The organism is Flavobacterium sp. W22_SRS_FK3, from assembly GCF_052113665.1.
GTDB lineage: Bacteria > Bacteroidota > Bacteroidia > Flavobacteriales > Flavobacteriaceae > Flavobacterium.
Window position 1 is genome coordinate 173014 of record NZ_JBGQOF010000007.1, and the last position, 57671, is coordinate 230684.

20 protein-coding genes (1 of these 20 running past the window's edge) are annotated in these 57671 nt (G+C 35.9%); 12 read left to right on the plus strand and 8 right to left on the minus strand.

Translation table 11 applies throughout. The features are described from left to right. Positions 1 to 101: 101 nt before the first annotated feature. From ACEN2I_RS09105 to ACEN2I_RS09125, 5 genes are all read right to left on the minus strand, one after another. Positions 102 to 542: an adenylyltransferase/cytidyltransferase family protein gene (locus ACEN2I_RS09105; protein ID WP_441765785.1), complete on the minus strand. Its 441-nt coding sequence runs from the start codon at positions 540 to 542 to the stop codon at positions 102 to 104. Positions 543 to 850: 308 nt separating this feature from the next. Further along, entirely contained in the window at positions 851 to 1420 is a 570-nt protein-coding gene (locus tag ACEN2I_RS09110; RefSeq protein WP_441765786.1) for a ferritin-like domain-containing protein, read from the minus strand. Between the two features lie 18 nt (positions 1421 to 1438). Next, positions 1439 to 3580: a catalase gene (locus ACEN2I_RS09115; RefSeq protein ID WP_441765787.1), complete on the minus strand. Its 2142-nt coding sequence runs from the start codon at positions 3578 to 3580 to the stop codon at positions 1439 to 1441. A gap of 276 nt (positions 3581 to 3856) precedes the next feature. Further along, positions 3857 to 4060, minus strand: coding sequence for a hypothetical protein (locus ACEN2I_RS09120; RefSeq protein ID WP_441765788.1), 204 nt, complete (start codon positions 4058 to 4060; stop codon positions 3857 to 3859). A 38-nt stretch (positions 4061 to 4098) separates the two neighbouring features. Further along, positions 4099 to 4689: a DUF6934 family protein gene (locus tag ACEN2I_RS09125; protein ID WP_441765789.1), complete on the minus strand. Its 591-nt coding sequence runs from the start codon at positions 4687 to 4689 to the stop codon at positions 4099 to 4101. Between the two features lie 530 nt (positions 4690 to 5219). Here ACEN2I_RS09125 and ACEN2I_RS09130 point away from each other — a divergent pair. From ACEN2I_RS09130 to ACEN2I_RS09145, 4 genes are all read left to right on the plus strand, one after another. Then, positions 5220 to 5741, plus strand: coding sequence for an RNA polymerase sigma factor (locus ACEN2I_RS09130; protein WP_441765790.1), 522 nt, complete (start codon positions 5220 to 5222; stop codon positions 5739 to 5741). A 266-nt stretch (positions 5742 to 6007) separates the two neighbouring features. Continuing rightward, positions 6008 to 6850 carry a FecR family protein gene (locus ACEN2I_RS09135; RefSeq protein WP_441765791.1) on the plus strand — a complete coding sequence of 281 codons (843 nt, stop codon included), beginning with the start codon at positions 6008 to 6010 and terminating at the stop codon, positions 6848 to 6850. Between the two features lie 100 nt (positions 6851 to 6950). Then, entirely contained in the window at positions 6951 to 9575 is a 2625-nt protein-coding gene (locus ACEN2I_RS09140; RefSeq protein WP_441765792.1) for a TonB-dependent receptor, read from the plus strand. A 5-nt stretch (positions 9576 to 9580) separates the two neighbouring features. After that, complete coding sequence (locus ACEN2I_RS09145) at positions 9581 to 10423, plus strand: DUF4249 domain-containing protein (RefSeq protein WP_441765793.1); 843 nt, start codon at positions 9581 to 9583, stop codon at positions 10421 to 10423. 354 nt (positions 10424 to 10777) lie between these two features. On the opposite strand, the gene ACEN2I_RS09150 is transcribed toward ACEN2I_RS09145, so the two are convergent. The 3 genes from ACEN2I_RS09150 to ACEN2I_RS09160 all read right to left on the minus strand — a co-directional run bounded on the left by ACEN2I_RS09150 (position 10778) and on the right by ACEN2I_RS09160 (position 12105). Continuing rightward, positions 10778 to 10912, minus strand: coding sequence for a hypothetical protein (locus ACEN2I_RS09150; protein ID WP_441765794.1), 135 nt, complete (start codon positions 10910 to 10912; stop codon positions 10778 to 10780). Positions 10913 to 10927: 15 nt separating this feature from the next. Beyond that, positions 10928 to 11086 carry a hypothetical protein gene (locus tag ACEN2I_RS09155; RefSeq protein ID WP_441765795.1) on the minus strand — a complete coding sequence of 53 codons (159 nt, stop codon included), beginning with the start codon at positions 11084 to 11086 and terminating at the stop codon, positions 10928 to 10930. A gap of 215 nt (positions 11087 to 11301) precedes the next feature. After that, complete coding sequence (locus tag ACEN2I_RS09160; protein ID WP_441765796.1) at positions 11302 to 12105, minus strand: hypothetical protein; 804 nt, start codon at positions 12103 to 12105, stop codon at positions 11302 to 11304. Between the two features lie 732 nt (positions 12106 to 12837). Between ACEN2I_RS09160 and ACEN2I_RS09165 the strand changes: the two genes are divergently transcribed. From ACEN2I_RS09165 to ACEN2I_RS09200, 8 genes are all read left to right on the plus strand, one after another. Continuing rightward, complete coding sequence (locus tag ACEN2I_RS09165) at positions 12838 to 41085, plus strand: DUF7507 domain-containing protein (RefSeq protein WP_441765797.1); 28248 nt, start codon at positions 12838 to 12840, stop codon at positions 41083 to 41085. Between the two features lie 54 nt (positions 41086 to 41139). Next, positions 41140 to 42057 (plus strand): PorP/SprF family type IX secretion system membrane protein, encoded by a 918-nt coding sequence (locus tag ACEN2I_RS09170; protein ID WP_441765798.1) that lies wholly within the window; start codon positions 41140 to 41142, stop codon positions 42055 to 42057. 12 nt (positions 42058 to 42069) lie between these two features. After that, on the plus strand, positions 42070 to 43989 hold the full coding sequence (locus ACEN2I_RS09175; protein ID WP_441765799.1) for an OmpA family protein: 1920 nt from the start codon (positions 42070 to 42072) through the stop codon (positions 43987 to 43989). Positions 43990 to 44387: 398 nt separating this feature from the next. Next, positions 44388 to 45245, plus strand: coding sequence for a prolyl oligopeptidase family serine peptidase (locus ACEN2I_RS09180; protein ID WP_441765800.1), 858 nt, complete (start codon positions 44388 to 44390; stop codon positions 45243 to 45245). A gap of 146 nt (positions 45246 to 45391) precedes the next feature. Beyond that, positions 45392 to 48208, plus strand: coding sequence for a M16 family metallopeptidase (locus tag ACEN2I_RS09185; RefSeq protein ID WP_441765801.1), 2817 nt, complete (start codon positions 45392 to 45394; stop codon positions 48206 to 48208). A gap of 574 nt (positions 48209 to 48782) precedes the next feature. Further along, on the plus strand, positions 48783 to 51710 hold the full coding sequence (locus ACEN2I_RS09190; RefSeq protein ID WP_441765802.1) for a triple tyrosine motif-containing protein: 2928 nt from the start codon (positions 48783 to 48785) through the stop codon (positions 51708 to 51710). 635 nt (positions 51711 to 52345) lie between these two features. Beyond that, entirely contained in the window at positions 52346 to 56305 is a 3960-nt protein-coding gene (locus ACEN2I_RS09195; RefSeq protein ID WP_441765803.1) for a family 16 glycosylhydrolase, read from the plus strand. A 161-nt stretch (positions 56306 to 56466) separates the two neighbouring features. Further along, on the plus strand, positions 56467 to 57671 hold the 5' end (the start) of the coding sequence (locus ACEN2I_RS09200) for a beta-1,3-glucanase family protein (RefSeq protein WP_441765804.1). It continues 1465 nt past the right edge of the window; only the first 1205 of its 2670 coding nucleotides appear in the window; the start codon lies at positions 56467 to 56469; its stop codon lies off the right edge, out of view.

The window sequence follows — 57671 nt, forward strand, 5'->3', positions numbered from 1 at the left end:
ACAATTTTAGCTCTCAGGTTAGTTTCCTATTACGGCTGGATTTAGCCATCAACTTGCATATGGTATAATTTATTGGCTTTACTGATTGTCAATATATCATTTTATACTAATTTCAGACTTTCGCGTTCATACACTTCTTTTCGTAGTCCACTGCTGGAGAAACGGTGATTACGTTTATTGAAAACCAGTTTGATTTCCATTTTTTCACAATATTCACGACCTGTAAAAATTTTATCTTTATATTCTTCACCAAGAATTCGCACATCAATAGGAAACGCCTGAAGTATGTCCTGAAGATCCTGCTCTGTAGTATACGGTATGATTTCATCGACAAATTTGCAGCCTTTAAGTTGTATATATCTTTCAACAACAGATTGTGTAGGTTTGTTTTTTTCAGGTCTGTCAATTGTAGGGTCTGTTTGTAATCCTACAATTAAATAATCGCAGTGCTGTTTTGCTTCTTCAAGCATTCGCACATGACCTGCATGTAATAAATCAAATGCACTAAATGTAATTCCGGTTACTGTTTTCGTTAATTTCATCTTATTATAATTTTATTACGTTTATTTAATATTTAAACTTTTTTAATTGTGAAGTAGACTTTGTATAGAAATTTTCTACCAATCGTATTGTTACATATCAACTTGCACAAAAATAAAAGTAAATAATGATAATTTCTTACAAATAAAATTTCAGAAATTACATAATTTGCATGTTTGAACTTTCGAAAAAATAGAAATTATGTATTTAATTAGATGTAAAGACTCTTTTATATATTGAGAAATAGTACTAACAAAAAACATCTGCACAAACGGCAGATGTTTTTAAAATAAAGTAAGCAGAAAAAAAATTACTCAGCAGCTACCATATTAACAGCATTTAGCGCAATATTATTAAGAAGGCAATCTGCCTCTTTTTCTTCAGCCAGTGTTTGCATCAATAATTTAGCAGCGTCATTTTCTCCAAGTGTTTTCGCAAAGGCACATAAAGTACCATATGTTGCAATTTCATAATGCTCAATTTTTTGTGATGCAGCAATGATACCTGCATCTCTTACAGCACCGGGCTGTGTTTCTTCAAGTATGCTATCGCCCTCTTTAAGTAATCCCGCCATGGCTTCGCATTTTTTTCCTTCTGCTTTTTCTCCAAGCAGTTCGAATACGTTTTCAAGTCGTGTAACTTGATTTTTAGTGATAGCAAGATGTTCTGAAATAGTAGTCGAAAGAGCTGCTGATGTAGCGTTAGAAGCCATTTTTGGCAAAGCGCTTACAAGGGCATTTTCTGCCCAGTAAATATCTTTTAGACTGTCAATAAAAAAGTCCTTAAGCTCTGAAGCTGCATTTGCTCCAGGTGCTACTATAAGTTTATCTTCTTTTCCAGCAGTGTTTTTAGCTGGGGTTGGTTTTTCTGAATTTTTCATTGTTTGTGTTTTTTATGTTTAATTGTATAAGTTTTCTTCACGTTCCCAAATACGGTGATTAGCCATAGCGGTCATAAAATCTTGTGCAAATGTTTCGCTTCCGGGATCACTTGATAATACAATTCCTGCATCATCATTGCTTATCTTTGAAGCAAATGGCATTGCATTCAGTACGCTTGTTGCTTCACCATCGGCACCAATAACTTTGCAGTGTTTATAAGCATCAGTCAGGAATTCTATCACATCATCATTTTCTGCCAATACATTAAGATTTTCACCATGTGGAATATAAAGAGCATCAAATAATACTGATGAAGTGGTAATAAAGCTAAAATCTACCGGAATTGCACCATCTGTGTCTGTGGTTACTGTTCCCAGATGTGGTGCAATGATACAACCTTTAGCACCTTCTTTTAAAAGCATTTTTTTCATATTCATCACAGCAGTTTCAGAAACGCCGTCATTACAAATAATAGCTACTTTTCTGGATGCAATCGTAGGGGTGTTTGTTGGATTTTTGATCATTGAAAGTGAATCAGAAGATTCAACAGACGATTTCACGGTTTTAGGTTCCTGATCTCCCATTTCATTTTCAGGAGAAACCCCATGATTTATAGGACACTCAAGGACTGCTGGAACAGTAGCGCCAAGACCTATGGCAACTTTTTCTGCCAATTCTTTATCAACCTGAGATAAAAGACCAAGCATTCTCATTCTAATGGCAGTTGTTTCGACTTTACCCAATTCAAATCGCAGAGCTCTTACAATATGGCTCTTTTCTGTTGGAGTCTGGCTATTGAAAAACAATTTTGCCTGTCCGAAATGGTCAGCAAAACTTTCACTTCTTTCTCTGACTTTATGAGCATCAACCCGTTCGTTAAAACTTGAAAAACCGCCTTCAGTGATTTTAGCCTGAAAAGGACATCCGCCTCCAAGTGAATTTGGATGATAACTTACACGGCCTGTATTAATTTCCTGTCGCATATGTCCGTCGCGCTGGTTGTTATGAACCGGAGCAACGCTTCTGTTAATTGGAATCTCATGAAAATTTGGACTTCCTAATCTCGAAAGCTGCGTATCTGTGTATGAAAATAATCTTCCCTGTAAAAGTGGATCATTCGTAAAATCAATTCCTGGAACAACATGTCCGGGATGAAAAGCAATCTGTTCTGTTTCTGCAAAGAAATTATCAGGATTTTTGTTCAATACCATTCTACCAATTATGGTTACAGGAACAAGTTCTTCCGGAACGAGTTTTGTTGGATCCAGTAAATCGAATTCGTATTTGTGTTCATCTTCCTGTGGAATTATCTGTATACCTAATTCCCACTCTGGGAAATTACCAGCTTCAATGGCTTCCCATAAATCTTGTCTATGAAAATCAGAATTTTTACCCGAAATTTTTAGCGCTTCATCCCATACTACTGCATGAGTTCCTAATTTAGGTTTCCAATGGAATTTTACAAAAGAAGATTCACCGGCTTCATTGATTAATCGGAAAGTGTGTACACCAAAACCTTCCATCATTCGATAACTCCTCGGGATAGCACGATCAGACATTGCCCACATAATCATGTGCATGGATTCAGGCATCAGCGAAATAAAATCCCAAAAGGTATCGTGAGCAGATGCAGCCTGAGGTATTTCATTATGCGGTTCGGGTTTTACTGCATGAATCAAATCCGGAAATTTTGAAGCATCCTGAATGAAAAATATCGGAATGTTATTTCCAACTAAATCATAATTTCCCTCCTGAGTATAAAATTTAACGGCAAATCCTCTCACGTCTCTGGCAAGATCTGTAGAACCTCTAAAGCCTGCTACTGTCGAAAATCTGGCAAAAACCGGAGTTTTTAATCCGGCTTCCTGAAGAAAACCAGCTTTTGTTAGTTCGGGTATCGGATTAGTTACTTCAAAAAAACCATGTGCTCCTGAACCGCGTGCATGTACAATTCTTTCCGGAATGCGTTCGTGATCAAAATGGGTAATTTTTTCTCTCAATATAAAATCTTCGAGAAGAGAAGGACCTCTTTCGCCTGCTTTAAGCGAATTGTTGTCATCATTGATACGAAGTCCCTGATCTGTAGTAAGAAACTTATTAGTTCCATCTGATTTGTTTGGTAACAAATCGCGTTGTTTTTCGTCTTGATAATTTTTCATATACGGCAAATTTTAATTAAATTTTTAAGGTTGTTAGATTGTTTACTTTCACAATATGAGTGATTTATAAGACTGATTGTCTAAACAATTTCAAATTTAATTTATCTATTTGCTAAGATTTTATAACATTATGTTCTTACATTGTACAATTACCATAATAAGTTTAATAAATTGTTTTTTACGAAATGTAAATACTCTTGGTGTGAGAAAATTAAATCAACAAAAAAACCACCTAACTTCTTAGATGGTTCTTGTTTTTTCGAATTAAAATATCAATTATAATGCGCTATTCTGCATTTTGTTTATTTTGTTTATTTTTTCAGGGGTATCAAATACTTTTTCAAAAAGCTTACTTTTTTCTATGGCAAATTTTTCTACCGCTTCTAACTCCTGGATAGTCATTTTAGGACGACCTGCCCAAAAGTTAGTAGATTTTTCTATTTGCTTTTCTACTAAATCTCTTAATTGTTTTGCTCCCATAACGTTACAAATATAGTATTTTTTTATTATTTCAATAATCAGAAGTCTTTTTTTAACTTTAATAAAATAAATTGATAATCAGCAGTTTTGGTTTTATTATATTTTTCAATATTCCTTATTTCTATACTATTGCTAAGTGATGTCAGGTCTTTTTCACGAACTGTTCTTTCGTGTGCTTTTCCTTTTCTTTTAATCGTTTGTTTTTTTTCAATAACTTTAATTTCTTCTTCTGTTTTGCCTCCAGAGATATCCAGATATTGTTTTAAAATGATAAGATTCGAAGATATTTTTTGTTTGTATAAGCGGTGTTTATGAAGTGTGTTTCCAAAAAAAAGAATTGTATGATCAGGATTTGAGATAAAAAAATGAAGAATGCACATAAAGACTGTAGCCAAAACTTCATCATAATCATTGTTGTTAATTTCTGCCAGATCATTAACAGTTATTGTGTCTTCATGATTTTCCAAATTTCCAAAACCAACGCTGTACCAATTGAGATTTTTATTTATTGGTGAAATGGAAACAATTTTAGTTATTTCCTGTATTCCTACACTAATGAACCGAAATTGGTAAACTTCATTAGTAATACCCTCAAAATTATAACTGTACGCTTTGTCTAAAAAATCCAAATTTATTCCAATTTAGAAGTAAATATAAATATCATTTTTAATTATTTAGTATCAGTAGGAATTTTATTATTACAATTTTATTCTAAACCTTCTTTTGTTGCATAATTTTGAGAAAAATTAAAAAAAAACGATAACCAAAAATAAGATAAGATTCAATGTTTTTCCAAAAACGTTTCCAGTGAATTGAATCCATCTTATTTAAAGATTATCGTTATTTGTATATACGTTTGAATTGGTTTTTGGGTTTTGAATATCAGCTTCAAATTTTGAACTAAGTTATTAAAAATTATTTATATTGTAGGATTTTTACAATTAAAATTTGTTTTAAATTAAGTTTAATCGTAGGTATTTAATTATTTGCTATTAATTTCAATTAGTATGAAAATTTAATTTTAACATAATTTTTTAGAATAAATTTATGTTCTTTGTACTTTAACTTAAAGCTGCCTTTTGATTTTCTCTGAAAGTCCTTAATTAGATTACAATATTATTTTGGACATTGAGTTAAGTTTTATTATCATGTTTACGTTATGGACAACAGAAAATTTATTTTAAGTTTAAAAAAAGGCGATGAGGTTTCTTTTAAACAAGCTTATTTAAATTACTATGACAAGCTGATAAACATTGCTAAACGATTTAATTTTACAGTTCTTACCCCACAAGATTTTGTTCAGGAGACTTTTTTAAGGTTGTATAATAAAAGAGACTTACTGAATGAAGATGTTTTATTTGATAAGCAATTATTTGTGATTTGCAAAAACATCATTATTAATCATGTTAACAGAGAGAACAAAATAATCCAACTTGATACTATACAGCTTCAGCCTGAGCAAGAAGATACAGATTCAGGAATTTTTGAAGAAAGAAGCGAAAAATTACATAATTTTATAAACCAGCTTCCGGAGCAGCAACAAAAAATATTTACTCTACATAAACTGGAAAACCTTAGCTATAAGGAGATTGCAGCTATGACAGATCTTTCTGAAAAGACGATAGCCAATCATATTTATCTTGCCAGTAAATTTATTCGAAAAAAAGTCGAAGACCATTAGGAACTTTTCTGTTCTCGTTTGTTATATATATAAACAGAACATAAATGAATATTGAGGCGTATAAAACAAATGTCAGAACTAAAAAAGACGCAAGCTTAATTGTGGCTCTCTTACAGTTCATTATATCCGATTGTATTATATATTTTGATTTTAAAAATCGTCAAAGAATTTTAAGAATAGAAACTAACAGGGAGATTAAGGAAATGGTATATAGTGTTTTTAATAAGCAGGGATTTTATTGTCAGAAACTTTAACGCTCCAAAGACATGGATGAAAAAAAAATAGAAGAAGAATTAAAAAAGATATGGGACGAAATTCCTGTTTCACATTCAGATATTGAAAAAAAGGCTTGTTGGGAAGAATTTCAAGCTAAAACTTTCGCAGTAAAAAAGCCAAAGTTCAAAGTTTGGCGTTATGTAGCTGCAGCGTCAGTTTTACTTTTTATGCTAATAGGAACCGGTATTTATTTTAACAGAAGCCCGTTGCAGGATAATTTTTACCTTGCTTCAAATGTAATTGAAAATACTAGTTTGAAAACGCAGACTGTTTACCTGCCGGATAGTTCAAGAGTACGCCTAAGTTCACATTCTACGATTACCTATTCTAATAATTTTGAAAATAACAGAAAGATTATACTGGAAGGGGAAGCCTATTTTAAAGTTATAAAGGATAAAAAACATCCGTTTCAGGTTTTTTGCAATCAAACTACAACTACTGTGTTAGGTACTTCTTTTACAGTTAAAGAATATAATAAAAAAGAAGTTTCTGTTGAACTTTACGAAGGAAGCGTTCAGATGAATGTAAAAGACCAGAATAAAAAATGGATACTGAAGCCGGGTGAAAAATTTATTTACGAAAACAATATTGCTGAAGTATCCCTATTCAACAGGTTTACGGATTTTGATAATGAAAAACTAAGTGTAGTCAGCGATTATATTATAGCAAACTATGGTTACAAGATGGCTATTCCACAGGAATACAATAATCAGCGAATTACAGTGAGAATAAATAAAAAAGAAGATTTAAAAACGATCGTTCAATTAATATCAGAAATGTATAACCTAAAATTTGAAATAAATGAAGAATTAAAACAGATTACTTTTCGATAGAAAAGAAAAGGATGTACTAGCCGCGAAACTAAACATCCTCCTCATTGTCAGGATAGTATAAAACTATTCCATTTAATAATATTCAAAAATACAAAAAATCATGAAGCATATAATTTACGCATGCTTTTTTTTATTCAGTTGGTGTATATTTTCTCAAAACGTAAACGTAACTGTAGATAAAATGCTAACATTAAAAGAATTCTTCAGGCAGATAGAAAATCAGTCCGATTTTAAATTTGCCTTTACAGATCAAATTGATACGAGCCAAAAATATTTTACTCAAAGAAACATTTATAAAAATATCGAAATAAAAGAATTAATCAATGAACTTAATAAAAGTAATTTGATTCAATTTTCGATTGTAGGCAATAATATTTTTGTAAAGCAAAAAATGTCTAATTCGAATTCTAAAAAAGCTAAAAAAAAAAATAAGCTGACAGGTCAAATTCTTGATGATAACAAAGAGCCTGTTATTGGTGCGAATGTTTTTATTAACGAACTGGAAATGGGTGCTACAACTGATAGAAATGGGATGTTTTCATTTGAATTAGATCAAGGAACTTATACGGTTTTAATTAGCTATATAGGTTTTAAAAATCAAGAAAAGCAAATTACTATTTCTGATGATACAAGAATAGATTTTAGTATGGATGCCGATAGTCATCAATTAGAGCAGGTCATTGTAACCAATAGCAAAGCGGTCGATATAAAAAACACCCAGATGAGTGTAAACAAACTTACTATGGAAGAGATCAAAAAGATTCCATCTGCTATGGGAGAACCGGATCCTTTAAAATCTATATTGACATTGCCCGGAGTTACTAATGCAGGAGAACTTTCCTCGGGTTTTAATGTCCGAGGAGGTGCGGCCGATCAGAATTTGATTCTTTTAGATGGTGCTCCAGTTTATGGAGACTCTCATATGTTTGGTTTTTTCTCTGTTTTTAATGCAGATGTTGTAAACTCACTGGATTTATATAAAGGCGGTATTCCTTCTAAATTTGGAGGAAGGGTTTCTTCTGTTCTTGATGTAAGCCAGCAGACAGGAGACTTTGAAAATTACAAAGTTAATGGGGGTATAGGTTTAATATCAAGTCGTTTGTTAGTTCAGGGTCCTTTTCAGAAAGACAAGGGTTCGTTTCTTATTGCAGGCCGGACTTCCTATGCTCATTTATTTTTAAAACTGGCAGATAATAATAATTCGGCTATGTTTTATGACATTAATGCAAAGTTGAATTATCGTTTAAATGCCAATAATACCATTGCTTTTTCTGGATATTTAGGAAACGATGTTTTTGATATAAATGATCGCTTTGCCAGTACGTACGGAAATACAATGGGAATATTAAACTGGAAACATGCATTTTCTGACAAGTTAAATACAAATTTAGCTGTTTTCTACAGTGATTATAATTTTAATCTTGGCATTCAGGCAGAAAATTTTGAGTGGGATAACACTATAAAAAGCTTTGGTTTTAAGTATATTTGGAATCATTCTGTAACAGAAAAACTTAAACTTAATTATGGAATCGACGGTCAATATTATGACTTTAATCCCGGAACCGTTCAGCCAACCAGTTCAGATTCACAGTTCAATTACAAGCAGCTTGATAAAAAATATGCTTTAGAATCTTCTGCCTATCTTGATTTCGAACATCAGATTACAGAGAAATTAAATCTCCGTTACGGACTTCGTTATAGCATGTTTTACCGTCTGGGAGGAGAGAACATTAATACTTACGAAAATGGAAAGGCAGTTGTATATAATCCGTTATATAATATTTATGAAGAAGGAATTCCAACCGGGAGTATAGCTTATAAAAGCGGAGAAACGATCAGTAAGTTTAATAATCTTGAACCGCGTGCTGCATTATCATATGCTTTTAATGACAACAATTCCATAAAAGCAAGTTATAACAGGATGGCGCAATACATTCATATTTTATCGAATACACAGTCGCCATTGCCAATGAATATATGGACACCAAGCGGACCTTTTACAAAGCCACAGCTTCTGGATCAGTATGCAACAGGGTATTTTAAGAATTTTAAAGATGGAGATTATTCTTTTGAGGGAGAACTATTTTATAAAAATATTCAAAACCGCATTGATTATATAGACGGGGCTGATATTTTGGCAAATAACAATATAGAACAGGTTATTTTGAATGGTAAAGCCAGATCATACGGTATGGAACTATTATTTAGAAAAAATACCGGTGATTTTACAGGGTGGGTTTCTTATACCTTGTCAAGAGCAGAACAAAAAACGCCAGGCCGAACACCAGAAGAACCAGGTGTAGCAAATGGTGACTGGTATTTATCAGGATATGACAAGCTTCATAACCTAAATATTGTTGGAAGCTATGAATACAATCCAAAATGGTCATTTAATGCTAATTTTTCATTGCAGTCAGGTCAGCCGGTAACATATGCAAATGGCTATTATGAATTTGGAGGGATCAACATACCTAATTTTTCATTGAGAAATGAAAACAGACTCCCACTTTACCATCATCTTGATCTTGCGGCGACTTACACGCCTAAACCGGATAAAAACAAAGGATGGCAGAGCTATTGGGTATTTAGCATCTATAATATCTACAACAGAAAAAATGCCGCTTCTATGACGTTTGCAACAAATGAGGATACAGGAGCAAATGAAACCAGAAGACTGTCTATTTTTGGAATAGTACCTGGGATTTCTTATAATTTTAAATTTTAATGAATATGAAAAGGATAGAAAAACATACTTTTAAAAGTAAAACATGGGCTTTATGTAGCCTTCTTTTTGTGTTGTCTTTTTCATCTTGTGAAGATACGGTAACACTTGATTTAGAAACCGGAGAAAGCAGATTGGTAGTTGATGCAGAAATTATTTGGCAAAAAGGAACAACTGGGAGTGAACAGACTATAAAAATTAGTAAAACGGCTTCTTATTACAACAATACTACACCAAAAGTGTCCGGAGCTCAGGTAAGAATTGAAAATAGTACTGGCGATGTTTTTGCTTTTAATGAAACAGAATCAGGTACTTATGTATGTACTGATTTTATTCCTGTGATCAATATGGATTATACACTCTATGTAACCGCAGAAGGACAAAGTTTTACAGCGGTAGAAAAATTGATTTCAGTAACATCAATTGATAAGGTAGAGCAAAAGATTGTTCCTGATTTTGGGGGAGAAGATGTTATAGAACTTACCTTTTACTATAAAGACCCGGCTGATGAAGTCAATTATTACCTTACAGACTATCAAAGTGATTTTTTGCTTTTTCCTGAATATGAATTAACAGATGATGAATTATTTAATGGAAATCTAATAAATAACAGATTTTCAGACGAAGATAAAATGAAACCAGGAAAAACCGTGAATATTACACATCGTGGCATTTCTAAAAATTTCTATAATTATATGAATTTGCTCTTAGATGTATATGGAGGGAGTCCTTTTTCTATACCTCCAGGCAATATCAGAGGTAACATTGTAAATACAACTGATCCCAACAATTTTGCTTTTGGCTATTTCAGACTTTGCGAAGCAGATCAAGTTTCTTATCTGGTAAAATAAAAAGATTAGGCTTTTAGGTTGATTTGTAAGTGCATCTGTCATTAAAATAATTTTATAGGCAGATGTATTTTTTTATATTAATTTGTTCAAGACGTACATTATTTTTAATTCTTTGCATATTCTTTTTTTATTCCCTGCAAAAGATGATGAACGTTAATATTTTCATTTTCATCTTCCAATGTTCTCAGACAGGCATATTGAATAATATTTACAATATTGGAAACCGGTAATCTTTTCACTATAAGTAAATGGCGACTGTTATAATAATATATAGAAATCCTGTTTTTTCAGTATAATAAATCCCCAGCTCAAGTTTTAATCAGATTAGGGGATTTATTTTTAATACTTTTTCGATTATTTCAAATTGATAACTACTTTTTTGATTTGTCCTGTGAATTTGAATGGAGGTTTATTGAAGGTAACGGGTTGTACGGTATCTTCACCAATTCCCAAAGTATTGATTCCAAAACGGCCGGCAATTCTTGTCAATACGACTTTCAGCTTTCAGCAAGCTCTGCCTGCTTTGCAACTCGATTGCGCATAATGATCTGTAAAACGTAGTCCTTCAAGACCAATTCTGTCAATATTTGGTGTTGTATAGCCTATAACACCCATTTCGTATACACTTAGATTTTCCCAACCAATATCATCAACCCAAATCATTAGGATGATAGGTTTTGATGTGTTGAGTTTTGAACTGGAAATAACTTTTGTGCCTTCTTTAAGAGTTTGTGCTTTTACAATCAATATATAACTAATACTAAGAATGTTAGGAATAATTGTTTTTCATGAAGGTGTATTTATAAATTATAAAAAAAAGTCGTTATTCTAATTACTTTTTTAAATCTAACGGAATTAATTTTTTAATAATTTTGGAATTACTTTTTAGGATATAATAAAATCACATTCAATCGCAAGCCCCAATCCGGGTTAAAAGGATTATTACCATAATATACTTTTGGTCCGCCGCCTAACTGCATCATTTGATTGCCAGCTTTTACTACTTTGGCATAGTAAGCACCTACAAGACCTCCAAAAACATCATTGTTCCAGCTTTGTGTATTCTCAGATGCTATTGTATAAGAGGCCCCATCTGGTGTTGCATATGTAACAAAAGGCTGAATAAAGGATGCACTGATATCATTGCCGCTACCGGCATACGACCACATGTGATTTACTAATGCGCCATAAGTAAATTGACCTTTTAGTTTTAAGAAAACCGCATTTGGCCCTGCAGCCCATGTATGTCCTCCAAGAATATCATCGGTTGCAGTTGGTAGCAATAAAACGGGTCCAACTCCCCAAATTAAGCCTCCCTTAGAAGGTTCTTTTGGAGAAAAGAAGATACTTTGAACAATATCACCAAGTCCAGTTTGATTTTGGTTATCAATAATCACATCACTTTGTGTTATTATGGGTACGATCGTTCTACTAATCAAATTCCAGTTTTCACTAATACTTATTGGTATTACCGGTTGAATATTCAAATTGTAACGGAAGCCTTCATTTGGGCCAACATTAAAATCTAAATTATTTTGAAGAGGGATACTGATTAAACTGGCTACAGGATTAGCTAATTGTTTAGCTAAATCTTCAGCCGATTTTACGGAATCTTCCTGAGCCAATAAAATTAAAGGTAAAAGACAAAATAATGCTGTAGTAATTTTAGATTTAATTTTCATAGATTTTTTCAGTATTAAATGGTTTTATAGAGTTTGTTATTACTTATTCATTTTCCAGTATTTTGGGTTATAAAATATGAAGTGCTACCGAAGCATTTCCTGATCATTATTTATCAACAGTATCATAAAATGATCAAATTTTAATGAGCCTTGTAATCTGTAAACCATTATTTCATCTTCAATTTATTGATCTAATATCATTGAAAGTTTTTGAAGTGAAAGAATGATGTTTCAAATTATAAAATGAAACATCTGTTTGCTTTAATAATTCAGATAGACTTATGTTAATTTTTATGTAATATATTTTAATTTTTCTTTATTGTAATACTATTGTAAATTGTCTAAGTTGTCATAATAAAATGCTAAGGCTTGAAAATAAATCATCAAAAAGTACGATTTGTTAAAAAATGATCCTGTTTTAATAAAATGAATTAATAATCTTTCCTTAAATCAAAATTAAAACATAAAAGCGATTATATAGTTTTTAATCCCAGGCAGTTGGTTTCATTTTATAACTTGAAACACTTTTCCTTTTTTAAGATTCCTTTCACATTTTATTATAACTTAATTTTAAGTTTTTATTACAAATCCTACTTTTTGGGATTTATATGTATTGAATTTTCTTGTGATTCCATTTACAAGTTTTTTAAAGCCGCTCTCTTTAGTGTTTACGCCTTCTGCATTTAATTAAGTAGTTATAATTCATTTTTAAATTTTAAAATAAAAAAATTTATGAAATTAATTTACTCTTTTATTGATTTTACAGCGATTAAAAAAGTTTTATTATTTCTACTTTTTATATTCCCAATTTACACGTTTTCGCAAAACTGTACGGTAAATGCCAACGTTGACAGATTATTATGTCCTGGAGGAGAAGCAGCTTTGCCTCCAGATCAGTTTTATTTATTAGGGACAGCGAATGCAGATGTTGGATCTGATTTTTTACAGGATCCGGTTTGGACACAAATTTCAGGTAATGCAGTTCAGATTGTTAATCCAGGCTTAGTTCAAACATTAGTAAAAGGAGCAGCTACAGGAAATACTTATGGATTTCGATTATCGGCTAAATGTGCAGACGGAGCAACGGTTTCGGATGATTTTTACGTTACAATTTTACCAATTACAATTGCAAACGCAGGGACAGACCAAACCTATTGTCAGGGAACTTATTCGTTAAAAGGAAACTTAGTAGGCACATCTGAAACAGGTACTTGGAGCACAATAGGAAGCAATAATGCGGGAATTACTATCAGTAATAGTAGTTCACCAAATGCATCGATTACGGTTACAGGTACAAAGTCTGGAACGACTACTCTGAGATGGACAATTGTCAACTCTTCTTCAAATTGTGAATCTTTTGATGAAATTACTATTACCACTTTAGGTGGAGTCGAACCAGTTAGTGCAGGTACAGATATAATACTTTCTAATTGTTATTCATCAACTCAAAATGTAGACCTGAATGGTAGTTTTGGCGGTAATACTCCTGGAGAGCAGCAAGGAGTCTGGACAGTGATTTCAGGACCAAATGTTCCTAATTTTGCAAATACAAACAGCAATAATACCAATGTTAGTGGCTTAATTGAGGGAACTTATGTTTTAAGATGGACTGTTTCTGGCACATGTGCAAATGGTTTTGATGAAGTAACCATTACAGTTCCTGCTCCAACTGCAGATGTTACTGATGTAAATGATTCTTCTAATTATTATTGTGATGGGAGAACATCTACTGTTTTACAGGGAACAGTACCATTGTATGTGAATGAATCAGTGCAATGGGCACAAACTGGCGGGCCAACTGTTACAATTGAAAATCCTAATTCTCCCTCAACCGTTGTCTCTGGAATGACAACTATAGGTACTTATACTTTTTTATATACGTTGAGTAATAGCGCTACAAATTGTGTTTCAACAGGAACTCATACAGTAGTTTTAGAGGATATAATATCCATAGCAGCGGGTCCGGATCAGGCTTTAGATTGTGATGTTTTTTCGGCAACCATACCTGTAACTTCAACTGGAAGCGGACAAATGAGCTGGCAGATCGTAGATGGACCAACAGTAAATGTACTCTTAAATCCGAAATACCTTAACTTTCCAACAGCTTTAGTTAATTTTTCAGGTAATAGTGTAACTATAGATGACTTGAATTTTTCAGGAACTTACATTGTAAGGATCATAAAAGCGCCAAATCCGGGAAGCCAATGCGAAACAGTTTATGACGATGTTTCAATAGTTGTTTCGGCTCAACCCTCTGGTTCAAACGCCGGAACTACCCAAATTTTGGCATGTAATCTAACTTCGGCGGTTTTGGCAGGAAATATTCCTACCCGCGGAAGAGGTACCTGGTCGCAGGTCTCAGGACCTTCGTCAGCGATTTTCGCTAATGTAAATGATCCAACTACAACAGTTTCATCATTAGTAAATGGAAATTATAAATTTAGATGGACGATTTCCGGAGGAGCAGCCTGCGATGTAAGTCAGAGTATCTCTGAGGTAATTGTTTCTAGCGCAACTCCTACAACTGCTGCTGCGGGAGATGATCAAACTATCTGTTATGGAACACTACTTCAACTGCAAGGAAATACTGTCACAAGCAGTGAAGTAGGAACTTGGAGTGTTTCTCCAAGTTCAGGTATAATTTTTAGTGATGTTAATGATCCAAATGCAACTGTTTCGGGTTTGGCACAAGGAGCAGTTTATACTTTTACCTGGACGATTGAAAATGGTTGTGGCACATCGTCTGATACGGTTGACGTTACGGCCAATAATTCACAAGGTGCTACAGCTAATGCAGGACCTGATCAATGTGCTCCAACAGGAACTTCGTCTATAACTTTAACAGCAAATGATCCTTCTCCAGGAACAGGTTTATGGATTCAGACTGCTGGCGCTAATGCTACAATAACAACTCCAAGTCAATACAATACAACAGTTACAGGTTTGAGCGATGGAGATTATGAGTTTCAATGGACCATTTCTAATGTTGTATGTTCAGATGCAGTTGATAGTGTTGCCGTTACAATTGCTCCAACTATTACGGTTGCACAGGCAGGAAATGATCAAAGTGTTTGTGACGATAATGTAACCGTGATAGGAAATACTCCTGCAGCAGGTGAAACAGGTTTATGGGAATTTGTAAGTGGAGGCGATGGTCCTGTAATTACCAATCCTACAAGTCCAACAACGACAATTACTGGTTTAACCGCTGGGGCGTGGGTGTATAAATGGACCATTTCAAGAGGTGTTTGTGCAGCTTCTTCTGATTCGATACAATTAAATATTAATGAAGCTCCATCACCAGCTATTGCTGGACCAGACCAAACAGTATGTGATCAAAACAGTGTTACTCTTGCCGCAACGCCACCAACAGTTGGAAGTGGTATCTGGACGTTAATTTCTGGGCCAAATTCACCATCTTTTTCTAATGCTCTATCTGCAACTTCAACGTTATCGAATCTAATTACAGGAGTTTATGTTTTAGAATGGACGACTTATAACGGAATTAATTGCCCAGAAAATAAAGATCAGGTTACTATAAAAGTTACCGAAGTTGCAGCAGCAGGATCTGATTACGCTACTTGTTTAGAAGGCCCTCTTTATTTAAATGGGAATGATGGAAGTACAGGGACCTGGAGTTATGTTTCGGGAGGAAGTACACCGCCAACAGTTATACAAACAGGAAGCAATAGCGCAGCTGTTACTGGTTTAACTCCAGATGTATATGTGTTTAGATATACAATTGCAGCTGAAGGATCTTGCCCGGAAACGTCTGATGATATTAGTGTAACCATAAGCGGGCAAATAACTAATGCTCCAAGTGCTGGTCCAGATCAAATACTTTGTGACGCTGGTCTTGCGGGAATTCAATTGGCAGCTTCATCTCCTGACACTGGAACTACAGGAAAATGGACAGTATTATCAGGCCCTGCAGGTGGATCTTTTGTAAATGATACAAATCCGAATACAATATTTTTAAATCCAGGTTATGGAATTTATGTTTTTAATTGGACAGTAAGTGCAGGAACTTGTAATAGCTCAGATCAGGTAAGAATTGAAAATGCAGAACCGCCATCAGCGGCAGTTGCTGAAGGGGATAATGCAATTTGTGGTTCAACAACAGAACTTACAGCTACCCCGCCAACAGTTGGAACGGGAAAATGGACTCAAGAACCAGGTACGGGAACAACAACTGCAATCTTTAGCTCCGAAATTTTACCAACTACTACAGTTTCGAATTTAGAAAAAGGAACACCTTATGTTTTTAGATGGACAGTTAGTAATGGTTCAGTTTGTATTCCAACAACTACTACTGTTACGATTTCGGTTATTGAAGATTTGACGGTTCCGAATGCAGGTCCAGATCAGACTATTTGTCAGTCCAGCAACGCTACTTTAGCAGGTAATGTAATTAGTGCTGGAGGTGGAAAATGGACAATTGAAAGTGCGGGTCTAACAGGGAATTTTTCAGACGATACGAGTCCGACCTCGACATTTACAGCCAATAATTCGGGAACTTATATACTTCGATGGACAGCAACAAATGGAACTTGCAGTGCATTTGATGAGATGGAATTAACAGTCGATCCATTACCAACAACATCTGCTGCAGGAACACCAATTACAATCTGTGAATTTCAGGAATTAAATTTAGCTGCTAATAATCCAACTAGTGGTACAGGACTTTGGACACAAATTTCGGGACCGACAGCTGTTGTTTTCGAAACACCAACCTCTCCCACAACAGCTGTTTTTGGTACTAGTCCTACAGAAATCGTTTTTGGAACTCCAGTTGACCCTTATATATTTCAATGGACTATTACAAGTGGATCTTGCCCTCCAAGCTCGAGTACAGTATCAGTTGTAATAAATGCTTTACCTCCGTTGGCAGATGCGGGAACAGATCAAACTATTTGTAACACAGCAATAGCTACTTTAAACGGAAATGACCCAGGGACAGCAACAGGAACCTGGAGTTTTGTAACAAATGCAGGAAATACAGCCGTTATAACAAATCCAAATGATTTTAATTCTACAGTTACTAATCTTTCTGTTGGGACAACACGAATGAAATGGACTATCTCCAGTGGAGGCTGTACACCTTATTCTGATGAAGTTAATATTGAAAAACCATCCGATTTAATAACATCTGATTTAACAAGTGACACAACCATTTGTGTAGGCGGAACTTTAACTTTAAACACAACGCCTTCAGGAAGCGTAACGCCTTACGGCTATCAATGGCAAACTTCAGCAGACGGAACATCAGGTTGGTCAGATATTTCAGGTCAGACTAATGCTTCTTATACCACAGACAGTTCCTTAACTTTTGGGGACTATTATTACAGAGTAAATGTTTCGAATTCCTGTACTCAAATTACAAGTAGCACGGCCAAACTAATAATCATTCCAGATCCAGTAGTAACTAATCAGCCATTAGGAAATACAATTTGCTCAGGTGAAACTCATACAATGAGTGTTACTGCAACAACTACAAATAGTAATGCAGGTACACTCCTTTATCAATGGCAAAGTTCTGCAGACGAAACTTCAGGATGGATAAATATTTCTGGTGCAACTACCGATACTTATACGACAGCAACTTTAACTTCAAATTTATATTATAGAGTAAGGATCTCTCAGTCAGGAAGTGATTGCCGAACTTTTTCAGATCCTGCATTGGTCAATGTAACCACTATAACAACTCAGCCTGTAACACCCGCGCCAATTTGCGTAGGCGGTACAGTAAGTTTAAGTATTGTAGCGTCATTAAGCGGAGGGGCAGGTACACTTAGTTATCAATGGCAGCGTGATTCAGGTTCCGGTTTTGTCAATGAAACGAATCCGACAGCAACTACTTCGAATTTTACTTCAGATGCTTTAACAGCAGATACAGATTTTAGATGTATTATTACTTCATCTGCAACAAGCTGTAATTTAAATTCGGATACAGTCACAGCAGTTATTGCTATCGATCCTAATATTACAGTGCAACCTTTGGGAGGAATTATTTGTACTGGCGGAACTTTCGATTTATCTGTAACGGCAACAGGTGGAACACCAGGATTAGATTACCAATGGTATAGCAGTTCAGATAATTCAAATTTCGACTTAATAACTGGAGCAAACTCAAACACTTATACTACAACGGTATTAACTTCAGCCACCTATTACAAAGTAGAAATTTCGGCAACAGGAAATGGCTGTGGTTTAGTAACTTCAAACAGCGCTCAAGTTACTGTAATTCCAGATCCTTCGATTAGCCAACAACCCGTTGGAAACACAATATGTTTAGGTGAAACACATACCATGAATGTTATTGCTTCTGGTGATGCTTCTGGCGGTGGTTTAAGTTATCAATGGGAGAGTTCAACAGATGGAACATCAGGCTGGGCAAATGTTACAGATGGAACTGGGGCAAATACCGATACTTACACAACAGCTTCATTAACATCAAATTTATATTACAGAGTAAGAATTACGCAGAGCTTAAGTGATTGTGAAACGTATTCGGATGCAGTTCCCGTATTTGTAACAGCGATTACCGTTCAACCGGCAACTCCTGATGCGATTTGTGTTGGAGGTACAGTTAGTTTAAGTGTTACAGCTTCATTAAATGGAGGAACAGGAACATTTAATTATCAATGGCAGAGTGATTCGGGTTCAGGTTTTGCTGATGAAACCAATCCAACGGCAACTACAGCAGATTTTACTTCAGATGTTTTGACTGCAGACACTAATTTTAGGGTTATTGTTACTTCATCAACAACGAGCTGTCCTTTAACATCTGATGTGGTCACTGCAGCCGTAGTTCCTGACCCAGCAATAGATACACAGCCTCTGGGAGGAACTATATGTGAAGGAGGAGATTTTACTTTAAGTGTTCAGGCTTCTAATGGAACTCCATCATTAACGTATCAATGGCAATCCAGTACAAGTTCAGGTTCGGGTTTTACAGCTATTTCAGGTGCTACAGATAGTTCCTTGAATATAACATCATTAACAGAAACTACTTATTATAAGGTAATTGTTTCAGCTTCCGGAAATGGTTGTACAACAATTACTTCGTCTGAAGCTGAAATAACTGTTATTCCAGATCCGATTATAGTAACTCAGCCAACAGGTAATACTACAATTTGTAAAGATGGAACAGCAATGCTGTCTGTAGTGGCTTCTGGCGGTTCAGGTACTTTTTCATACCAATGGCAATCGGCACCAACTTTAGGCGGAACTTATGCAGATATAAACACAGCAACTTCTGATACGTATACCACTCCAAACCTTTCTGAAACAAGTTATTTCAGAGTTGTTGTAACCAATTCAGGTTCAGGTTGTGATGCTATTATTTCAAATGTAGCTATAGTTTATATAGGTGATATTAATGTACAGCCTGTTGCTCCGGATCCAATTTGTTCAGGTGGTTCGGCAACAGTTTCTTTAACAACTTCTGCCAATGGAGGAACGGCTACTTTTAGCTATCAATGGGAAAGTTCTGCCAATGGAACATCTGGCTGGACAGCTATTCCTTCAGCCAATTCAGACAGTTACACGACTCCAGCTTTAACATCTACAACTTATTATAGAGCAATAGTAACTACATCAACACCATCGTGTAGCTTAACTTCTGATGTTGTAGAAGTAACCGTTATTCCTGATCCTTTTATTGTGACACAACCAGCAGATGGTTCAGTTTGTCAGGGGGGTTCTTATGATTTGTCTGTAGTTGCTGCGAACGGAACTCCTTCGTTAACTTATCAATGGCAAACCAGCAATGCATTGGCAGGAACTTATAGTGATATTGCAGGGGCTGTGAGTGCCAACTATAGTACGCCTGCTCTAACAATAACAACGTATTACCGAGTTCAGGTTAGTGCTTCAGGTGATGGTTGTACAACCATAAGTTCAGATCCAGCGACAGTTACTGTGGTAGATGATCCAATAATTTCAACAGAACCACAAGATGGAGCGATTTGTGTTGGTAATAATTATTCGTTTAGTGTAGTGGCATCAGGGGCATCAGGTTTGGGAGCATTGCAATATCAATGGCAGACTGCCAATGCAACAACAGGTCCTTTCGCTAATGTTACTGACGGAAATGGAGGAACAACAGCTAATTATACCACTCCAGTATTTAACACTACAACAACCAGATATTATAGAGTTGCCATAACACAAGGAACTTCTGGTTGTGAAACTTTATCAAATACCGTTACTTTAAATATTTCAGCACTTCCTGCAAAACCTATCGGAAGCGTAACACAACAGCCTAATTGCAGTATCGCAACAGGAACCATTACAATTACTTCTCCAGCAGAAGGAACTGGTTTCGAGTATTCAATAAACGAAGGAACGACTTATCAGGCCAGTAGTATTTTTAGTGGTTTGACGGATGGAGTAAAAATAATAACGGTTAGAAAGATTGGTGCTAATACCTGTGTTTCTCAAGGAACTAATTTTACAGTTAGCAAAAGTATTTGTGCTGTGCCAGAAGTATATGCTTCAATAAATGGCGCAACAGGAGGAAATACAACTACTGTTTTGGGATCTGATACATTAAACGGAAATCCGGCCTTATTAACTACAGTAAATATAACAGTAAATTCAAGTTCTTCTCCTTTGGTAAGTTTAAATCCAACAACAGGCTTAATTACTTTTGCTTCGGGGACTCCTGCGGGAACTTATACCGTTAATTATACGATTTGTGAAAAAGCAAATCTGACCAACTGTTCATCTACCACAGAAACAGTTCAGGTAACACAATCTTTAATTGATGCAGTAGCAGATGTCGTTACTCCAAACGTGAATGGATCTAACGGAAGACCTTTAGCTATCAATGCTTTAACAAATGATAAACTAAATGGAAATGCTGTTCTTGCTTCGCAGGTTACTATTTCTGTTGTAACGCCTGCAACTTCGATAGGCGGAGGACCAGTGCCGGTGTTAAATACAACTACAGGAACTGTTTCTGTGCCTGCAGGAACTCCAGAAGCTACTTATACAATTGAATATCAAATTTGCGAAAAATTAAATCCTGCTAATTGTGATATTGCTACCATTGTAATTCCGGTCGTAGCTCCAAATATTGATGCAGTCGATGATTCTGCCAGTCCGGTTAATGGTGTAGATGGAAATCCAAATGTAATGACTGTTCTGTCAAATGACAGCTTAAATGAAGGTTCATTTACAATCGGTCAAATCAATTTAACTCAGATCGCTGGAGCTACACCAAACACGCCCGGCGCATTAGTTCCGGTTTTAAATTTAACGAATGGTGTTGTCAGTGTTCCTGCAGGAACTCCATCTGGGGTTTATACGATCAATTATCAAATTTGCGAAAAATTAAATCCTACCAATTGTGACGATGCTTTTGCAACAATAATAGTAATTGATGCCTCATTAATAGCCAATGATGATGATCTGGGACCAATTAACGGTTATGTTGGAAATCCAAATGTGATCAATGCTTATTATAGCAATGACACTTTTAATGGTCAAGTAGTCGATTTGGCATTAGTAACCCCAACGATTATTAATACTGCTATTCCGGTAACTCCAGGTGCTTTAGTCCCGGTTTTAGATGTCAATACAGGAATTGTAAGTGTGCCTGCCGGAACTCCTGCAGATGATTATACGATTGAATATGTCTTAACAGAGAATTTAAATCCATCCAATCAGGATGTAGCCTTAATTACCATCCGTGTTACTCCGGCTCCAATTGTTGCAGATGATGATACTTCATTGCCTGTCAATGGAAAAACTGGAGCATTGTCTGCATTGAATGCCTATACAAATGACAGCTTAAATGGATCTCCATTAATATTGAGTGAAATAACAACAACAGTTTTAACTCCGGCTACACCTATTCTTGGAGGACCAGTTCCAGCTTTAAATACAAATACAGGAATTGTAAGCGTTCCTGCCAATACGCCTGCAGGAATTTATACGATAACGTATAAAATTTGTGAAAACTTAAATCCAGATAATTGCGATCAGGCAACAATAACGGTAAATGTTGTTTCATCTTCAATAGTTGCCAATGACGATTCGGTTAGTGGAATAAATAGTTACACAGGTTTAGCAGATGCTTTGGATATACTTCCGAATGACACCTTAGATGGTATTTTAGTTTCACTTTCAGAAATAAATATTGGAGTAGTTACTCCAGCAGTATCGATAAACGGAGGAGCTATTCCAACGTTGAATACAACTACAGGATTAATAAGTATTCCAGCTGGTACTACGGCAGGAAATTACACGATTGTTTATAGCATTTGCGAAAAATTAAATACTACAAATTGTGATACAGCCACAGCTACAATAACTGTAAATACTCCAGTTATAGATGCCGTAAATGATTCCGTAACCAATGTGAATGGAGTAACAGGTCAGGCCAATGCTGTTAATGCTTTAACAAATGACACCTTAAACGGAGCATTGATCAATACCTCGCAAATTACGATGAGCGTATTGGTTCCAGCAGTTTCATTAGGAGGAAATGTTCCTGTACTAAATATTGCTTCAGGACAAGTTAATGTGCCTCCATTAACACCAGAAGGGACCTATACGATAGTATATCGAATTTGCGAAAATTTAAATTCGGGTAATTGTGATATTGCAACGATAAAAGTAGTAGTAGGAGCTTCAACAATTGTAGCAAACAATGATGAGGTAACCAATATAAATGGTTACGTAGGAGCAAATGCAGTGGTTAATGCCTTATCAAATGATGAGATAACAGGAATCCCAGCAACACTGAATACAGTTATTGTAAGTGTGGTAACTCCGGCGACAGCAATCGGCACAGGAAATATACCAGAATTAGACATAACAACTGGTTTGGTAAATGTACCTGCGGGTACTTCGGCAGGAACATATTCTATTGTATATCAAATTTGCGAAAAACTAAATCCATCAGTTTGCGATCAGGCTACCATTAGTATTACAGTTTTAGCCCCAGTAATTGTTGCCAATGACGACACCATAATCGGTATAGATGGTTATTTAGGTCAATCAAATATTCTGAATGCGCTTACTAATGATACTTTAAACAATAGTGCTGTTAATAGTAGTGAAATCCAGACTCAGGTTGTTGCCCCTGCTAATTCAATAAATGGTGGAGCTGTTCCGTTTTTAGATGTCGCAACCGGACAGGTGAGTGTTCCGGCAGGTACTTCGGCAGGGAATTATTTTATAGACTATCGTATTTGCGAAATTTTAAATCCAACTAATTGTAACGATGCCAGAATTACCATTTCGGTTTCTGCAGCTTCTATCGTTGCGAATGACGATGCGGTAAATAACATCAATGGATTTGTAGGTGCTGATGATATTTTGGATGTAATGACAAATGATTTGCTAAACGGACAACCCGCTAACTTATCTGAAACAGTAATTAAAATTGTACAGTCAGCTATTTCAATCAATGGAGGATTAGTGCCAACGCTAAATGTTGCTACGGGTAAAGTTACGGTCTCAGCAGGAACTCCGGCAGGAATTTATACGATCGATTATCAATTATGCGAACAATTAAATACAACTAATTGTGATACTGCAACAATAACCATAACTGTTGCTGCTCCCGCAATTGTTGCCAATGACGATTTGGTAGCAAATATAAACGGAATGACAGGCGCGGGCAATGTATTAGATGTTCTGCCAAATGATATGCTAAACGGCCAATCTACGCAATTAGCCAAAGTTAATATGACTGTCGTGCAACCGGCAACTTCAATTAACGGAGGACTAGTACCTGTTTTAAATACAAATACTGGAAAAATAAATGTTCCAGCAGGAACTCCTGCAGGTAGTTATATCATTAGATACAGTATTTGCGATAAATTAAATCCGACCAATTGTGATGAGGCAAATGTTGGTGTTAGTGTTATAGCTTCGACAATTGTAGCAAACGATGATTCGGCATCAAATATTAACGGATATGCAGGTGCATCGAATGTACTTAATGCGATCAATAATGATTTATTAAACGGACTTCCTGCAAAAGGGCTGAATGTTCAAATTACAATGCTTACTGCACCAGTTTCTATTAATGGAGGTCCGGTTCCAGTCTTAAATACCCTTACCGGTAATGTAGATGTACCAGCTCAAACACCGTCAGGAACTTACACAATTGTATACCAAATCTGTGAAAACTTAAATTCTGATAATTGTGATCAGGCGACAATTACAATTACAGTTAGTGCGCCTGCGATTGATGCTGTTGATGATACAATTACAGGAATAAATGGATATGCAGGTGCTTCTAACATTTTGAATGCAGGTATAAATGATCTGCTAAACGGTACGAATGTTATTGCGGGAGAAGTCAGTGCAAGTATTGTAACACCTGCTGTTTCATTAGGAGGAGCTATTCCGGTTTTTGATACCGTAACCGGATTTGTATCAGTTCCAGTGGGAACTACAGCAGGAACTTATACAATTGTATATCAAATTTGCGAAACATTAAATGCAACGAATTGCGATAGCGCAACGATAACCATTACTGTAAATCCTCCATTGATTGAAGCTCAGGATGATTTTGTTGCTAATGTAAATGGTTATACAGGAGCCACCAGTGTTGTCAATGCTATTACCAATGATAATCTGAATGGATCAGCAGTCCAAATTTCAGCAGTCCAAATTTCAGAATTAATTCCGGCAACTTCATTAGGAGGACCAGTTCCGGTATTAGATACAGCAACAGGATTGGTTAGTGTACCAGCCAATACACCAGCAGGAGCTTATACAATTTCATATAGAATTTGCGAAATTTTAAATCCAACGAATTGTGATGATGCGATTATAACTGTAAATGTTGTCGCAGCATCAATAATTGCAAATGATGATACTGTCTCAGGAATTGATGGATTTGCAGGTGCTAATGATGTTTTAGATGCAATTGCAAATGATAAGCTAAATGAAACAGCAGTATCATTATCTGAAATTACAATAACCATTATAAATCCAGCAATTTCTCTTGGTGGAGCTATTCCATTTTTAGACACAACAACTGGATTAGTTTCAGTTCCAGCAAACACGACGGAAGGCGGATATACGATAGTGTATCAAATTTGTGAAAACCTAAATGTTACTAATTGTGATACCGCTACCATAAAAGTAAATGTGGGAGCATCAACTATAGTTGCTAATAATGATGTTGTTTTAGGAATTAATGGATATGATGGAGCTAATGATGTTTTAGATATCGTAACTAACGATACAGTAGGCGGACTTCCTGCAGAATTAAAAGATATTAACATATCAGTAGTGATACCTGCAACATCTGTAGGAGGAGCACCAGTTCCAATATTAAATACAAGTACAGGATTGATAAGTGTTCCAGCAGGAACCCCCGCTAAAAAATATTTTATAACCTATAGAATTTGTGAAAAATTAAATCCAACTGTTTGTGATAACGCTATTGTAGGAATAGAAGTGTTGCCAGCATCAATTGTAGCCAATGACGACAATAGAATCTTACCAGTAAATGGAAAAATTGGCTTAGCTAATGCCTTAAATGTTTTTGTGAATGATACTTTTAATGGTGCACAATTAATCTTGGGTGAATTGAACGTAAGCACAATCAGTTCACCAGCACCAATTCCAGGAGCAAGTATTCCAGCGTTTGATGAGGCTACAGGAATTGTAAGTGTGCCTGCGGGAACTCCTGCGGGATTATACACTTTTAGATATCAAATTTGTGAAAAATTAAATCCAACTAATTGTGATGATGCACTAATAACAATACGAGTTATAGGAGCGCCAATTGAAGCAAATGATGATCTTGCTACAGGAATTAATGGTTTTGTTGGTGCAATAAATGTGGTAAATGTTACCTTAAACGACAATCTTAACTCAAGTCAAGTGATGTTAAGTGACATTATGATGAGTGTGTTACAACCAGCTATTGCTATAAATGGAGGACAAATTCCAGTTTTAGATATCACTACAGGACAAGTTTCGGTTCCTGCGGGCACGGCAAAAGGTGTTTACACTATTGAATATCAAATTTGTGAAAAACTAAACCCAACGAATTGCGATACGGGAATTGCTTATATATCAGTTATAAATCCAGCTATAGTTGCTAATAATGATGCAGTTACAGGAGTAAATGGTTATGTTGGATTGAATAATGCGATAAATGCAATCACAAACGATAGATTGAACGGATCGGTAATAAATTTATCTAAAATAGTAATCAGTGTTACACAAACTGCAACAGCAATAAACGGCGGTCAGATTCCAATATTAAACACAGCGACAGGAGTAGTATCTATTCCTGCAGGTACATCAGCGGGTAATTATCTAATTAATTATCAAATCTGTGAGAAGTTAAACCCAGCTAACTGTGACAATGCTTCGATAGCAGTAATTGTTGTGCAACCAGTTATCGATGCAGTAAATGATACTCCTGCCATAGTAAATGGTGCAAATAATAATCCAAATATTATTAATGTACTTACTAATGATAAGTTAAATGGGAGTGCTATAACATTTAATCAAATCAATTTATCGCTCATAACAGCTGCTACACCATTGACAGTAGGAGCATTGGTTCCAACTTTAGATACAAGTAACGGTTCAGTATCAGTGCCACAAGGAACACCAGCGGGAGCTTATTCGATAGAATATCAAATTTGCGAGAAACTAAACCCTGCAAATTGTGATATAGCAACAGTACTTGTTAGAGTTTCGGCAGCTCAAATTATTGCAAATGATGATTTCTTAGAGCCAATAAATGGTTACGTAGGTAATCTGAATGTAGCGAATGCGTTTTTAAGTAATGATATCTTTAACGGAGCAGTTGTTACGAATGCATTAGTAAAAGCTACAGTTGTTAATCCTGCTTCTCCAAGATTTCCAGGAGCAAATATTCCATTACTGGATGTTGCAACCGGAATTGTTAGTGTGCCTGCTGGAACGCCAGTGGGAATTTACACAATCGTATATCAACTGTGTGAAAGATTGAATCCAACCAATTGTGATAATGCTATTGTACGAATTCAGGTTATCGCTGCACCAATTAATGCCAATGATGATATAGCAACTGGCATTGATGGTTATGTTGGTAATGCAAGTGTTGTAAATGCGTATGTTAATGATAGTTTTAACGGAAGTGCGTTAGTACTATCTAAATTAGAAACCACAATTGTAAAACCTGCAGTCCCTATTAACGGAGGATCAGTTCCTATATTTAATACAACAACCGGCACCGTAAGCGTTCCAGCGAATACTCCAGCGGGCACTTACACGATAGTGTATCAAATCTGTGAGAAGCTCAATTCAGCGAATTGTGATCAGGCAACGATTTTGGTGCAGGTAGTGCTTCCAGTGATTGATGCCGTAGATGATCTAGCCACAGCCGTAAACGGAAAAACAGGAATAGAAAACGCCATCAATGCTTATGGCAATGACACCTTAAACGGAGCTAGTTTAGTATTGAGCCAAATCACCAGAACAGTTGTGTCCCCAGCAGTATCTATAGGAGGAGGAACAGTTCCCTCACTTAATTTAACCACTGGTATCGTAAGCGTTCCAGCAGGCACACCAGCGGGTACCTATAGTATTACCTATAAAATCTGTGAGACATTAAATCCAGTCAATTGTGATCAGGCTACCATCACCATTCCGGTAACCGCCTCTGGAATTGTAGCCAATGATGATAGTATTGCAGGCATTAACGGATATGTAGGAGCAACAGATGCTTTGGATGCCATTGGCAACGATACCGTAAATGGCAATCCAGCCTTATTAGATGAAATTACCACCACAGTAACCAGTGTGGCAGTTCCAATCAACGCAGGATTAGTTCCAACCTTAAACACCACAACAGGACTAGTGAGCATCCCAGCAGGCACAAGCGCAGGAGTGTACACCATTGGTTACCGTATTTGTGAGAAACTCAATCCAACAAATTGCGATGATGGAGTGATAACCGTTACAGTTGATGTTCCGGTTATCGATGCAGTTGATGACTCGGCACCGAATATCAATGGAATTACAGGAGAGAATGATATATTAAATGCGTATACTAATGATACGCTAAACGGAGCTTTGGTACAAGCCTCACAAATCACCTCACAAGTAACAATCCCAGCGGTTCCATTACTAACAGGGGCTTTGGTTCCCGTTTTGAATCCAGCCACTGGATTCGTAAGTGTACCAGCCAACACACCAGCGGGAACGTATACCATAGAATACGAAATATGTGAACGATTAAATCCAAGCAATTGTGATCAGGCAGTAATTACGATAGCCGTTACAGCATCTAGCATTGTAGCCACAGTTGATTCAGCAGGTAACATCAATGGTTATGTAGGAGCCAACGGCGTTATTAATGCTTTAAGCAATGACACCGTATCGGGACTAACAGCCACGTTGAGTACCGTTAACTTACAAGTTGTTACACCAGCAACGGCTATAGGCACAGCCAATGTTCCAGTATTGGATATTGCCACAGGATTGGTCAATGTTCCAGCGAACACCCCATCAGGGAGTTACAGTATTGTGTATGAGATCTGTGAGAAACTCAACCCAACAGTATGTGATAAGGCCACCATTACCATTGGTGTAATTGCTACAGACATCATTGCCACAGATGATTCGGTATCCAAAATCAATGGATTTACAGGACAAGTCAATGCAATAAATGCGTTAACCAATGATAGGTTAAATGGCAATATTGTGAAACTGTCAGAAATCACCACCCAAGTGATTACCCCAGCCACCGCAATAGACGGTCATCCGGTTCCAGTTCTGGATACCACAACCGGACAAGTGTCGATTCCGGCAGGTACCGCAGCGGGTACTTACACCATAGAATATGGCATCTGCGAAAAACTGAATCCAGCCAATTGTGACCAGGCTATAATCACCATCAATGTATTAACAGCCACTATAGTTGCCAATGATGATTCTGTAAACAACATAAATGGACTCAATGGCGCGGCAGACGTTTTAGATGTTATGCCAAATGATCTGCTAAACGGACTTCCAACAAGTCTTTCAGCAACAACATTAAGTGTTATAACACCGGCAGCCCCAATCAATAGTGGATTAGTTCCGATATTAGACATTGCAACTGGATTGATAACTGTACCGGCCAATACACCGGCAGGCACGTATCAAATCCAGTATCAATTGTGTGAGCAGTTAAATCCAACAAATTGTGATACCGCCACAGTAACTATTACTGTTACTGCTGCGCCAATCATTGCTAACAATAACAGCGCAACAGGAATTAATGGATTTACAGGAGCTGTAAATGTGGTAGATGTTTTATTGAATGATGCCCTAAATGGGATAACAGCAACTTTGACAACGGTAAATCTATCTGTAGTCCAAGGAGCTACGCCTATTAGTGGAGGATTAGTCCCTATATTGGATATAACAACAGGAAACATAAATGTTCCAGCCAACACACCTTCAGGATCTTATACTATTGTGTATCAAATTTGTGAAAAACTAAATCCAGAAAATTGTGATCAGGCGACTATTTTGATTCAGGTTGCCACTCCGATAATAGATGCCGTTGATGATCTAGCAACAGTCGTAAACGGAAAAACAGGGACATTGAATGCAGTCAATGCTTATGGAAATGATACGTTAAACGGTTCTGCTTTGGTATTGAGTCAAATTACCAGAACACTAGTTTCGCCTGCAGTTCCAATAGCAGGAGGCTTAGTTCCTACATTGAATTTAACGACAGGTATCGTAACTGTTCCGGCGGGTACACCGGCAGCTACTTATACCATTACCTATAAAATCTGTGAAAACTTAAATTCTGATAATTGTGATCAGGCGACAATTACCATTCCGGTAACGGCCTCTGGAATTATTGCTAATGATGATTCTCTTTCCGGAATCAATGGTTATGTTGGAGCTGTGAATGCTTTAGATGCTATTAACAACGATACTTTAAATGGTAATCCTATATTGTTAGCTGAAATTACCACCACAGTTATCAGTGTTGCAACACCAATAAATGGCGGTATGGTTCCTGTATTGGATACCACAACAGGAATCGTAAGTATTCCGGCAGGAACAACAGCAGGAAATTATACAATTGTGTATAGAATTTGTGAAAAATTAAATCCTGCTAATTGTGATACCGCTACTGTTTCAATTACAGTAAATGCTACGGTTATCGATGCGGTAAACGATTCGGTAACCAATGTAAATGGATTATTAGGTCAGACTAATGCTGTTGCAGCTTTAACTAATGATACCTTAAATGGAGCTTTAGTGAATACATCACAAATTACCGTTACTGTAGTGGTACCAGCGGTTTCGTTAGGGGGAAATATTCCTGTTTTAAATACGGCTACCGGACAAGTTACTGTACCACCATTAACTACCGAAGGAACTTATACCATAGTATACCGTATATGTGAAAATCTGAACTCTGGTAATTGTGATATTGCGACTATAAAAATAGGAGTAGGAGCCTCGACAATTGTGGCAAATAACGACGAGGCAACCAATATAAATGGTTATGATGGAGCAAACGCAGTGGTTAATGCCCTGTCAAATGATGAGATAACGGGAATTCCGGTAACGCTTAATACAGTTAATCTAAGTGTGATAACTCCGGCAACACCAATCGGCACAGGCAATATACCGGAATTAGATGTAACAACAGGATTGGTAAATGTACCTGCAGGTACTTCGGCAGGAACATATTCTATTGTGTATCAAATTTGTGAAAAACTCAATCCATCTGTTTGTGATCAGGCTACCATTAGTGTTAGCGTTATTGCACCGATAATTGTTGCCAATGACGATACAATAAGCGGTATAGATGGTTACACAGGGCAATCTAATATTCTGAATGCCCTTACCAATGATACCTTAAACAATAGTGCTGTTAATAGTAGTGAAATCCAGACTCAGGTTGTTGCCCCTGCTAATTCAATAAGCGGTGGAGCTGTACCATTTTTGGATACTGTAACAGGGCAGGTTAGTGTTCCGGAGGGTACTACAGCAGGAAACTATTTTATAGATTACCGTATCTGTGAAATTTTAAATCCAACTAATTGTAACGATGCCAGAATTAGTATTTCGGTTGGTTCAGCCTCTATTGTTGCCAATGAAGATGCGGTAAATAACATCAATGGATTTGTAGGTGCTGATGATATTTTGGATGTAATGACAAATGATTTGCTAAACGGACAACAAGCTAACTTATCTGAAACAGTAATTAAAATTGTACACCCAGCTATTTCAATCAATGGAGGATTAGTGCCAACGCTAAATGTTGCTACGGGTAAAGTTACGGTCTCAGCAGGAACTCCGGCAGGAATTTATACGATCGATTATCAATTGTGTGAACAATTAAATGCAGCTAATTGTGATACCGCAACTATAACTATAACAGTTGATGCTCCCGCAATTGTTGCCAATGACGATTTGGTAGCAAATATAAACGGAATGACCGGAGCGAGCAATGTTCTTGATGTTCTGCCAAATGATAAGCTCAATGGCCAAACAGCATTATTATCAAATGTCAATTTAACCGTTGTGCAGCCAGCAGCTCCAATTAGCGGAGGATTAGTACCATTTTTAAACACCAATACAGCAAAAGTAAATGTTCCGGAAGGAACGCCAGCAGGAAGTTATATCATTACATATCGTATTTGTGATAAATTGAATCCAGCCAATTGTGACGATGCAACTGTTGGTATAACTGTCTCAGCAGGTACCATTACAGCAAACGACGATTCGGTATTAAATGTAAATGGTTATACAGGAGTATCCAATGTGATTAATGCGATCAATAACGATTTATTAAACGGACTTCCGGCAAAAGTATTAGATGTTAAAATTAGCATTCTTACTGCTGCTGTTCCTATTAACGGTGGACCTGTTCCGGTCTTAAATACCCTTACCGGAAATGTAAATGTTTCGGCTCAGACACCAGCGGGAACTTATGAAATAGGCTATCAGATTTGTGAAAAATTAAATCCGGCAAATTGCGATACTGCTAAAATTACCATTACAGTTTCAGCACCTGTAATTGATGCTGTCAATGATTTGGTAACAGGAATCAATGGATATGCAGGTGCATTGAATGTTATAAATGCGGGTCAAAACGATATGATCAATGGTACCAATGTTATGGCTGATGAGGTTATTATGAGTCTGGTAACTGCAGCAACATCTCTTGGCGGAGCTGTTCCGATTTTAGATCCAGCAACAGGATTTGTATCTGTTCCGGCTGGAACTACGGCAGGAACATACACGATTGTATATCAAATCTGCGAAACATTAAATGCAGCAAATTGTGACAGTGCAGCGGTAACTATCACCGTAAATCCTGCGGTAATAGAAGCACAGGATGATTTTGCAGCCAATGTAAACGGATTAACAGGTGCATCGAATGTTGTAAATGCCATTACAAATGATAATCTGAATGGATCGACAGTACTATTGTCAGAAATTCAAATTACCGAATTAGCACCGGCGACTTCTTTAGGAGGTCCAGTACCAGTTCTAAATGTTATTTCAGGTATTGTTAGTGTTCCAGCAAATACACCAGTGGGTACTTATACTATTCAATACAGTATTTGCGAAAAATTAAATCCAACAAATTGTGATAATGCGATTATAACTGTAAATGTTGTAGCGGCAAAAATAATTGCAAATGATGATTCTGTTTCAGGTATTGACGGATTTACAGGGGCTACTGATGTTTTAGATGCCATTGCAAACGATGTACTGAATGCAAATCCTGTATCGTTATCACAAATAACAATTTCGGTATTGAATCCCGCATTGCCAATTTCTGGAGGACAAATTCCATATTTAGATACTACTACAGGACTGGTGTCCGTACCGGCAGGAACAACTTCGGGTGGATATACTATAGAATATCAAATTTGTGAAAACTTAAATCCGGGTAACTGTGATAGTGCTACTATAAAAGTAAATATAGGAACATCAACTATAATAGCAAATAATGATAATGTATCGGGAGTTAATGGATATCTAGGTGCGAATGATGTTTTAGACGTTATTTCTAATGATATTCTGGGCGGACTTCCAGCAGAATTGGCAGATATTACAATTTCGGTAGTGGTACCTGCAATTTCAGTAGGTGGAGGACCTGTTCCAACATTAAATACTACAACTGGATTGATAAGTGTTCCAGCAGGAACCCCTGCTAAAAAATATTTTATTACTTATAGAATTTGTGAAAATTTAAATTCAACCGATTGTGATATTGCTACAGCAGTAATTGAAGTTTTAGCTGCTCCGATTGTAGTCAATGACGATAATAGAATCTTACCGGTAAATGGAAAAAACGGACTGGCCAATGCGTTGAATGCTTTTGATAATGATACTTTTAATGGATCTGCTTTAATTTTAAGCGAATTAAACACGACAATTTTAAGTTCACCAGCACCAATTCCGGGAGTTAGTATTCCGTCTTTTGATACCACCACCGGAATCGTAAGTGTACCTGCTGGAACACCATCGGGATTGTATACTTTTAGATATCAGATTTGTGAAAAATTAAATCCAGCTAATTGTGATGATGCGATAATAAGAGTAATAGTTATGGCAGCACCAATTGAAGCGAATGATGATCTTGCCACAGAAATTAATGGATTTACAGGTGCAGCCAATGTGGTAAATGTTACCTTAAACGACAATCTTAACTCGACTCAGGTAATGTTAAGTGAGATTACCATAAGTGTGGTTCAGCCAGCCATTCCTATAAATGGAGGACAGATTCCGATATTGGATATTGCTACAGGACATGTTTCTGTTCCTGCAGGTACTGCCAAAGGAGTTTATACTATACAGTATCAAATTTGTGAAAAATTAAACCCAACCAACTGTGATACGGCAATTGCTTATATCTCGGTTATCAGTCCGGAAATAGTGGCGAATAATGATGGCATTACAGGAATTAACGGTTATGTTGGTGCGAACAGTATACTGAATGCAATCACAAACGACAGATTGAACGGAGCCGTAATAAACTTGTCTAAAATAAAAATTAGTGTTACGCAAAGTGCAACAGCAATTAACGGCGGTCAGATTCCTGTTTTAGACGCTACAACTGGATTAGTTTCTGTTCCAGCAGGAACTTCGGCAGGAAATTATGTAATTAATTATCAAATCTGTGAACTGTTGAATCCAAGCAATTGCGACAATGGTTCAATAGCTGTCATAGTGGTTGCTCCAGTTATGGATGCGGTAAATGATACTCCGGCAATAGTTAACGGAACCAATAACAATCCTAATATTATTAATGTATTAGCTAATGACAAGTTAAATGCAGCAGCGGTAAATCTAAGTCAAATCACTATAACATTGATTAATCCGGCAAGTCCATTAACAGCGGGAGCATTAGTTCCAACTTTAGATATTAGTAACGGTTCGGTATCAGTATCGGCAGGAACACCAGCGGGAGCTTATACAATTGAGTATCAAATTTGCGAGAAACTAAATCCTGCTAATTGTGATATGGCAACAGTATTGGTTAGAGTTTCGGCAGCACCAATTATTGCCAATGATGATGTATTGGGTCCAATTAATGGTTATGAAGGAAATCTGAATATTGCTAATGCCTTTTTAAGCAATGATACTTTCAACGGAACAGTTGTTACAAAAGCACTTGTAAAAGCTACCGTTATAAATCAAGCTACTCCAGGGTTCCCTGGGGCTAATGTGCCATTGTTGGATGAAGCAACCGGAATTGTTAGCGTACCAGCAGGGACTCCGGTAGGCAATTATACAATTATGTATCAATTGTGCGAACGATTAAATACAGCCAATTGTGATAATGCAATTGTGAAAATTGAGGTAACAGCAGCACCAATTGAAGCCAATGATGATATGGCAACAGGTATTAATGGTAACTCAGGAAATAGCAATGTATTGAATGCTTACGGAAATGATACATTCAATGGAGCCGCATTAGTACTTTCTAAAATAGAAACTACGATTGTCAAACCAGCACTTTCTGCAACAGGAAGTCCTGTTCCAGTATTTAATCCAAGTACCGGAATTGTTAGTGTTCCGGCTGGTACGCCTGCAGGAGGATATACGATTGTGTATCAAATTTGTGAAAAATTAAACCCAACGAATTGTAATCAGGCAACTATTGTAGTACAGGTTGCTTCTCCGGTAATTGATGCTGTAGATGATTTACCAGCTTCTGTAAATGGTAAAACAGGAATAGTGAATGCAATCAATGCTTATACAAATGATACGTTAAACGGTTCCGCTTTGGTATTGAGCCAAATAACCAAAACGGTTGTATCTCCAGCGGTTTCCATAGCAGGAGGACCGGTTCCAGGTTTGAATGTAAATACAGGCATAGTAAGTGTTCCGGTTAATACTCCAGCGGGTACTTATAGCATAACCTATAGAATCTGTGAGACGTTAAACCCTGCCAACTGTGATCAGGCTATTATTACGATTCCGGTAACCGCTTCAGTAATTGTTGCCAATGATGATGCTGTTTCGGGAGTCAATGGCTATGTTGGAGCAACAGACTCATTAGACGCCATCAACAACGACACGCTAAACGGCAACCCGGTATTATTGGCAGAAATAAATACCACCGTGACAGCAGTTGCCACGCCAATTAACGGCGGACTAGTTCCAGTATTGAACACAGCAACCGGGATGGTAAGCATACCACCAGGTACAAGCGCAGGAGTTTACACTATCGGATATCGTATTTGTGAAAAACTTAATGCGACGAATTGTGATGACGGAGTAATTACTGTAACGGTTACTGTTCCGGTTATCGAGGCAGTTGATGATTTAGTAGCCAATATCAATGGTTCTGTAACAACTAATAATGCAATCAATGTTTTATTAAATGATATGCTAAATGGAGCTTCTACAGACTTAACAAAAGTTACTATTACAGTTGATATTCCTGCATTACCTATTAACGGTGGATTTGTACCAGTATTAGAACCTTTAACAGGAATGGTAAGTATTCCGGCAGGCACTCCGGCAGGCATGTATACAATTTCATATCATATTTGTGAAAACCTAAATCCAATGAATTGTGATAATGCTATTGTCAGCATAACTGTAATTGGAGCAGCAATAAATGCTATTGATGATTCAGTTTCGAATATCAACGGTTTTATTGGAGGAAACAATGTGATAAATGCCTTAGCGAATGATATTTTAAACGGAGTTGCTGTCATTCCTTCACAAGTAACCATCAGTAATATTGTTCCTGCTGCTTCTATTAATGGAGGAGCAATTCCGTCATTAGATCCAACAACCGGAAATGTTAGTGTACCTGCAGGAACGGCAGCAGGCACTTACACAATTGGATACAGGCTTAGCGAGAATCTCAATCTGTCTAACTTTGATACAGCAGATATAACGATTACCGTTATTGCACCAGGTATTATGGCCAATAACGATTCTGCAAATAATATTAATGGATTTGTGGGTGCAAATAATGTTATAAATGCGATTGCAAATGACAGGCTAAATGGCTTTGATATTCAATTGACGGATATTGATATTACTTCAATAAGTACTGCAAATCCAGTTGATTATGTTTTAGGAAACCCGGTACCTACTTTGAATATTACTACTGGAAATGTAGATGTGCCGGCTGGAACATCATCAGGAACGTACACGATTCACTACAAAATCTGTGAAAAACTAAATCCTGTAAATTGCAGTGAAGCTGATATTGAGATTACCGTTTTGGGTACATTTATCAATGCAAATAATGATTTTTCAGATGGTATTAACGGATATAGAGGAGCAAACAATGTAATTAATATCTTAAGCAATGACAGACTTAATGGTTTACCAGTATCGATACTTCAGGTTGATATTCATTCTTTGAATACCACGACTCCTCCGGCTTCAGTTAATGGTAATGTTCCGTTTATTAACCTGCTTACAGGTAATGTTGATGTTCCTTTATTAACACAATCTGGAACATATACAATTCAATATGAAATCTGCGAAAAATTAAATCCAAGCAACTGTAGTCAGGCAACAGTTATGGTCATTGTAGAGAGACCAAAAATTGTAGCCGAAGATGATTTGATTACAAATATTAATGGTTTGGCCGGTTCACCAGAAGTGCTAAACGCCATTACAAGCAATGATTTATATGATGAATCACCTTTAGCTGATGTAGAGTTAGTTGCAAAAACAGTACTATCTCCTGCTACACCAATTAATGGAGGTTTAGTTCCGTTTTTAGTTCCTACAACTGGACTTGTAACTATTCCGGAGTTTACACCGGCCGGAGCTTATCAAATAAGATATTTAATCTGTGATAAGCTCAATCCGCTAAATTGCGATGAAGCTTTAATCTCTATTCTTGTAATTGCACCGCCCATTATTGCAAATGATGATGAAGCTGAAAATATTAATGGTAACACCGGAGCTAATACTGTATTAAATGCTTATGATAATGATACATTAGACGGAAATCCTATAGAACTTGTTGATTTCACTGGTACATTAGTTACTCCGGCAAGTTCAATTAACGGAGCTCCGGTTCCTGTATTGAATATCCTTACCGGAAATGTAGATGTACCTGCCGGAACTCATGCGGGAGAATATTTCATTGTATATAAAATCTGCGATAAATTGAATGCAACTAATTGTGATGAAGCCATTATCAGAATTAAAGTTGTCGCAGCACTCATAGATGCTGTAGATGATTATGCTACAGGAATAAATGGTTTTGTAGGAACAGCAAATGCCTTAAATGCTTTAGATAACGATATCTTAAATGGAGCTTTGGTAAACCCTGCAGATGTTAGTATTACCAATATTTTTCCTGCAATAGCACTTAATGGAGGTGAAATGCCTGTATTAGATGCAACAACCGGTATCGTGAATGTACCAGCGGGAACAACTGCGGGAACATATACCATTACCTACACACTTAGAGAAAAGGCAAACTTATTAAATAATGATAGTGCTATTATTACAATCGTTGTAGGTGTTCCGACAATAGAAGCTAATGATGATACTTTAATGGATGTCAACGGTTATGTGGCAACCAATAATGCGATTGATGTTTTAACAAATGATACGCTTAATGGTACAGCTGTAAGTTTAAGTAATGTCAATATTACTGTTGATGTGGCAGCAGTACCAATTAATGGCGGTCCAGTTCCAACATTAGAGCCACTTACAGGAAAAATAAATATTCTGGCAGGTACTCCTGCAGGTAATTATGAAATTAGATATCATATCTGTGAAAAATTAAATTCGGCCAATTGTAATGATGCAACGGTTTATATTACGGTTATTAGCCCACCAATTCTTGCCGTTGATGATAACGTAACAAATATAAACGGATATAAAGGTTCTACTAATGTGGTGAATGCAATAACAAATGATTTACTAAACGGTACTTCAGCCCAATTATCTCAAATAAATATTACTTCAATAAGTACAGCAACACCAGCTGATTATGTATCCGGTAATCCTGTTCCAGCATTAAATACTGCAACCGGAAGTGTAGATGTTCCTGCAGCAACTTCGGGAGGAACGTATACTATTCATTACGGAATCTGCGAAAAATTAAATCCGGCCAATTGTAGTGAAGCCAATATTATTATTGAAGTTACTGCTGCGACAATTATTGCCAAAAATGATATTGATATTAATGTAAATGGATATACGGGATCTCCAAATGCTCTGAATGTTTTAGATAATGATTCTTTCGATGATTCGTCTATCACCTCTAAAAAAGCAAAATCAGCTATAGATATCAGTCAAATTACCATTACGATTCTTGATCCTGCAGATCCTGTAAACGGTAATCCAAATGTTCCTGTTTTAGATCCATCAACCGGAATTGTTAGTGTACCTGCTAAAACACCGGCTGGTATATATAGAATTCAGTATCGAATTACTGAGAATCTAAATCCATTAAATTTTGATGATGCGATGGTATTCATTACCGTAACAGCAACTGCAATTGAAGCTAATAATGACACGGTTCTAAATATAAATGGTTTCGATGGTCAGGCCAATGTTATTAATGCGATTACAAACGATAATCTGAATGGAGTGGCAGCACAACTTGCAGAAATTGCTATTGGAGTTATAACTCCGGCAATACCTATTAACTCTGGGCCGGTACCAAAATTAGATATTGTTTCAGGAAATGTAAGCGTGCAGGCTGGTACTCCAAGCGGAATGTATACCATCAGATATGAAATTTGTGAAATTTTAAACCCAGCAAATTGCAGCCAGGCTGATATTATTGTAACGGTTGTTTCAGGTTCTATTATTGCAAATGATGATACAGCATCTGGAATCAATGGTCTTGACGGAGCTGCCGATGTAATAAATGTTCTAACAAACGATTTACTGGATAATGCGACACCAACTTTATCACAGGTTACAATAAATGTGTTGTCACCTGCTGATGTCATTTCAGGAGGAGTTCCGGTATTAAACACTAAAACCGGAATGGTCAGTGTTCCAGCTGGTACAGCATCCGGAATTTATACCATTGTTTATCAAGTTTGCGAAAACCTCAATGCGTTAAATTGCGATCAGGCAGTTATAAAAATAACAGTAGTACAACCAGCAGTTACGTTGATTAAACAAGGTGTATTCTCAGATACAAATGGAGATGGTTATGCACAGCCGGGAGAGTTGATCCGTTATTCTTTCCGTATCACCAATACAGGAACAACAGATCTAAACAATGTTACGGTTACAGATCCAAAAGCAACCATTTCAGGAAGCCCTGTTTCGCTTGCTGTAGGTCAGGTTAATGTGACAAGTTATACCGGAACTTATACATTGACTCAGGCAGATATTAATTTAGGATATGTAGTAAATCAGGCCTTGGTTACCGCTCAGCCTGTTACAGGAAACCCTATTCAGAATTTATCTGATAGTAATGATCCGACACTTATAGGTGACAATGATCCAACAGTGACACCAATTACTCAATTTAAAGAATTAACATTAATTAAAGGCGGACAATTAACAGGCAGCGGAGGGACAGGCTCAGTAATCAATTATAATTTTACAGTTAAAAATACCGGAAATGTAATTCTGACTAATGTTGAAATTACAGATCCAATGGTGACAGCGACATCAATAGCAGTAATACCAAGTACATTGGCTCCGGGAGCTACAGGAACAGCAGCTGCATCATATACTGTTACCGTAGCTGATGTTGCAAACGGAGAAGTGATGAACACGGCTCTTGTTATTGGCGATGATCCTTCAGGAAATCCGGTTACAGATGTTTCAGACAGTACAGATCCAACTTTAACAGGCGATGACGATCCTACAGTAATCGATTTAACCCTTAAACCATCAATAGCAATCATTAAAACAGCAACCTTTAACGACGAAAACAAAAATGGTTATGCAGAAATTGGAGAATCAGTAACGTACAATTTCGCTATAACCAATACCGGAAATGTGGTTTTGGTAAATATCATTGTTAAAGATCCTAAACCAGGAATGACCATTGCGGGAGATCCAATTATTTTAAGACAGGGTGAAACGAACACAACTGCTTTTGTGGGTAATTATGGTTTAACCGCAGCTGATATTGAATTAGGAAAAGTAGAGAATCAGGCGGTTGTAGAATCTGTCAGTCCTGACGGATTAGCAGCAACAGATCTCTCTGATGATAATTCTAATCTTGAAGATGATCCTACAATATTAACGTTAAATGCTTGTCAGGTAACAATTCATAATGCCGTTTCTCCAAATGGAGATGGTAAAAATGAGGTATTTAAAATTGATGGAATAGAATGTTATCCTAATGCTTATGTACAAATTTATGATCGTTGGGGCGTTTTAGTTTATGATGCTTACGGTTACGATAATGAATCGGTAGCTTTTAGAGGTATTTCTGAAGGAAGAGCAACCATCGCTAAACAAAAAGGATTGCCTGACGGAACTTATTTCTATGTAATTACGTATACCACTTATTTAAATGAACCTGTAAGTAAAACAGGATACCTGTACTTATCCGGAAATTAATATAATATATGCCTTATAAATAGGATTGGTAATAATCGAAATAAATTATTTACTATGAGAACTAAATTATTTTCTTTGGTCGTAATGTTTGTAACAGTTTCTTGTTTTGCACAACAGGATGCGCAGTACACACAATATATGTATAATACCATTACTATAAATCCTGCTTATGCAGGATCTCGCGGAGCATTGAGTTTTTTCGGTTTGTACCGTACGCAATGGATTGGTCTTGACGGAGCTCCTGAAACCAGCAGTTTTTCAGTTAATACTCCCATAAATAACAGTAATTTAGGTGTTGGAGTTTCGCTTGTCAATGATAAAATAGGGCCTACAAACGAAAATAATTTCTCTGCAGATATATCATATACCGTGCAGGTATCGGCCGATTTTAAACTTTCTTTTGGAATAAAAGGAACGGCTAATTTATTCAACCTGGATATCAATAAACTGAACCCAGAAGATCAGGGCGACCCGCAGTTTCAGGATTTGAGAAATAAGTTCTCTCCCAATATCGGGGCTGGAGTTTACTGGCATTCTGACAAGGCATATATTGGTTTTTCTATTCCGAATTTTATAGAAACAAATCGGTATGATGACGATGATATTGCTATTTACAAGGATAAAATCAATTATTATTTAATGGGAGGCTATGTGTTTAACCTGGACCACTATGAGTATTTCAAATTCAAGCCTGCAGTTTTGGCAAAAATGATACAAGGAGCACCACTTCAGGTAGATATTTCGGCCAATTTCATGTTTGCAGATAAATTTGTACTGGGAGCTGCTTATAGATGGAGTTCCTCATTGAGTGCTATGGCAGGGTTTCAAATTACGGATGGTCTTTATATAGGTTACGGTTATGATCGTGAAACTACTAAGCTTAATAATTACAATTCGGGGTCGCATGAAATTTTTCTGCGCTACGAATTCTTTAAAAACAATGGCAAAATAACGACTCCTCGTTTTTTCTAAAAAATATAGATTATGAAAAATTGTATACTATTTCTGATCACAATAAGTATTTTTTCATTTGAGGGTTATACTCAAGAGTCAAAAGTAAGATCTGCCGGTAAAGATTATGCCAACTATGCTTATATCGATGCCATAAAGATTTACGAAAAAGTAGCCGAAAAAGGATATAAGTCAGAAGAGCTGTTTAAAAAACTGGGAAACGCTTATTACTTCAACTCTCAATTTGAAAGCGCTGCCAAATGGTATGGTGAACTTTTTGCTTTCAATACTGATGAGATAGGCTCCGAATACTATTACAGATATGCCCAATCCTTAAAATCATCCGGACAAATGGATAAAGCCAATAAAATGATGGATGAATTTAACTCAAAAAAACAAACCGATAGCAGAGGCATCCTTTATGAAAAAGAGGTTAATTATCTCGATATGATCAAGGCAAATTCAGGACGTTATACTATTGAAAATGCAGGAATTAATTCTAAATATTCAGATTACGGAACTTTCGTTTATGGCAACAAAATATATTTTGCCTCGGCCAGAGATACAGGCAATTTCTCTCAGCGCAAACATAAATGGACAGGCGAACATTTTACCAATTTATATATTGCGGATGTTGATTCTGTTACAGTGAGTAAATTTAAAACTTCACTAAATTCTAAATTCAACGAAGCTTCTCCGGTTTTTACCAAAGATGGTAAAACAGTTTACTTTACTAGAAATAATTATGTTAACGGTAAAAAAGGAAAAGATGAAAATAAAATTACTTTAGTAAAAATATACAAAGCCACACTGGAAAATGATCAATGGACTAACATAAGGGCTTTGCCTTTTACCAGTGACAATTACAGTACGGCACATCCGGCATTAAGTCCTGATGAAAAAACATTGTATTTTGCATCAGATATGCCCGGAACATTAGGCCAGTCTGATCTTTACAAAGTTAGCATTAATGAAGGAAGTTTTGAAAAACCTGTAAACCTTGGGACAAGCATTAATACAGAAGGAAAAGAAACCTTTCCGTATGTCACTAATGAAAATGAAATTTATTTCGCATCAGACGGGCATCCCGGACTTGGCGGACTGGATGTGTTTAGAGGCGAAATAGACTCTTACGGAAACGTAAGCAATATTCAGAATCTGGGGACAGATATTAATTCACCTCAGGATGATTTTGCCTATAGCATAGATCCTGTTTCCCGTAAAGGCTATTTTAGTTCGAATAAGGAAGGTGGACTGGGTTCTGATGATATTTATAAGTTTTTAGAAACGAAGAGAATAATGTGTATTCAAAAATTAAACGGAATCATAACAGACTCTGAAACCAATATTATTTTACCAGGAGCAAAAGTCACTTTGTATGAAAATCAGACTCTAAAAAATACTACGATTGCCGAATCAACCGGATTTTACAGTTTTCCTGTAGAATGTGGTAAAAATTATAGTGTAAGAGCCGAAAATCCTGATTATGCGACAAAAGAGATGAATATTTTAATACCAAAACTAAATGGTAAAACCAATTTGCCCATTGCACTTGATAAAGAAAGCTGTAAATTAATTGTGGGAGGAGATTTAGGAAAATGCTTTGGCATAAAAAGTATCTATTTTGATTTGGATAAATCAGATATCAAGCCCCAAGCAGCAGTTGATTTGGTCAAAATATTAGTGGTTTTAAATGACAATCCAAATATTAAACTTGACATTCGTTCGCATACTGACAGCCGGGCATCATTTAAATACAATATGGCCTTATCAGATAGCAGGACAAAGTCTATTATACATTGGTTTGTTGAAAACGGTATTAATAGCAATAGATTAACCGGTAAAGGTTATGGCGAAACACAGCTTGTGAACAAGTGCTCTGACGGAGTAAAATGTACCGAAGAAGAGCATCAGGCTAACCGAAGAAGTGAGTTTATTATTACTTCGATGTAATATTTATTGTTAATTATTTTTTCACATTATCTTTAATTTCAACGTGGGGATTTATAAGGTCAGGAATAAATTAAAGAGAAAAAGGCTGTCTGAAAAATTACTTTTCGGGCAGCCTTTATTATTGGTGGGAACAGGAATTCTCAAATCATTTTATGTAATATTTGAAAAATAGATATGAAGTAATATTTTTGAAATTTTATAAAAAAGTATAATATACTATCTCTATAGAATTAATTAAAATTTTTTGCATTATAGTTTAGAGTGTTAAAATGTAGTATTATTTTGTCTTATTGCTCAAAAAACCATAAAGTTTGAAATAAAAATGAAAATTTAATTGATAATTTTTTAAATTATTTAGTTTTGTATTCAGAACAACCTTTAAAGCAAGAAAATCTTCAATGAATGATGAAAAGAGAGATATTAATCTATGGAGTCAAATAAAAAAAGGAGATGTTCTGGCTTATCATAAGCTATATGATCAGTATATAAATGTACTTTTTACATTTGGAATGCAATACACAAATGATGATACCTTAGTGCAGGATGCTATACATGATGTTTTTGTAGATCTTCATCGCTACCGCAATAATATTGCAGCAGATGTTGTCATTAAATCCTATCTTTTCAAAGCACTTCAACATGATATTTTCAAAAAACTAAAATCGCAGACTAAAACCGTCTGTCTGGATATTCTTTCAGAAGGTACTCATAAAACGGATTCAATCGAAGATGAACTTATCTACAACGAAACTACGTTACATAAAAATGCCAATTTAGCCGGCATTCAGGGACATAGTTTTGGCGGATACGAAACTTCTTTTTTAATTACAAAAACCGATCTTTTCAGTTGTGCTATTATAGGTTCTGGAGTGAGTAATTTTACATCTAATTATCCGGTTATGCGTTCTAATGGTATTTCTACAATGTTTAAATATGAAGTAGATCAATATCGTATGGGCAGTTCTTTATTTGATAATTTAGATGGTTACATCAAAAATTCACCTTTATTTTCAGCTAAAAATGTTACAACACCAGCACTTATCTTTCATAATGATGGCGATAGCGCAGTACCGTATCAGGAAGGGCAGTCTTTATTTTTTGCACTTCGCCGTTTAGGAAAAGAAGCATGGCTGGTCAATTATAAAAAAGAAAGTCATACCTTGGATAAAGCGAATAACCGTAAAGACTGGACTCTCAAAATGCAACAATATTTTGATTATTACTTAAAAGGATCAGACCGCCCGGACTGGATGTAATACAAGCCTATAAATTAATATAATTCTAAGACTGTTGTTTGAAGGTTTCTTATGAAGTCTTCAAACAACAGTAAGGACTTCTTATACTATTAGATTTATTATTATTTAAGGATCAATCAAAAAAAGAATATTAGAGATCAACAAATATGAAAGTGAAACTATTTTTAGTGCATTTTATGATACTGTGTTTAACTCAGGTATCGGCACAATTTAAAACAACAATTCCTTTACGGAAAGACGTTGTTCATGGAACTTTAAATAACGGCATGCAGTATTTTATTCTGCATAACGAATGGCCAAAAGACAGAGCCGATTTTTATTTTGTTCAGAATGTGGGAGCAATTTTAGAAGATGATAATCAAAATGGTCTGGCTCACTTTTTAGAGCACATGGCTTTCAACGGTACTGAGCATTTTCAAGGAAAAGGAATTATTGATATGCTGGCCAAACACGGCGTTACTTTTGGGCGTGATATTAATGCGTATACAGCACACGATGAAACGGTTTACAATTTAAGTAATGTACCGGTTAAGAATCTGGCTTTACTAGATTCCTGTTTATATGTTTTGCATGACTGGTCTGGATTTTTATCTTTAAAAGATGCCGAAATTGATGCGGAAAGAGGGGTAATTCATGAGGAATGGCGCACCAGAAGAAATGCCGATTTAAGAATTGGATCACAGTTAGAGCCTGTCATTTACAACGGTTCAAAATACGGAAAAAGAGATGTTTTAGGAGATATGGATCTTATTGATCATTTTAAATACAAACAGTTAAGAGATTATTATAAAAAATGGTATTTGCCCAATCATCAGGCTGTAATTATTGTTGGAGATATTGATCCGGCAAAAATAGAACAACAGGTTAAAAAAATTATGGGGTCAATTCCAATGCCTTCCAATTCTGCAGAACGTATTTATGAACTAATTCCGGATAACGATAAATTGCTATATAAACTGGCGCTTGACAAAGAAGCCCAAAAAATATCTATTTCTTTAAACTTTAAAAAAAACAAACCAGTTGTTCAGGATCTTGCAACATTTGAAAACAGCATTGCAGAACAATTGGCTTTACAAATGATGAACAATCGTTTTAGAGAATATACGATAAACAATGAAACAGCTTTATTAGGAGCAGGTTTAAGCCATTCTGCCTTAACCCGTCTTACTTCTTTTTTTACCTTAACTGTAAACCCTAAAAACGGACAATTGTTAGAAGGTTTTCAGCAGGCATATACTGAATATGAACGTGCCATTCAAAACGGTTTTACAAAAGAAGAACTCGATCGTGTAAAAGAAAATATGCGTACAGGTTATGAAAATCAATTAAAAAACAAAGATAAAATTGGTAATGCAAACTGGGCTTCTCAATTGCAGAATTACTTTTTAGAAGCTTCGCCGGTAATGAGTTTAGAAGATGAAGTGGAGCTTGTAAAAACAACTTTGTCAAAAGTAGATGTCAATGAAATCAATAAAGTATTTCGTGCTCTTCCCACAGAAAAAAATCAGGTTTTAACGGTTTCAGGACCAGAAAAGGAAAATGTTACTTATCCAACAGAAGCTGATTATACAACGGTAATTAAAAAAGTAAAAGAACAAAAATTAGAACCTTACACCGAAACAGTTGCAAATGCTGATTTGGTTACTGATAAACTTACAGTTAAACCAATTGCGAAAAGATTTGAAATTAAAGGAATTAAAGAAGCAAAAGGATATGTTTTAGAAAATGGCTCCAAATTAATTATCTATCCAACCACGTTGGCGCAGGATCAGATTCTTTTTTCAGCTTTCAGTCCGGGTGGGATTTCATTATTGCCGCAACAAGAACTTGCATCATCGCAAATCGCAACAGTTTTGGCGAAAAACTCAGGATTAGGAGATTTTAAAGTTACCGATTTACAAAAACAACTTTCAGGAAAAACAGTAAAAGTAAGTCCGTTTATTGGAGAACATTACGAAGGTTTTAGCGGAAGCGCCGTAAAAAAGGATTTAGAAACACTTTTAGAACTGACTTATTTATACTTTAAAAACCCAAGATTTGAAACTCAGGCTTACAAGCGAATCATTGATTATTACGGCAATGCACTTGAAAATGTAACTGAAAATAACAGTAAAATTTTTGGAGATTCCATTGCTTTATTAGATACAAATCACAGCAAAAGAACTTTTCTTTTAAGCAAAGAAAACCTTGGAGAGCTAAAGTTTGATGATGCTTCTAAAATCTACAAACAGCGTATTTCAAATGCATCAGATTTTACTTTTGTTTTTGTTGGAAATATTGCTAAAAATGACCTTGAAATCATCAATAAATATTTAGGAAATATAGAAGGAAATAAAACTAAGGAAAAGTTTATCGACCATAAGACAGGAATGGCAAAAGGATTTTCTAAAGAAAAACTCATCAGAGAAATGAGCGTGCCTAAAACGAGCATTTATGTGCATCTGGAAAACAAAAATGTGGCCTTTTCTGAGAAAAACAAGGTTATAGCTTTCATGTTATCGCAATTATTAGACAAACGTTACTTAGAAAAAATCAGAGAAGACGAGGGTGGAAGTTATGGAGTACAAACGCAGAGTTCACTATCAAAGAATCCTTCTCCGCTTTTTTCTCTTCGCGTAAGCTTTGACTGTAATCCTGAGAAAGACAGCAAACTGCTTCAAATTGTTTATGATGAGTTGGATATTATTTCAAAAAATGATGTGTCAGATAAAGATTTATCAGACATAAAAGAAGATTTGATTAAAAGTAATCAGCAGAATATTAAATCAAATTCTTATTGGATAAACACAATTGTAGACCAGTTAAAAACGGGAGATAAATTTATGAGCAGTGATGCTTATGAAAAATTAATTAAAAGTATTTCGGTAAAAGACATAAAAAAATATGCAGGTGAAGTGTTGCCCAATGCTGATAAAGTTGAGGTAATAATGCAGCCTAAAACGAATGAAAGCGCTTTAAAATAGCATTCAATTCTACCAAGAACGGCAATTCTTCACTTTAATTTTAATAGTCTCAGAAAAGAAAAAAGATGTTTCTTTTAATTTGAATTAGTTATAGAATTTGTAGACTAAAAAGAGCTGTTTTGCCGAACAGCTCTTTTAAATTATATACGAACAATATTTGTATAATTTAAAATATTAATCTTCATTACTAAAGCTGAAACTTTATCAATGTTCTCTGTTTTAATGTTGTAAATATATTTGTAGTAACTGCTATTGTCATCATTATAGTATTCTGTTTTTAGCTATAAAGCATAACCTGGTTTTTGTCTTTATATATGGTAACTGTTAAGTTGATTTCTAAATAATTAATCGTAAAAAAAAGTTTTGTTATTTATGTAATTTGTTACATTGAAATAAAATTTTATATATTTGAATTTAGATATTCTTTTTTTTTGTGATTTAAAATGGTTAATTATCAAAATAATAGTCAATAAAAAAAGAAATTCTTATATCAAGACAGCTTCTCCCAAAGTGGCTGTTTTTTTAAGATTGTGATTTCCCAAAGTCACAAAAATAACCTACAGACATACATAAAATGACAAATTTTTTAGTTAGATTTTTAGTTTTATCCCTAATCCTTTTTCCTTATTTAGGTAATGGTCAAATAAAAAAAATTGGGGTTCCTTTTATTACCAATTACAATCCGAAAATGTATAAGGCTGCTTCAGAAAACTGGGATATTCTTCAGAATTCAGAAGGAATGATGTTTTTTGCGAATCATTTCGGAATACTGCAATTTGACGGAGTGAGATGGAGTATTGTTTCTCAGCCAGAAAATAAAAGTATGGTTCGTTCTCTTGCGATTGATAAAAATAATAAAATATACGTTGGTGCTCAGGGTGAGTTTGGCTATGCGGTCCAGTTGCCAAATGGACAGTATAAATATACTTCTTTAGTAAAATTAATTCCTGATTCAGCTAAAAATTTTGGAGATATTTTGCACACAGTAGTCTGCAATAACGCTGTAGTTTTTTTTTCCAGCGATAGAATATTTATTTATAAAAATAATAAAATTAAAGTAATTTTTTCTGAAGCTAATTTCGATGATTTTTTTCAAATCAGCCATGAAATCTATGTTTCAGATATTGCAAAGGGATTGTTAAAACTCGAAAATGATGTTTTAAAGACAATTCCGAACAGTACAGATTTTTTAGGAATAAAGATCAGCAAAATATTCAATGTAAAAGACGGCTTATTACTTCTTACCAAAAAAAATGGATTTTTTATTTATAAAAATAATCAAATTAAACCTTTTATAACAGAAGCTGATTATTTACTGAAACAAAATCAAATCACTGTAGGAATTCAACTTTCTAATAGTTATTTCGGAATTGGAACACGTCAATCCGGATTGATAATCATAGATAGTTCGGGACATTTAATCCAGCACATTAATAAACAGATGGGACTTCAGAACGAATATGTAACCAATCTTAAAACTGATAAAGAAGGAAATTTATGGGTGACAATGAAAGAAGGTATTTCATTGGTACAAATTTCTTCTCCTTTGTCAAGAATATTAGATAAATCAAATTCGGAAACAAAAATATATTGCAGTCTCATTTATCAAAATAAATTATATATCGGAACAGATAACGGTTTGTTTTGGCTTGATTGGGAAGCTTATAAAAGCGGAAAGCGAGAAAATGCACATTTTCAGCATATAGAAGGAATGTCTGAAAATGTATGGAATATTGGTTTTTTTGGTAATTCTCTTTTAGCTTTTGAAAAAAATGGTGTATTTGAAGTTCTAGGTAATTCGGCAAAATTAGCAGCCAAAACTGATGGAGCTTGGAAAGGTATCATTATTCCCAATCATCCTGATTTATTGCTTGTTGGTGGTTTTACCGGCTTATATATATTAAAGAATATAGATGGAACGTGGGTTTATCAAAACAAAATTAAAGGATTTGGCGAAAGTAGCCGGATAATTGTAACCGATAAAGATGACAATATCTGGATAGCCCACGGATACAAAGGAATTTATAAAATCAGGTTCAATAAAACATTCGATTCAGTTTCAAATCTTGTATTCTATAATCAGGCAGACGGTTTTCCTTCGAGTTTGTTTTTGAATACTTTCAAAATTAATAATGAGATTCTTTTTGGAACAACTAAAGGGGTTTACAAACAAGATGCAGCTTCAAAAAAAATGATTCCGGATTCCACTTTTAAGAAATATCTGGGTATCGAAAATCATGTTCGCTTATTAAAATCAGATAATCAAAATAACATCTGGTATGTTTCGGGAGAAAATACAGGAAAAATAAATCAGAAAAAACAAGGGAACTTGCACTTAGAAGAATTGCCTTTTAGAAAATTAAGGTACTTATATATTCCGGGATTCGAAAATATCCAGACAACTACAAACGGAGATGTTTTTTTTGGAACACAAAACGGATTGATTCATTATAATGTAACCAAAAATAAAAAATATCTATCAAAATATAAAGCTGTAATTTCAGAAGTTAAAAGTATTTTCCCCAAGGATAGTTTGCTTTTTTCAAGTAAGTATGATGTGCTTCCAACGACTAATAAATCAGACAAAGAATTTTGTCCGGTTTTATCGTATTCTAATAACGCCCTTCATTTTTCGTATGCTTCATTGCATTATGATGAAACCGATGCTACGATGTACCAATATTGGCTGGAAGGTTTTGAACCTAAGTGGTCTGAATGGAGTCTTCAAACAGAAAAAGAATATACAAACCTCCCTGAAAACCAATATGTTTTTCACGTTAGAGCAAAAAACATATATGATGTTGTAAGCGAAGCAGCTGTATTTAAATTTGAAATTTCAGCTCCGTGGTACCGCACTATTTGGGCGTATATCTTGTATTTATTCCTTTTTTGTACTTTGATTTATGCCATAATAAAAGATCAAAAGAATATTGCAGAGCGTGATCGCAAACAATTAATACTGAATCAGGAAAAAGAATTGTTGCGAAATCGTGCTGAATTAAACGAGCAAAAATTAGCTTTGGAACAGGAAAATATGGCTATCATGCGAGATAATCTGGAAACGACAATTAATCTTAAAAATGCGAAAGTTGCTTCAAATACTGTCAATCTCATTCATTTAAATAAAATTCTGTTATCAATAAAAGAACTGATTGGACAGATAGACAAAAAGAATGATTCAAATACAAATTTCAGTTTGTTGACCAAAATAGACCGTATAATCGATCACGAACTGCAGGGAGATCAACATTGGAATGAGTTTGAGGAAATTTTCAATCAGCTGCATGATAATTTTATGCAACGGCTAAAAACAAGTTTTCCAAACCTGACTCCTCGTGATATGAGATTGTGTGCTTATTTGCGAATGAATTTCAATACCAAAGAAATTGCGCCGCTTTTGGGAATTTCAGTAAGAGGAGTTGAAGACACGAGATACCGCATTCGCAAGAAAATGAAACTTCCGTCTGATGCAAATATCACGGAGTATATTTTGAATTTTTAAATATGGTTTGATATTTTTCACGCAGAGTTAAAAAGACTTAAGCAATTTTCTTTATTTTTCATTTTGATTTCTATAATAAAAATAATTTTCAGGAGCTAATCCCGCTATCCGTTTCAATCTTTTGTGGCGAACCACGCCACAAAAGGATTTCCACTTTTATCGGGGCTAGGCAATCATTTTCATAAGAATATTTACGTTTAGTTAGTTTCATTTCAACGGAGTAGACCGGAGCGACAGCCAACAGACGAAGTAAATCTCCACAAGAAACTCCGCACTAAACAGACGCCAATCTTTGTAGAGCGACTCACGAAGATTTCTCCTTCGTCGAAATGACAAACTACTTATAAAGTGTATTTTCTTTTACATTCTTACAAATTTAATTAATCCTCTATCTGTTTAAAACCAATACGTCGCAAGTTTTTCACTATCAGTAAAATCTTAAGTACTTTTACGTTTTTTGACTGCTAATTATTACATTTTTTTGCAAACACCGTAGTCAAACCGTACCTGTCAATTGACATATTAGGTAGTTTATTTGTTAATATTGTCATCTTATTAATACAACGTAGATCTGTTTTTTAAAAAAAAGAAGATTTGTTTTGTTAATAAACTTTGCTAACAAAAAAACTAAAAAAATGAAACAAAAAGACTTTTTTTTCGGCCGACCACCGGGAAGTACCTATTATTTTTTACTAAAATGTGTCATTCTGATACTATTTTTTCTTACACCTTTTTTAAAACTTCAGGCCCAATGTAACACCTTAATTTGGGCTGATGAATTTAACGGAACTACTGTAGATTTAACAAAGTGGCAAAGTATTTCCGGAAATGGCTGTCCTTCGCTTTGCGGATTTGGGAATGCGGAAGCACAGCGTTATGACCCCAATCAGGCGACTATTGTTAAGGAAGGAACAAACAGTTACCTCAATATTCAGTCTAAATATGAGCCGAATGCCTCATTTCCGCAACAGCCGTATGCATCTGCAAAATTGACGACAGAAGGAAAATATGCCATAAAGTACGGTAGAATCGAAGCCCGTATGAAGCTATCTAGCGGAATGGGAGCATGGCCGGCATTTTGGATGTTGCCGGCAGGAACGTCAAATTGGCCTTTTACAGGTGAAATTGACATTATGGAGGCCAAACACAGAAATCCAAAATCAATAGACGGAACCATTCATTATGACGGAGGCGGCTATCATTATACAGGAAGAAGTTATAGTTCTCCAACTGATTTATCGACAGAATTTCACGTTTATGCGGTAGAATGGGGACCAAATATTATCAAATGGTTTATTGACGGCAATTTATTTCATACCGCTACGCCACAGACTACTGTAAATGGTGGCTGGCCTTTTAACGATCAGCAGTTTTATATTATTTTGAATTTAGCTGTTGGTAGTTTAGGAACGCCGTATACAAGTGTAAATGGGGCGGGTGTTGAACCAATTTCTGCTGATTTTCCCGCAAAATTGCAGGTAGATTATGTTCGCGTTTACAGCGGAAGTTTTACATACGGAGTTTTGGGAGATGCAAAAGTCTACAATAATGAAACGGCTAAAACATACTCAATTAATGCAATTCCTGGGGCAACGTACAACTGGACAGTTCCTGCGGGTGCAACCATTACTTCGGGACAGGGAACAAATACAATTAATGTAAACTGGGGAAATACCGGAGGAGATGTATCTGTGGCTACAACGGTTTCTGGTTGTGCTTCGAATACATATAAACTGGCTGTAATTACAGAAGTTCCGTTGCCGGTAGAAAAAATTCACGAAGATTTTCAGTCGAACCGAAATATAGTGTACGGTCTTAAAACGGGAGTTTTAACAGAAGCCACGGCAAATCCATCAGCAACAGGCGTAAATACTTCTGCTTTGGTGGGGAAATATGTTCGTAACACATCTGAATTATACGATGTTCTAAACATTAAAAACGTAGTCATCAGTAATGCAAATGATTATGTATATGGAAGAAAAAGAATGTCTTTTGATATTTATACTTCGGCACCGGTAGGTACAAAAATTTCGATGCAATTAGAGAATAGCCTGGTAACAACAGCCACTAATTTTCCGTCAGGAAGACACAGTGGTTACAAAGCCATAACAACGGTACAAAACAAATGGGAAACAATTGAGTTTGAATTCGAAAAAGTAATCGACGCGAATACAAGCGCTTTGACTATCAATAATGTCGTTTTTCTGTTCGAATCCAATTCAAATTCGGGAGCAACTTATTATTTTGATAATCTACTTACAAAAGCAGCACCCGAAAAGCCAATTATTGCTACCGATATTTTACAAAATTACGACGGCATCAATAAAATTATTAAAGGAACTACAACCGGAGTATATTCTGTGGTGGCAAATCCGGGAGCCAATTCGGTTAACTCTTCAGCAAATGTGGCGAAGTACGTTCGAAATCAAACCGAACAATACGATGTGTTATTTTTCAACACACAAAATACGATCGAAGATTCCGGTTTACTAAAAAATCAAACGAATAAAATCATGATTGATGTGTATACTTCGGCACCAATTGGTACGGTTTTAAGTTTGAATTTAGAGAATAGTGCAACATCGCTGCCGGCTAATTTTCCAACGGGAAGAAACAGTAATTATGTAGCGATTACGACCAAACAAAATCAATGGGAAACACTGACTTTCTATTATAATTCAAGTCCCGATGCAGGAACTTCAAATCTGGCAATTAACCAAATGGTAATTTTGGCCAACTCAGGTTCCTATACAAGTGATACCTATTATTTTGATAATATCAGAATTGGTTCTACTAAATTACCGGACACTTTTACGCCGGGTGTTGTGTACGAAGATTATCAAAACACACATAATGTTACCTTCAGAGACGCCATCGGAACGTATACTGCAAATGCAGCAAATCCTAATGCAAGCGGTATAAATACTTCTTCAAACGTTGGGAAATATGTTCGAAAATCAACAGAGTTGTATGATAATTTTTCATTCAATACGACATTAACTAATATTGGAGATTTCAAAAGCGGAACTAAAAAATTCGCAATGGATGTGTACACTTCGGCACCAGTTGGATCTATAATTTCATGGCAGGCAGAAAGCAGTGCTTCAATTCCGTCCAATTTTCCTGCGGGAAGGAATAGTATTTATCAGGGACTTGTAAAACAAAGTAATACCTGGCATACCATTACGTTTACGTATGCGAGTGCTCCGGACGCTTCCACTTTAGACAGTGAAGTAAATCGTTTTGTATTCTTATTTGAACCTGGGACAAATTCAGGAAACACGTATTATTTTGATAATATCAGAGCTGTAAATTTAGTTTCTACAGAAAATCCTCCAACAACTTTACCTGCTCCATGGGTTAGTACAGATTTAGGTGCCGTAACTCCGGCTGGAGTAGCGACACATGCTAATGGAACCTTTACCATAAAAGGGTCAGGAAATGATATATGGGAATCGAGCGATCAATTTCAATTTGTAAATCAGTCTATTACAGGCGATGCCGAAATTATTGCTAAAGTAAACTCCATTATCAACACCAATACATATGCAAAAGCTGGAGTGATGTTTAGAGAAACACTAACAGCAACTTCTAAACATGCTATGACTGATGTAAGCGCTGCCGCTGGAATAGAATTTTTAGCAAGAGAGACAGTTTCGGGAATCACTACGGCTACGGTTGTTGCAGGAACGGCCCCAAAATGGATTCGTGTGGTAAGATCAGGAAATGTATTTACCTCTTATACTTCTGATAACGGAACAACCTGGACGCAAATTGGTACACCAAAAACGATTGCAATGTCCAACACCATTTATGTAGGAATGGCGGTTACATCACATGCAAATGGAACTTTGACAACGGGAGTTTTCAGCGATGTCATGGTTCGAAATATTACGCCAAATAACAATGTCAATTTAGCTTTATCAAAAACTGCAGTAGCTTCTACAGAGGAAAATGCCACTTATTCTTCGGCAAAAGCCACAGATGGTGACGCAACAAACACAAGATGGGCGAGTAGTTTTGCCAATGCAAGCGAATGGATTTATGTTGATTTAGGATCTAATTACAACATTAATCGTGTGGTTTTGAAGTGGGAAGCTGCTTTTGCAACGCAATACAAAGTACAAATTTCTACTGATAATGTTTTTACCGAAAATGAAACAGTTAGTACTCAAACTGCCAGCGATGGCGGAACAGATGATTTAGTGGTAAACGGAACAGGAAGATATATCCGAATTTTATGTACTGCTAAAGCTTTGGCTCCGTACGGATATTCTTTGTTTGAAATTGAAGCTTACGGGTCTGCATCATCAGCTAAAAAAGCAAATAGTATTGATGAAGATGAAGTTGCCAATACAAAATTTGTAATGTATCCAAATCCTGCCCATAATTACCTTCAGCTTTCAATACCTGAAAAATTAGATAATAAAATCATTACAGTTTATGATAACTCAGGGAAATTAATATTACAGATTCAGTTGGATACTGACTTTAATGAAAGTCAAATTGATATTAGTAAACTATCAAGAGGAATTTATATTCTGAATTTTAAATCAGATCAAAAAAGCTGGACTAAAAAACTGATTAAGCAATAAACTAAAAATCCGTTGGGTGTAAATTATTTCGAATGCTATTTTGTCATCCCCAAATTCGAAATATATTCAGGAATAAAATATTTGCACCTGGCGGATAAATAAGTCATCATTTCTAAAATGACTGTAATAATCTATTTGCGTAACCCCAAAATTATCTAGATATGAATAAAATTAAACGCACAAAAAAAATTCTTCAGACAGCACTGTTTCTGGTGCTTTCCAATCTTATGTTTGGTCAGGGACCCATTCCGTTCACAATCAGCAACACCTCTACATTTAATGATAACGAATTGTATGTTGCTATTGTAGGGATTGATTATACGACCGGAAATCATGTTTGGGTCAATGCCAAAACGAGTCAGGTTTTACCTATGAGCTCATCTTATAACACGGTTACCGGACCTACAATTGGAGGAAATACAGGACCGGGACAAAATTCAAAATACGCCAACTGTTTTACCAAATTGAGCGAAATTCCAAACAAAACTTTCACTTTGCCCTTAATAGCTGGATGTAGGGTTTTTATCGCTAAAGGACAACAACTGTATTTTTACTTTTTTGGAGCCAATGGAGCTCCTTCGGGATATACATCTCCAAATCCGTTAAACGCAACAGATCCAAATCAGGGAATTTTATATGAAATAATCGAATTGACTAACAATCAATATGGATTTTTCGGAAATCCTTCAAGAGTTGACTCCTATAAATACCCAATGGGATTAGAATTATTTGGAGCTAACGGATACCAAAAAAGAGTTGGTGAATTAAAAAAACACGCAGACATTGTCGCTGCTTTTAAAGCTAATGTACCTGCAGAATTTCAAGGCTGTGTAAATGATGCAACGGGCGAAATTACGGCACCATCAAAAACGCCGGCTTTTGCAGATGGAACCGGAGGAACTTCAGTAGGGCCTCAGGCAAATTATTTAAAATCTTACATTGATGCGATCTGGAATAAATACAAAAATGAAGATTTAATATTTTACGCCGGAGATGCCGGAGTTTTTAAAGGAAGAGTAATCGGAGAACAACTGGAAATGGTTGGGCAGTCTGGCGGTTTTGTGGGTCGTACAGGACGCGTTCAATATCGGCCTTCGACTCAGGAAGCACTTGAAGGAAAAGGGGTTCTGGACAGAAGACTAGTTGACGGAGATTTGGATCTTGTGATTCAGGCGCAGCTTACTGCAGCGATTAACAGACATGTTGTGAACACTACAACGGCAAACCCCGGTCAGCAAAACTGGTACGATGCTTCAAAATTCTATCAGGTAAATCCAACCAATCATTATTCTAAATTCTGGCATTTACCGGGAATAAGTGTTGATAATCTGGCTTACGGATTCGCTTATGATGATGTGGCTGATCA

Coding starts and splice junctions, on each gene's coding strand:
- ACEN2I_RS09170 (WP_441765798.1), top strand. CDS start 41,140: ATGAGAACTAAATTATTTTCTTTGGTCGTAATGTTTGTAACAGTTTCT.
- ACEN2I_RS09130 (WP_441765790.1), top strand. CDS start 5,220: ATGGACAACAGAAAATTTATTTTAAGTTTAAAAAAAGGCGATGAGGTT.
- ACEN2I_RS09120 (WP_441765788.1), bottom strand. CDS start 4,060: ATGGGAGCAAAACAATTAAGAGATTTAGTAGAAAAGCAAATAGAAAAA.
- ACEN2I_RS09190 (WP_441765802.1), top strand. CDS start 48,783: ATGACAAATTTTTTAGTTAGATTTTTAGTTTTATCCCTAATCCTTTTT.
- ACEN2I_RS09175 (WP_441765799.1), top strand. CDS start 42,070: ATGAAAAATTGTATACTATTTCTGATCACAATAAGTATTTTTTCATTT.
- ACEN2I_RS09145 (WP_441765793.1), top strand. CDS start 9,581: ATGAAAAGGATAGAAAAACATACTTTTAAAAGTAAAACATGGGCTTTA.
- ACEN2I_RS09185 (WP_441765801.1), top strand. CDS start 45,392: ATGAAAGTGAAACTATTTTTAGTGCATTTTATGATACTGTGTTTAACT.
- ACEN2I_RS09110 (WP_441765786.1), bottom strand. CDS start 1,420: ATGAAAAATTCAGAAAAACCAACCCCAGCTAAAAACACTGCTGGAAAA.
- ACEN2I_RS09160 (WP_441765796.1), bottom strand. CDS start 12,105: ATGAAAATTAAATCTAAAATTACTACAGCATTATTTTGTCTTTTACCT.
- ACEN2I_RS09115 (WP_441765787.1), bottom strand. CDS start 3,580: ATGAAAAATTATCAAGACGAAAAACAACGCGATTTGTTACCAAACAAA.
- ACEN2I_RS09155 (WP_441765795.1), bottom strand. CDS start 11,086: ATGATTTGGGTTGATGATATTGGTTGGGAAAATCTAAGTGTATACGAA.
- ACEN2I_RS09105 (WP_441765785.1), bottom strand. CDS start 542: ATGAAATTAACGAAAACAGTAACCGGAATTACATTTAGTGCATTTGAT.
- ACEN2I_RS09195 (WP_441765803.1), top strand. CDS start 52,346: ATGAAACAAAAAGACTTTTTTTTCGGCCGACCACCGGGAAGTACCTAT.
- ACEN2I_RS09180 (WP_441765800.1), top strand. CDS start 44,388: ATGAATGATGAAAAGAGAGATATTAATCTATGGAGTCAAATAAAAAAA.
- ACEN2I_RS09135 (WP_441765791.1), top strand. CDS start 6,008: ATGGATGAAAAAAAAATAGAAGAAGAATTAAAAAAGATATGGGACGAA.
- ACEN2I_RS09165 (WP_441765797.1), top strand. CDS start 12,838: ATGAAATTAATTTACTCTTTTATTGATTTTACAGCGATTAAAAAAGTT.
- ACEN2I_RS09140 (WP_441765792.1), top strand. CDS start 6,951: ATGAAGCATATAATTTACGCATGCTTTTTTTTATTCAGTTGGTGTATA.